A 56,071-nucleotide genomic window follows, 5' to 3' on the forward strand; every position below is an offset into this window, starting at 1 on the left:
GATCTCGCCCGCATTGAGCGCCCGCATCGCCTGGTCGAGCGCAACGAGAGAACCTGGTCGAGCGCAACGAGAGAAGAGGAGCAGGCGGTGTCCACCGTCATGCTCGGGCCGCTCAACCCGAAAATGTGGGAAATGCGGTTGGAAACGATCGACAGCGTGTTGCCGGTCATGAAATAGGGACCGGCGGCGGCCGGATCTTCGACCGTCAGGTTGGCGTGGTCGAGGCTCGACGCGCCGATATAGACGCCGACATTCTCGCCATGCAGCGACGCGACGGAAATGTTGGCGTCTTCGAGGGCACGCCAGGCGAGCTGCAGCAGAACGCGCTGCTGCGGGTCCATGTACATTGCTTCCCGCTGCGACATGCCGAAGACAGCAGGATCGAAATCATAGATTTGATCGAGCACGCCGGCCGCAAAGGAATAGGTCTTGCCCTGCACGCCCATGACGGGATGCCAGAAGCGAGCCAGGTCCCAGCGGTCCGAGGGAACGCTGGACACGGTGCATTTGCCCTGACGAAGAATTTTGAACAGCGCCTCAGGCGATTTCGCTCCAGGGGCGAGGCATGCACGCCCTATGATTTCAACAGTCATGTATGATCGAACGCTCTAAACTGCCGTTAAAATTGCCTTAGCCATTGCGATACCAAATGTAAATTGCAATTGGCGAGACTACGGATTTGTTATTTTCCCCGAGTTTATTCGTCCAGCCGTCCCCGCTGTATTAGTGAGCTTTTAACTCAATGTACCTAGCTTTCAACCCCAAAGGCTCAGATACACATGTCGTGAGCCTCCATCCAGACAATTACGGCGACGGATCGTAACCAATGTCGAGGAGGTATGACCGGAAAGGCGCAGTGCCGAATATTTTGGTTGCCTGATGGTGAGGTGGCTTGTTGTGGAACGGCGATTGTGCTTTGCAGTGACCGGCGGATTCCCTGCCGGGAAAACATACGGCGCAGATCTGTGAGCAGGATTCATCGCTGCGCCGAATACGGAGTATAGTAGTGAGACGAGTGACTGCCCTTCTGCTTTGCACCGCGCTTGCGGGATGTCAGGCCGTGCCGGGAGAAGGCCCTCTGACAACCGACATCGTTGCGGATGCCGGGCAGTCCGGTGCGCAGATCGGCAGGAAGAATGCGACCGTTTTCGATATCGTCGACGTTGACGGCCAATCTGCACGGTTGGTTTCTGACTACGTCTCGACGACGCTCAGCCGTCGCTTCGGCATTGGCGGCGGCGTCGGCCAAGTCGTCATCGGTGTCGGCGACCAGCTGAAGGTGTCGATCTTCGAGGCGGGCAGCGACGGCCTGTTTTCCACCACGGAATCGAAGCAGACCAACATCGATCTGGTCGTCCAGCCTGACGGTAAGGCAGCCATTCCCTATGTCGGTCCGGTCCGTTTTGCCGGCTTGACGCTCGAGCAGGCACGCCAGGCGATTCTCGAAGCGCTGAAGCAGAAGGCCGTGGAGCCCGACGTCATCGTGACGAGCACGTCCACGGCATCGCGCATCGTCACGGTTTCCGGCGCCGTCGGTCGTCCGTCGGTCGTGCCCCTGAATCTCGTCAGCGAGTCGATAAACGAAGTCATTGCCAAGGCCGGCGGTCCGTCAGCACAGCCTTACGAGACCTACGTCACGCTCGTGCGCGGCAAGAAGACCGGTACGGTCCTCTTGAAATCGATCATTGAAAACCCGTCGGAGAACATTCACGTCAAGCCGGGCGACCAGGTGTTCGTCACCCGGGATCCGCGCACGTTCACGATCCTCGGCCAGGTCAGGGCCAACCAGCGCGTCGAGTTCGGCGCCAATGACCTGAACCTGCTCGAAGCCATGGCACTTGCGGGTGGCGGCGCCGACCGGACAGTCGATGCGAAGGGCTATTTCGTCTTCCGCTACGAAGAACCGGATATCGTCATGAGCCTGCTCGGAAGGGAGCGGTTCAACACGATGCTGAGCAAGGGCATGAAGCCCGACAGCGTCGGCCGCTATCCGATCGTCTATCGTTTCAACATGACCAATCCGGATAGCCTGATCGTCGGGCAGACCTTCCCGATCAAGAATCGGGACGTGATCTATGCATCGCGTCATCCCTCTGTCGATATTGCGAAATTCCTCGACTTCGTGGCCCGGCCGATCGGCATCGCGAATACCGGCGTCAACCTCGCGGACAACCTGGACGATCTGCAGAACTGACGAAGCTCGGCGGCAAGCGAAGCTGCTTGCTGTCGAGCAAATTCTGTGATTGATCTTCGGTTTAAATCGATTTTTCTGATGGTCGGCGCAGGCCGACCGGACGCGAGGAGAGCCAATGGCTGACGAAGCCCTGATCGTCATCGATGTGCAGAACGATTTCTGCCCCGGCGGCGCCCTTGCGGTTGGCGGCGGCGATGAGATCGTACCGGTCGTCAATCGCCTCATTCAGCAATCCGCCCATGTCATCCTCACTCAGGACTGGCACCCTGCCGGGCACTCCAGCTTCGCCTCCACCCATCCCGGCAAGGCGCCGTTCGCGACCGTGATGATGCCTTACGGCGAGCAGACGCTCTGGCCCGATCATTGCGTCCAGGGCAGCCCGGGCGCTGAATTCCATCCCGGTCTCGAATGGGCAACGGCGGAATTGGTGGTCCGCAAAGGGTTCCGTAGGGACATCGACAGCTACTCCGCCTTTTTCGAAAACGATCACCGCACGCCGACCGGCCTTGGCGGCTACTTGCGCGAGCGCGGCATCGACAAGGTCAGGCTCTGCGGCCTTGCGACCGATTTCTGCGTTGCCTTCTCGGCCCTCGATGCGGTGGCCCAGGGCTTTTCCACCTCCGTTGTGCTTGACGCCTGCCGCGGCATCGATCTGAGCGGATCACTCGCCGCGATGACCCAGCGCATGCGCGATGCGGGCGTTGCGCTGATCTAACCGCACCGGAGCCGACTTGCAAAATCGATCAGAAGGTTGCTCGGGCCGGGTCCACTACAGCTCCGTGCGTTTTCGAGAGGCACAGGTCGCTGTAGCACTTTGAATTGCCGCATGTTTTTACCCTTGAATCGGTTTCGATTTAAGGAAACATGCAGGAGTGATCCAGAAGGAGCGTAATCGCAGATGCCAAAGACCGATATCGCGCGGCGGGTCTATAACCATACCTGGAAGCTCGATCCGATCATCCGCAGTCTTTTGGATACGGATTTCTATAAGCTCCTGATGCTGCAGATGATCTGGCAGCTCTATCGGGATGTCGACGCCACGTTTTCGCTGATCAACCGCACCAAGACCGTGCGGCTCGCCGAGGAAATCGACGAACAGGAACTGCGCGACCAACTCGATCACGCGCGGACCCTGCGTTTCACCAAGAAGGAAATGATCTGGCTTGCCGGTAACACGTTCTACGGGCGCAAGCAGATCTTCTCGCCGGAATTCCTCGCCTGGCTCGCCAAGTTCCGTCTGCCCGAATACGAGCTGTCGCGCCGCGACGGTCAGTTCGAACTGATCTTTCGCGGACGCTGGGTCGAGACGACAATGTGGGAAATCCCGGCGCTGGCGATCATCAACGAGCTGCGCTCTCGCGCCGCGATGAAAGGTCTCGGTCCGTTCACGCTGGACGTGCTCTATGCGCGCGCCAAGGCGAAGATGTGGTCGAAGGTCGAACAGTTGCGGCAATATCCCGATCTGCGCATTTCCGATTTCGGCACGCGCCGGCGGCACAGTTTTCTCTGGCAGCGGTGGTGTGTCGAGGCGCTGAAGGAGGGGATCGGCGGCTCGTTCTCCGGCTCCAGTAACGTGCTGCTCGCCATGGATACGGATCTCGAGGCGCTCGGTACCAATGCGCACGAACTGCCGATGGTTGCGGCGGCTCTTGCCCGCAACGACAAGGAGCTTGCCGCCGCACCCTACAAGGTCCTGCAGGACTGGAATCAACTCTACGGCGGCAATTTGCTGATCGTGCTGCCGGATTCCTTCGGCACGGCGGCATTCCTGCGCAATGCGCCAAATTGGGTGGCGAACTGGACCGGCTTTCGGCCGGATAGCGCACCGCCGATCGAAGGCGGCGAGAAGATCATCGCCTGGTGGAAGAAGATGGGGCGCGACCCGCGGGAAAAACTGCTGATCTTCTCCGACGGCCTGGACGTCGACACGATCATCAAGACCTATCGCCACTTCGAGGGGCGGGTGCGCATGAGTTTCGGCTGGGGGACGAACCTGACCAACGATTTTGCCGGCTGCGCGCCCACGGAAATCAGCGGTCTCAACCCGATATCGATCGTGTGCAAGGTGAGCGAAGCCAATGGTCGGCCCGCGGTCAAACTTTCGGACAATCCGCGCAAGGCGACCGGAGACCCCGCCGAAGTGCAGCGCTATCTCAAATTCTTCGGAACCGAGGATTTCGTCGAGCAGACCGTCAAGGTTTGATCCTGCCCCAAAAAGAAACCGGCAAGCGCCGGTTTCAAAGAGGGGATTTAGGCATTGCGATTGTCCATCATCGCATTGTCAGATCTAGCAGTAGAATCTTAAGCTTGCGTTAAGGTCGCCGTGGCGAGCCATCAAGCGCGCCGGCGAACAAATTCGACATCGGTGTCGGCAGGGTCGACGATTTCGGTGGGCTGGTCGAAGGCCATGCGGAACTGCGAGACGAGGTCCGAGAGACCGGAGGCCTCGTTCGAAAGCCGATGCGTCATTGCGGTGCTTTCTTCGACCATCGCGTTGTTTTGTTGCGTCATGCGGTCGAGCTCGCGCACGGTTTCGTTAACGTCCTGAAGGCCGCTCACCTGGGCGCGCGCATCGGCGGCGATCTCCGATATCTGGTCGTTGATGGCGTGGATTTGTCCGGAGATCCGGCCGAGCGCGTCGCCTGCTGCCCTCACGAGCGACACGCCGTTCGCCACCTCGTCTGCGGAGGCGGTGACGATGGTTTTGATTTCACGCGCAGCGACCGCGGATTTCTGAGCAAGCTCCCGCACTTCGTGTGTGACAACCGCGAACCCCTTTCCTGCCTCTCCGGCGCGTGCGGCTTCGACGCCGGGATTCAGCGCCAAAAGATTGGTCTGGAAGGCTATGTCGTTGATCGTGCCGATGATCTGCGAAATCAAATGCGAGGCGGCTTCGATCCTGCCCATGGCGTCAACCGCATCGTTCACCACATCGCTGGACTTGTCGGAACTCTCTTTCGCGGCGGCCGCAATCTGGGTGGCGGAGGTGGCGTGTTCGGCGGTGCGCCGCACGGTAACCGTCATGGTGCCTAGCGCCGTCGCCGCTTGCTCCAGCGACAACGCCTGATGCTCCGTGCGCTTTGCAAGCTGGTCCACTGCGTCGCGCATTTCACCAGTGTCGCCGTGAATGTGGGCGATTCTTGTCTTTACATCGCGGAGCGTCAGCGCGAGGCGGTCGAGAGACATGTTGTAATCAAGCCGCAGACGATCGAGTCCTTCGACGAATGGCTGGTCGATGCAGGTGGTCAGGTCGCCGTGCGAAAGTCGTTCGAGCCCGGTCGCCAGTTCATCGACCGCTTCGCCGATGTGACGGGCCTCCTCCATCCGGGCGACATCGCGTGCCCGTCGCTCGTCCTCGAGCGATATCCGCGTGTCTTCCGCCTCCTTCTCGAGGCGTACCCGGTCAATCGCCGCATCGCGGAAGACGACGACGGAGCGAGCCATGTCGCCGATTTCGTCCTTGCGCGCCTTGCCGATGCACGCGTCGAGGGCCGTCGCCGCCATCCGCGCTTCTTCACCGCGGAAATCCGCCAGCGCGCTGCTGGCGATCTCGTCGTTTTCGGTGACTGCCGGTCGGTCCACCCGCGCTTGCAGCATGTCGTTTTCGCTCGTCCCGGCGCGGTCCGTCAGGAAGAAGCCGTTCTCGTCGAGCAGGATCGTCTCGCCCGTTTCGCCGAGGCCGGTCGTGTTGCCGACGATCTGGCCGATCATTGCGTCGGGCATTTCGAGCACGAGTGTACCGATCTTGCCGTCGAGGGACGCGATCGGAAGGGCAATGAAGGCCGACGGTCTCTCGCCGAGCGGACCGTAGGTCTCGTAGGAGGCAAAGGCAAGGTTGTTCTTGTCGGTGCCTTCGGCGGTCGCCCCGAAGATGCGCCCAAGGCCCGTGCCCTTCCACGGCGCCTGTAAGAGATTGACGGCGAAATTGCCCTTCTTGTTCAGCGTGTAGACAACGTCGCCGTTGAGATTGACGAGCAGAACCGTGTGCCTCGGCGAAACGCCGGAAAAAAGGATGGTAGCGGCCGTGTAGGTCGTCATATTTGTCCTTTTCGGCAGAGCTAAGCATTGCCCGCTTGTCCACGGCATTGGGGTCGACCGTCGCGTAGCGCCGCGTGAGTTCGGTTGCGGCATCCGCGCCGATCCCGGCCATCGCACTGCCGAGATCGCTCAACGCCTTCGCGACCGTCTTTTGCGCCTGCAGATTACGCAGGTCATTTTCGATCGTCGTCAGGTAATGGCGCAATTCGTTGCGCCGGGCGTCCGCCAGGGCTTCGAGTTTCTCGACTGCCGCTTGAGAGGATATGCTGCGGCTGACGGTGAGGCTGGCAAGGCTGGTAGCGGCGATGGAAAGGACGGCCAGACCCGCCGCTGCGAGCGGGAGCTTCACGGATAAACGCATAACAACACCGTCATGCATCCGGCGGGTTTGCCGCAGGGCGAGTTATACGGATTTGTTTTAAGGTTTGATGACGGTGGCATCCAGCAAACATCCGGACACCCCTTTAGGGCTTCGAAGCTGCGCTGCGTCACGTTCCGAGCGTGCGGCCCGAGCCGAAACGGCGTCGGAAGGCCCAGCAATGGTATGACTTATTGGGGTACCTCAGTATTTTCTTGAATTTACCCGGAAATGCCCCATGATGAGCGGATTGAGGTACCACCTTGGGAGGGGTTCGTGCGTCAAGCCTATTCACCGGATGATGTCGATGTCATGCGCGGGGCGCTGGATGTCTGGTGCGCTCTGCATAACGTCGGAAGGGACGGTGTGGAGGCCAACGAGGCCGCGCGTCGTATCCTGGACCTGATGGGCAGGAAAAAGTGCACCTGCGACCAGCTTCTGGCGCAGCTAGCCGATTTCAGGCCGGCCCCTCGTCACCGGGTTTCCTGATCAAGCCGGAAACAGTATCCCGCAGCTTCAAGAGCGGCAGGTACTCGTTCGCCAGGTGAAGGCTGAGGTGCGCAAGCCGTTCACCGTTCAGCTCCGCCGTCTGCCCGGTCTCCTTGTCGATCACCGTCCAGGAGCCGTCCGGTTCCTCTTTCAGGTCGTATCTCTGAGCGTCCATAAGAAAGAGCTTAAGCGACGGGCGGAGCGTTTGGTAGAGGATTCTCAAAGGGGAGCGCGTGAACGCAACCGGCGCTCGTGCGCCGCGGGAGCGATCGCTACATGGTGGATACCCATTCGGCGGCCGCAATCGCGGATCCGAGCAGGATCACTGGCACCAGCAGCGCCACGAAGAATTTTACGACATGGAAGCGCCGCGAGCGTCTGCCGACCCTACCGTAGACCATGTTCGTCCGCCTATTGTTGCATTAGAAAAACAGCCCCGCCGACATAGAAGCATCATCGCTTTCTCGGGAGGCATGAAGCGGCGGCGCTTGCAATTCACGGCTCGTTTTCCCTAAGCCTCTCATGAAGCGCGTGTGTCGAACGAACCCCTGATTGGTAAAGGTGAAAGATCCGGCTTGCGAGGTTCTCCGCGCGGTCGCCACGGCGCGGCCATCCACGGCGCATAAGTTCGTCGTCAAAGACCCTCCGCAGTTGCACCAGCTGAGCCGGGTAAATGGGGGATCGTGTGATTGGGATGTCAAGAGCAAGCATGGCGCCCTTCCTTATCAGGGCGAAAGCGCTACGATCTTCCGGCCATCGGTGCCCGTATCACTAAGCCGATGGTGGGAATAGTCTACGCTTATCTGACAGGAGCGCGAGTCATTAGGCGAGACCATCCGAATTCAATCGGTGATCGGCGACGGCCTGTTACCAGAAAACGCCAATGAACGTGACATAGGCGATGATCCCCAGCGAAACTGCAAGCGATGACCGGATCATGAATTCAACAAGTCTGAATTGATATCCGAAACTTCCGATATACGATTTCATGGTTTTCTCCCTTTTGTTTTCATTTTTCTGGCGGCGATAGCGGGCCCCTCTCCTTCATATGCTGAACATCTGCGGGCAACTATTTTAGTGTCTATTAAGTGTATGCAGAGCCCGCGCCGCATTCTTCTTGTTGAGACCTGTCATGGTCCATGAACCGACCTTCGCCGGTTCGCCCGTGAACACGTGATAGATCGTGTACGATCTGTCGTTTTCTACACGGCGGCCGTATTGATAGAGCCTTCCGGATCTGTTCGGCGCCCCACCTTCCGATTCCCATACGCTGATGGCGAGCGCGTGCTCTGCGTGGTTGTTTTTCATAATCGTGTCTCCGATCCGTTTCTGTGGAGAGTTGTGCTCCAATGTTTCAGAGCCGTCTGCCTCGCGGCAACGCTTCCGCAAGAGCGAAGCACGCATTGCATCCTTGCTTCACGGACGAGGCGTCATGCCCCATTCTATTGGCTCCAGATTGTCCTCTGTGCTCACTCTCTCCTGCCCGAGTTCATCATTTCGGATGCGATATTGAGGCCAGTTGTCCCTCAGTGGGAGCTTGGCGGTGATGCGATAGGTCTCAGCTGCAAGAGGTGAGAGATTCCGTCGATCTCTGAGGCGAACGGACAAGCCAATTGGGAAGCGGTGGTTGCGCATCGACTGTTGTCCTCAAGGTCTGGGTGGTGAGGCGATCGCCTGTTTGCGGCGGTCCGCTATGATGAGGCGTTCAAGTTCCTCAGGATCAATCGCTATCAGGCGCATCTGGAGTTTGTTCTCAATTGTCGCCGGCAACTTGATGAAGGTTGCCACGCGGCGGTAGGCGAGCCAGGAAATACCCTCGATCAACTCCTCGTCGTCGTCGACTTCGTAGTCGCCGGGGGGCACCATCTCGTCGAGATCGGAAATCCGAAATGGTTCATCGAAATGGACCGTTCGAGTTTTCGTTCGAGCAAACATGTTGCCTCCTTTGGCGAACGCGGTTCGCAGGGTTAACCAAACCGGGCCGGTTGGCGCTGTTGGAGCGCGAACGGCTGCCGTGATGGCCCTGGCATCCTCAAGCGGGACGGAAGCCACTACGGCTTGCTGGCCTTTGAAGAATTTTGAAGGATCGATGATCGGTGAGTTTGACGAGTGTGAAGCCTCTGCCGAAGCGACAAGCCAAGCTGGCCAAGGACGATGTTGAACCTATGTATCCAAAGATTGAGGCTTTACTGAGATGATCAAGCAAGAAACTCGAATGGCGGAAAAATATATACGAGAGGAAGTGGTGGCGAGAACCCCTGGAAATAATAATGCACCCGCTGACGTCAGATTTGTAACAAATACAAGGTGCGCCAATTAAATGAAATGTACTTTTGGTTTGGCGTTGCGAATTGTTTATTTACAATAATTATTTTAGAGCGCAGGATGAAAAATCTGGATTGTCACTGGCTCATCGTCCGAGGGGCGGGCCTGCAGCGATCCCGACAGTCAACCCAGGTTGGCGGGAATGAAATCATAATTCTTGAATGGGCAAGAGCCCTGTGCGATCGGTTTTGTCGTGGGGATCTTTGCCGCGTCAAACCAGATGGAAATCAGAGGTCGCTATGAAAAACCTTATCCCCGCTCGATTCTATACATACGATTTCACGCGCCTGTATGTCTCGCTTGCGTTTACGCTTGCGATAGCTGTGATTGTCTATTCCGCTCTGTTCGGAAGGATTTTCTAGGCGTGTGACGCGCGGGCTTGACGCTGCCCGCATGAGAACCTGCACAACAGGCTAGGGCGGATCTGTGCCGCCTGCTGTTGAAAGCAGTGCAGACTGCGATCGCAGTTATTAATTGAGAGCCTTGAAAAACTGGTGCTGCTAGAGAGATTTGAACTCTCGGCCTCTCCCTTACCAAGGGAGTGCTCTACCCCTGAGCTATAGCAGCATCCGACGGCCGGTTCGTGACAAGCCGCATCAAGCGAGGCGCCTATTGCCATAGCTTTGGGGCGAGCGCAAGCCGCATTGCGAAGTTTTTGGCCCGATCCCTCGGAAATCGCCCTGCTGCTTTCGGAGCGCCCGATTTTGCGCTAATGCATGGCCATGCAGAACGATGACGACAGGCAGCACGGGCCGAAGCCGGGAAAGGGCGCCGGACGCACCGCCGAGGCAGATGCCAAGCGGTCGCGGCTGGCAAAGAACTTGCGTGACAACCTCCAGCGCCGCAAGCAGCAGATGCGAGCGCGCCGCGCGGGCGCGGCCGACGAGACGTCGGGATTGCCTGCCGCAAAAACGGACGAATCGGACGATTAGAGAGGGACGGGGACGATCGTCGCGGTTCTTCCGGGATCCTTGGGTTGTCTCCCGTGGACCCGCAATTTCAAGGCACTTCTAATTTCATGGCATCTCCAATAAAGAGACGCCTTCAAACAACACTGAATTTTTTGGAAAGGCGGGCTTGAGCCCGTTCAAGAGGCCTCATGGATCGCATCAGGATTGTAGGCGGTAACGAACTTCGTGGGGTCATCCCCATTTCCGGCGCCAAGAATGCGGCCCTGCCGCTGATGATCGCATCGCTGCTCACCGATGATACGCTGACGCTGGAAAACGTGCCGCACCTGGCCGATGTCGAGCAGCTGATCCGCATCCTCGGCAATCATGGCGCCGATATTTCCGTCAATGGCCGGCGCGAGCGCCAGGGCGAAAGCTATGCGCGCACGATCCATTTCACGAGCCGCAACATCGTCGACACGACCGCGCCCTACGAGCTCGTGTCGAAGATGCGTGCGAGCTTCTGGGTCATCGGGCCGCTGCTTGCCCGCGAAGGCAAGGCGCGCGTGTCGCTGCCGGGCGGCTGCGCCATTGGCACCAGACCCGTCGATCTCTTCATCGAGGGGCTGACCGCGCTCGGCGCCAATATCGAGATCGACGGCGGCTACGTCAACGCGATGGCGCCAGCTGGCGGGCTCATAGGCGGGCGCTACGTGTTCCCGAAGGTTTCGGTCGGCGCAACGCATGTGTTGATGATGGCCGCGACGCTTGCCAATGGCACGACCGTGCTCGGCAACGCCGCGCGCGAGCCGGAGGTCGTCGATCTCGCCAAGTGCCTCAACGCCATGGGCGCGAAGATCAGCGGGCAGGGCACGAGCACGATCACCATCGAGGGTGTGCGCTCGCTTTCCGGCGCCCGGCATCGCGTGCTGCCTGACCGCATCGAGACCGGCACTTACGCCATGGCTGTCGCGATGACCGGCGGCGACGTCATTCTCGAGGATACCGACGCCTCGCTTCTCGAAACGGCGCTCGAGGCGATCCGCCGGGCGGGTGCGGAGATCAGCCAGACGAACAGTGGCATTCGCGTCGTTCGAAACGGTGCTGGCATCAAGCCGGTGGACATCGTGACCGACCCTTTCCCGGGCTTCCCGACCGACCTGCAGGCACAGTTCATGGGGCTGATGACCAAGTCGAGCGGTGTTTCCCACATCACCGAAACGATCTTCGAAAACCGCTTCATGCACGTGCAGGAACTGGCGCGCCTCGGCGCGAAGATCTCGCTCTCAGGGCAGACGGCGAAGATCGAAGGGGTTGGCCGGTTGAAGGGTGCGCCCGTGATGGCGACGGATCTGCGTGCCTCCGTCTCGCTGGTCATCGCCGGGCTCGCGGCCGAGGGCGAAACGATGGTTTCGCGCGTCTATCATCTTGATCGCGGCTTCGAGCGGCTGGAAGCAAAACTCACCCGTTGCGGTGCGCATGTCGAGCGCGTCAGCGACTGACCTTCGACGGGCGGTCTTATTCAGGATCGTAAGACGGGATCGATTTCAGGCAATTGGCGCGGGGCGCGGATGGAAGACCGCTTCCCGCGCTTCTTCGTCTCTACTGCACGTTTCCTCAATCGGAGCCGATTTCAGGATAAAAACGTGCAGTAATTCAAAGTACTGCAGACATCTTTGTGCGTATGAAAAGACGCACAAAGGTCTCTGTAGCACGCCTGAAACCGTTGCGGTTTCGGGCGCAACGTCTTATGTCCATTGCGATTGCAGCGCAAAATATGACGCGAAATTACAGGATGGCTCGCATGGACGCTCTGAAGCTGCTGGCACTCGACGAGGAAGACCTTGGCGTCGTTTCCGCGCATGTGCAGGACGCAGTCTTCAAGGTGGCGGGCATTTCCTATGACGCCCGCCGCGGGCAGCTCTTCCTGGTTATTAACCGGTTCGTCTGGGAGAATGCGGAAGGCAAGCGCCGCAATTTCGAGCGGCGCCGGGCCGTGCTTTCGTTCAAGCGCGTGATCGCCGTGCGTTCCATTGGTTTCGACCGAGCGGATGCGGAAGCGGTTCTCGACCTCCTGGCTCTGCGTTTCTCGGTCAAGGGCGAAGGGCCGGAAGGCACGATTGAGCTGGTGCTGGCTGGCGAGGCATCGATCATGGTCGACGTGGAATGCATCGAGGCGCAACTTGCCGACACGGGCGGGGCTTGGGAAACCGCATTCAAGCCCCGGCATCCCGAAGGCGCTTGAGCATCTTACCGGTCATCACCAAAAGGATATCTCGCATTGGCAATCAGGCTGAACTATCTCGACAGCGGCTTCGAACAGGCATTTGCCGCGTTTTTGACAACCAAGCGGGAAGTTTCGGAAGACGTCAATGCTGCCGTGCGCGCCATCATCGATGATGTTCGCGCGCGGGGCGATGCGGCGCTGGCCGAATACTCGGCTCGTTTCGATGGCGTCGATTTCGGCACGACGGCCATGGCCGTCAACGCGGCCGAGATCGATGGGGCGATCGACACGGTCGCGCCGGAGGTTCTCGGCGCCCTCAAGATTGCCGCGACTCGGATCGAGGCGCATCACCGCCGGCAATTGCCGAAGGACGATATCTACGAGGATGGGATGGGCGTCGGGCTCGGCTCGCGCTGGACGGCGATTGACGCGGTTGGGCTCTACGTACCGGGCGGCACGGCAAGCTATCCGAGTTCGGTTCTCATGAATGCGCTGCCTGCCAAGGTTGCCGGCGTGCCACGCATCGTCATGGTCGTGCCCGCAAGCGGCGGCGCGATCAACCCGGCGGTGCTTGCGGCCGCACGGCTCGCCGGCGTCGAGGAAATCTATCGCGTCGGCGGCGCCCAGGCTATCGCAGCCCTTGCCTACGGGACCGAGACGATCGCGCCGGTCGCGAAGATCGTCGGTCCGGGCAACGCCTATGTCGCGGCTGCCAAGCGGCAGGTCTTCGGCACGGTCGGCATCGACATGATCGCCGGCCCCTCGGAAGTGCTGGTGATCGCCGACGGCGGCAATGATCCCGACTGGATCGCGGCCGACCTCCTGGCGCAGGCAGAGCACGATGCCGGGGCGCAGGCAATCCTGATTACCGATGACGCGGCCTTCGGGGTTGCGGTGGAAGCCGCGGTCGAACGGCAGTTGAAGACATTGCCGCGCGCCGAAACCGCGGCCGCAAGCTGGCGTGATTTCGGCGCCATCATAGAGGTTCCGGATCTTGATAAGGCGGTGCCGCTTGCCAACCGTATCGCCGCCGAGCACCTGGAGTTGGCGATAGTGGACGCGGACGCGATGGTTCCGAAGATCCGCAACGCCGGTGCCATCTTCATCGGCCGCCACACGCCGGAGGTCATCGGCGACTATGTCGGCGGCTCCAACCATGTGCTGCCGACGGCGCGCTCGGCGCGCTTTTCTTCCGGTCTGGGCGTGCTCGACTACATGAAGCGCACCTCGATCCTGCGGCTTGGTGCGGACCAGTTGCGCGCCCTCGGCCCCGCAGCCATTGCCCTCGCGCGTTCGGAAGGGCTTGAGGCCCATGCCCGCTCCGTCGCCATCCGCCTCAATCTCGGGGGTGAGGGATGAAAGCAGATCGCAACCTGCGTCTCTGCGATGTCGTGCTGGACGAGACGATCGGCCGCTCGACGCCGGACGTGGAGCACGAGCGTGCGGTTGCGATCTTCGACCTGCTCGAGGAAAATCTCTTCGAGCCCGTCGGTCATCCTGGTGGTCCCTATCGGCTGAACCTGTCGCTGATGGATTCGAAGCTCGTCTTTGCGATTTCGACGGATGGCGGGGAGGACGTCGCCACGCATATCCTGTCGCTGACGCCGTTTCGGCGGATCGTGAAGGACTATTTCATGATTTGCGAAAGCTATTACGCAGCGATCCGCTCGGCGACGCCGAGCCAGATCGAAGCGATCGACATGGGCCGCCGCGGCATCCACAACGAAGGCTCGCAGGCGCTGATGGATCGCCTGTCCGGCAAGATCAGGCTGGATTTCGACACGGCGCGGCGACTCTTCACGTTGGTCTGTGTGCTCTATTGGCGTGGTTGACGGGGGCGATATGACCGGTACCGCCTTGCCGCAATCGAAGACGCCCCGCTCGATACTCTTCATGTGCGGCATGAATGCCATCCGCTCGCCAATGGCGGAAGCGCTCGCCAAGGCAGCGCTGCCGAAAGGGACTTATGTTGCATCCGCCGGCGTGCGGCAAGGCGAGCGGGATCCCTTCGTCGATGTGGTTCTCGCTGAAGTCGGGCTGACGATCGGTCGCCATCAGCCGCGCACACTCGATGAACTCGAGGACGATTACTTCGACATCATCGTGACGCTTGCACCGGAAGCCCATCACGTGGCGCTTGAATTGACCCGGTCCATGGCGGTCGATGTCGTTTACTGGCCGACACCGGATCCGACGGTTGCGACAGGAACGCGGGAGCAGATCGTTGCGGCATATCGTGCTGTTCGCGATCACCTGGCGATGCTGATCACCAGTCGCTTGGCTGCCGAGCAGGCGCGCCGCAAGGAAGCCTGATCCGTCCAAGGCACTGCCCGTTCGTTCCAAGCGGCGAACGCAATGATGCCGATTAGAGATGCATGGCGCACAATTGCAGAAAAAGCCGGATCTAAGCGGTTCACAAACCCTCGCCGATTGTGTAGTTTCCGGCAAATTTTCGAAGATGCGTGGCGCATCCGCGAATGAACACGAGAAAGAATAATCCTGCATGGCGAAAGAAGAAGTCCTCGAATTTCCGGGCGTGGTCACCGAATTGCTTCCTAACGCGACCTTTCGTGTGAAGCTCGAAAACGAGCACGAGATTATCGCTCATACGGCGGGCCGCATGCGCAAGAACCGCATCCGCGTTCTCGCCGGCGACAAGGTGCTCGTCGAAATGACCCCCTACGATCTGACGAAGGGCCGCATCACCTACCGCTTCAAGTAGGTCCCCGGCGACGGCAGCGCTTACAACCCCCGGGAAATAACGGCTCGCTTCGATGGCAGTGACCCAAAAACTGATTCTGGCATCCGGATCGCCGCGTCGCGTGGAGCTTCTGGCGCAGGCAGGCATCGAACCTGCGCGGCTGTTGCCGATGGACCTCGATGAGACGCCGAAGCGCGCGGAACATCCCCGCTCATTGGCGCGGCGCCTGTCAGCCGAGAAGGCGAAAGCAGCGCTGGCGGCGATCAAGGGCGAACCCGGCTGGGACGGCAGCTATATTCTCGCCGCCGACACCGTCGTCTGCGTCGGTCGACGCATTGTGCCGAAGCCGGAGCTGGTCAGCGAGGCTTCGAGCGCGCTGCATCTCCTGTCCGGGCGCAGCCATCGCGTCTATACCGGCATCTGTCTCGTCACCCCCGACCGCACCTTCCGCCAGAAGGTCATCGACACGAAGGTGCGCTTCAAGCGTCTTTCCGGCCAGGATATCGAAAGCTATCTCGCTTCCGGTCAGTGGCGCGGCAAGGCTGGCGGCTATGGTATCCAAGGTATTGCCGGCAGCTTCGTCGTCAAGCTCGTCGGTTCCTACACCAATGTGGTAGGCTTGCCGCTCTACGAAACCGTCAATCTTCTCATCGGTGAAGGATATGACGTCCACAATCGTTGGCTGGAAGGCTGAAGAGAATTGAGCGGTGAAGGCAAAAAGAGCGGTTCGAATGTCGAACCCCTGCGCGCGACGCGACCTTGCCCGGAATGCGGCCGCCCGTCCGTGCGCGAGCATTATCCGTTCTGTTCCGAGCGCTGCCGCAACGTAGACCTCAATCGTTGGCTTTCCGGTTCCTATGCGATCCCTGTCGCCGATGACGAGTCGAAGGCCGACGACGAAGATCAGTGACGCCTCCTGGCGCATCCGCACACTGGCTCGCTTTCCGCTGCATCGCGCATGTCCACACTCCAGCACCGCGCGTCTAATCAGGCGCTGTAGCACTTTGAATTGCTGCATGTTTTTTCCTTGAATCGGCTACGATTGAAGGAAACATGCAGTAGAAGCCGGACCTGCAGATTCCTGCCTGGAACGCGCCGAAATCGTTGTTGTCGCGGCGCGATCCTGCTGAATAGCCTCAACTTTTCGGCCTTTTCCACTGCGCGCTAAATTCCTTTCAAAAAAGAGTCATTTGGCGCTGGACACGGCCGAACAAGATGTTATAACCCCGCTCGCTTCCGGGGCGAACACACCGCCCCGATGGCTCCGAGAGGAGCCGCTGTCGTCACGGCAGGATGCCCGGATAGCTCAGTTGGTAGAGCAGCGGATTGAAAATCCGCGTGTCGGTGGTTCAAATCCGCCTCCGGGCACCATTCTCTAATAACAATTTCCCGTTTTGAATTTTCAGCGCGTAAGCTGTGGTGTTCCGGTGCCCTTCGCTTCCGCGCAACGGCCGTTCAGTTTTCCGATGTCCGGTCTCCTGCTGCATCGACACAAGTTTCCCCGCAAAGTGGAACCAAACCTCGTCGCCGGCGTTCTTTTCAGGGAAATCCGGGAGGGCGCAGGATGACACATGCCGATGTGAGAACGCTCGATAAGTTTCGTGCCAAGCATGTTTGGGACGTGGCGGAATATTGCAGGCGTACCGGCATACAAAAAGCCGAGGAAAAGCGCTTGATCAAAGTGCTCGGCAAGTATGCATCAAGCCACGAACTGCAGATGAACATCATCCGGCATCACAGCCGCATCCGCTGACCGGTAAATCTGGAACGCAAATAATAGCATGATTGCTTAAATCGGAACCGGTTCAAGGATTCATGCTGAAATTTCCAAATGCTACAGCGGCCCTTCGCGTCTGATCGCGATGCGCGGCGCTGTAGCGTGACGAGCAACGCCGGAGGAGACCCACGTGTGGACAGTTCTGGTCGGCGTGTTTCTGATTGTCTGCGGCTTGCTTCTCATGGTGCGTGAGGCACTCGGCCGCCGGCGCTTGAGCGGTCCGTCGCGCGCTACAGAGAGCGGAACCGGACCGACACTGGAGCCCGCGCGGCAGGGCCTAGGCTTTCTCGGCTTGGTGCGGAACTGGCCCGGTATGGCTCTGATGGCAATTGGTGCCGTCCTCTTGCTTTTCGGCTGATACAATTCCAGGAAACGCGTGTGTAACGGCGGTCCCCGCGGAGCGCAGTTTCAGAGATCAGAAGCACTCAGCGGTCAGTGGCTGGGCGCCTCGCCGATGCAAGCTGCTTGCGCGCCGCGCCAGGGGTGAGGGAAAACGCCTCCCTGAATTTCCGGATGAAGTGAGACACGTTTTCAAAGCCCGTTTCCAAGGCAATGTCGATCAAGGGCTTTTCGGTGGATGCGACCAGACGCATCGCTGCATCGAGGCGAAGCTTGAGATAGACCGAAACCGGGGTGGCCCCCAACTCGTTCTGAAACAGGCGTTCGAGTTGCCTGCGCGATATGCCGAGGGCGTTCGCCACGTCGTCTATGCCGATGATGTCCTCAAGATGCTGTTCCATCACCATCAGCGCGAGACTGATCCGTTTGTCCTGCACGGTGACCGCACCGAGCGGATTGCGCGTCTGCATTTCGGTGGCGTCTCTGCGGCGCGTGATCTGCATGATTTCGAGCGCATTGCGCTCGGCCTCCTCGCCGACATGCCTGCGGATCAGGTAGGTGGCGAGGTCGGCCACGCTGCTGCCGCCGGCGCAGGTGATCACATTGCCGTCCTCGACGAAAATGCGCTTGGACGTGACGTTGATTTCGGGGAAGCGTGATCGGAATTCATTGTGATGCAGCCAGCTGACGCAGGCGGCATGTCCATCCAGCACACCCGCCTCGGCCAGGATGAAGCTTCCCGTGCACACGCCGATGATCGGTACGCCCGCCCGTACCGCGCGGTGAAGGTAGTTGACCGTTTCGCGATCGATCGGTTCCTCCACATTGAGCCGACCGCCGACGACGGCGATATAGCTGAATTCCGTCGGCGGGCGAAGCGACGCCGTGGGCGCCACCTGTATGCCGCAACTGGACATGACGAAGTTTCTCGTGCTGCCGAGCACCTCCCAGTCGCAGTTCACGCGCCCCGACTTGTCCTCGACATCGCTTCCCAGTCTCAAGGCGTCGGCGAACAGGGAAAAGGCGCTGAGCGTAAAGCTCCGTGCAAGAATGAACCCGACGCGAAGCACCCCTTGACCGACGGCATGTCTCCTTGGGGCGGTCTTTGTTTCTGTAAGTGTCGTTTCCAATGCGATGCGATCCATTCCTGTTGGCGGCGAGGGGGCGTACGCGACCCCGCGGCGAGGTATGATACCAAGTGCCACGAGTTATAGGTAGATCACCCGCGTCCCCGAGTTGGCCGACAGCGATGTTCTCGTCAGTGCCGTCTTCACCGGAAGCGGGCTAATCCCCATTGATATGATGATTTATTAACCGTTTTGTCAGAAAATTGTCGATGTCCGATAAGCACGCCGGCTCGGCGTATCGGACTGGTCGAAAGTGTCGATCGAGTCGGGGCTGGCGCCGGACGCTTTCGTTTCGCCGGTCTACCCGGCATCACGTTCGTTCATCTGGGGGACAAGGCTGGGATGTACGAAATGACCGAACACATGATGAAAGTGTTGATGAGCATCATCGCCGCGCTTTCGCTCGGCTCGCTGATGTTCCTCATTGCCGCTCTTTAAGCTTTCGGCCCCGGGTGGACGCTCGAGCCGACCGGCGGGTGTATTTTGCGTGCCTCGTCAGGGATATTCCAAGCAGAATGGTCAGGTTGCCGAAACATCGACCCATTCCGCTCCGGTCAACTTCGCGATGCGTTCAGGGCTGATATGGACGGCGGCGTTGGTCGCGCCGGCGGCGGGAACGACGACGTCGTAGGCCTTCAGCGACTCGTCGCAATAGATATTGTGCGGCTTGGCAAGGCCGAACGGGCAGACGCCGCCAACCGGGTGGCCCGTCTCGGCTTCTACCTCGTCGAAGCCGAGCATGCGTGCCTTCGTTCCGAAGCGTGCCTTGTACTTCTTGTTGTCGAGCCGGGCGTCACCGCGAGTGACGATCAGGATCACGTCGTCCCCGACCTTGAGTGCCAATGTCTTGGCAATCTGCGCCGGTTCGACGCCGTGGCCCTTGGCGGCGAGCTCCACGGTGGCGGTGCTCTGCGCAAGTTCGATGACATCGATGTCGGGAGCGTGTTCGGAAAAGAACTGTTTGACGGAAGCAAGACTCATCGGTGCGATCTATACCGAGAAAAGGTTGTCGAGAACAAAGCTGCGCCGGCAAGGCCGGGACTGCAGCGTGGCGCCTGCAGTAGAGCAATGTTTCAATCGTCGTTCGAAGCGTCAAGGTCTTCGGGGCGGCGACCCTCCTGCTGCGGCGGCAGATAGCCGTGGCTCGCGAACCAGTTCTCGAGAATTGTCGAGATCGCCTGTTCTCGCGTCAGCGTGCCTCGATGGTCGGTGATGAAGGATTTGAGCGCCGTCTCGATCTTTGCGGCGTAGAGTTCAGTCATGGTTGCCTCCGCTTACAGCCCCGCGCGTCTTTTCAGACGCGCAAAGGTCGCTGTAGCACTTTGAATTGCTGCATGTTTTTATCCTTAAATCGGCTCCGATTTAAGGAAACATGCAGTAGTTCTTGCGAGAGGCGGTCCGCGTTTTCGGCGCGGATCGCAGATGTTTCTTCAGCGGGCTTATGCCTGTTTGACGATGCGGATCAGTACCAGAAGGATGATCGCGCCGATCGTCGAATGAATGATCGCGGAAAGAATGCCGCTGCCTAGGCTGATGCCGATTGCGGGAAAGAGAAAGCCGGCGATGAAGGCCCCGAGGATACCGACCACGATGTTGCCGATTAGGCCAAAACCGAAGCCGCTGACGATCAGACCGGCAAGCCAGCCGGCAACAGCGCCGACAATCAGGAACACCAATAGGCTTTCGATACCCATGCATCGCTCCTCTCCGTTGGATCCATAAAGGAAAAGATAGATCAGGATTTGAAATCAGATAGGGGGCAATTTTATCGCGCGACGGTTTTGCACCGATTTCGCGCGTCCGCTAGGAGCACGGTTCCACGATGGAGATCGGGAGTGGCCGCACCGGCCACTCCCCTGTTGATTAGACGATGCCGCCGCCACCGCCGGCGACCGCCGGCCGTTCGCCCGCCACCCTGGCGCGGTAGCCGCTCGCGCGGTAGGTCGGAACCGGCGCGATCGCACCACCCTGCTCGAGGCGGGCCATGGCCAGGATCGGCTCGACATCGGTCCTGAAAGCGGCTTTGAGCGTTTCCGACGCCATCAGCGCGTCGTTGCCCTGCTGGTAGTCGTTGAGCGCCTTGCGATCGACGAGAAGGGCCTGGGCATAGGCGCGGCAGACTTCCATCGCGCTCGTCATCAGGCTCTCGATCGGGTCCGTCACGTTATGGCTCTGGTCGAGCATATGCGCGGGATTGAAGCCGTCGGCACCCCGTACCTCGGCATCGACGAGTTCGTTGAAGACGAGGAACAGGCGGTAGGGATCGATCGATCCGGTATCGAGATCGTCGTCGCCATATTTGGAATCGTTGAAATGGAAGCCGCCGAGCTTCCTGAACTGGATCAGCCTGGCGACGATCATCTCGATATTGACGTTCGGCGCATGGTGGCCGAGGTCGACGAGGCAAAAGGCTTTGGGGCCGAGCTCCTGCGCGATCAGGTAATTCGTCCCCCAGTCCTGCACTACGGTCGAGTAGAAAGCCGGCTCGTACATCTTGTGTTCGGTGAAGACGCGCCAGTCGTCCGGAAGCGCCGCATAGACCGCCTTCATCGCGTCGAGATAGCGTTCGAACGCCTCGGTGAAATTGCTCTGTCCCGGAAAGTTGGAGCCGTCGCCGATCCAGACGGTCAGCGCCTTCGAGCCGAGCGCCTTGCCGATCTCGATGCATTCGAGATTGTGCTCGACCGCTTGGCGCCGCGTCGCCGCGTCGCTATGGGAGAGCGAGCCGAATTTGTAGGAATGCGCCTGCCCCGGCGCATCGGAGAAGGTGTTGGAATTCATCGCGTCGAAGCCTAGGCCCAGCGCCGCGCCCTTCTCCTTCAATGCCGTGAGATCGGAGACCTTGTCCCAGGGGATATGCAGCGAAACGGTCGGCGTCGCCCGCGTCAACGCATGGATGACGCCGCAGTCCTCGAGCTTGTCGAAGATGTTGCGCGGTTCGCCCCGGCCCGGGAAACGGGCAAAACGCGTGCCGCCGGTGCCGACCCCCCAGGAGGGAACGGCAACGCCATAGGCGGAAACCTTTTCCTTGATGGAGTCGATCGCGATGCCGCGGCGGGCAAGCCTTTCGCCGAGGCTTTCATAGTCTCGATCGAGCGCGTCCCGACGGCTCGCGTTCTCCGCCTCGACGACGGTCTTGCTGATCATCTCGGTCATGGCAGCCTCCGGGTCAGCGCGTGAACGACTGGGCATTGCCCGCGTCGACATTGACGATGTTGCCGGTCGATTTTGCCGACATGTCGGAAGCGAGGAAGTAGATCGCCTCGGCAATGTCTTCCGGGAAGACGCTGAGCTTCAGCAACGACCGTTCGCGATAATGAGCCTCCAGGTCGTCCACGTCCATCTTGTAGGCTGCCGCGCGCTGCTCCTTCCATTCGCCGGTCCAGATCTTGGAACCGCGCAGCACCGCGTCCGGATTGACGACGTTGACTCGGATCTGCGCCGACGCCCCCTCGAGCGCGAGGCAGCGGGCAAGATGGATCTCCGCCGCTTTCGCCGTGCAGTAGGCGGACGCGCCGGGCGAGGCGGCAAGGCCGTTCTTCGAGGCGACGAACACGACATTGCCGCCGGCCTTCTGGTTGCGGAAGATGCGGAAAGCTTCACGCGAGACGAGGAAATAGCCGGTTGTGAGAATGTCGATGTTCTTGTTCCAGAGGGCGAGCGTCGTATCCTCGATCGCCGCCGAGGAGGCGAGCCCGGCATTGGAGACGAGAATGTCGAGACCGCCGAAGGCAAGCAAAGTGTCACCGAAACCGACTTCGACCGCCGCTTCGCTCGTTACATTCATATTGACTGCGCGGACGAAATCCTTCCCGTAGCGTCCGGCCAGTTCGGTTTGCGCAGCCTCGAGCGCCGTTTGGTCGATATCCGCGAGAACGACGCAGGCGCCTTCCTGCATCAGCCGGTTGGCCGTCGCCTTGCCGATGCCGCCAGCGCCGCCGGTGACGAGCGCGATGCGGCCGGCGAGGCTCTTCGGCTTCGGCATGCGCTGGAGCTTGGCCTCCTCCAAGAGCCAATATTCGATGTCGAAAGCTTCCTGCTCGGGCAGGCCGACATAGGTCGACACGCCGGAGGCGCCACGCATGACATTGATGGCATTAACGTAGAATTCGCCGGAGATGCGGGCCGTCGCCTTGTCCTTGGCGAAGGTGATCATACCGACGCCCGGGACGAGATAGACGACGGCGTTCGGGTCGCGCATCGCCGGGCTGTCGGCGCGCTTGCAGCGTACGTAATAGGCGGCATAGTCGGTGCGATAAGCGGCAATCGCCTCGGAAAGCCCGGCAAGTGTCTTGTCGATGTCGGGGCTGGCCGGATTGAAATCGACGACCAGCGGGCGGATTTTCGTCCTAAGGAAGTGGTCGGGGCAACTCGTTCCGAGAGCTGCCAGCGGTTGGAGATCCTTGGACGTCACGAAATCGAGGACGGCCTGACTGTCGTCGAAGTGTCCGACCTTTTTCTCCTCCACGCTGATCAGCCCGCGGATTACCGGCATCAGTCGCTTGGCGATCGCGGCGCGCTCGGCGCTGTCCAGCGTCGGCTTTACGGCCCCGCCAAAGGCCGGTGCAGTGTTCTCTGCCTCGAACCAGGCAATCGCGCGGTTGATGATCTCGATGGTCGTTTCGTAGGCTTCCTTGGCGGTGTCGCCCCAGGTGAAAAGACCGTGGCTTTCGAGCACAACGCCGCGCGCCTTCGGGTTTTCGAGGCAGAATTTTTCGAGCCACAGGCCGAGTTCGTAGCCCGGCCGCTTCCACGGCAGCCAGCCGATGTCGTCGCCGAAGATTTTCTGCGTCAGCTCCTTGCTGTTCGAGGAAGCGGCGATCGCGATGATCGCATCCGGATGCATGTGGTCGACATGCGGCTTCGGTACGTAGGCATGGAGCGGCGTGTCGATCGAAGCGGCGCGCGGATTGAGATTGAACGTGCAATGCGGCAGGTAACCGACCATCTCGTCTTCGAACTCGACACCCCGGTAAATGCCCTTCAGGGCGCGGAGCTTGTCCATGTAAAGGGTCGCGAAGCCGTCGAGCTTGATGGTGCCGACGTCACCGCCCGATCCCTTGACCCAGAGGACCTCGACCATTTTGCCCGACAGCGGATCTTTTTCCATGACCTTGGCCGAGGTATTGCCGCCACCGTAATTGGTGATCCGCTTGTCCGATCCAAGGAGATTGGAGCGGTAGAGGAGCTTCTCCGGCTCGGTCATTCCTGCTGCCTTGCCCTCGTCCCAGAGATTGGCCAGGCGTGCGCCCTGTTGCTTGTCGAGCATGTTGAATTCCTCCCGGTCAGCTATCCGCCGGCACTGAGGCCGTGGCGACATGATTGGCATCAGATCACACGGTCGCCGCGCGAATGTCAATCAAAAACGATCAAAATCGTTCATACTGCGCTGCACAATGAAAAAATATGATTGATACTGATTGACAATGCTCGGGACTGATGGAAGCATGCAGGCATCGGAGGAGCGAATGCACGAAAAAGAAAGACATAGGATCATCCTGTCTGCGGTTCAGGAGAAACCGGTCGTAACGGTGCCCGAACTCGTTGAGCTGACCGACAGCTCCGAGGCGACGATCCGGCGCGATATCGCCGCTCTTCATGTCCAAAAACGCTTGCGCCGTGTGCGAGGTGGCGCCGAGGCGATCAATCCGCCGCAATTCGTCGGCCTCGCCGGCCGACCGTTCAGCGTCAACGAGGGCCTGCATGCCCGCGAGAAGCAGGCAATCGCCAAGGAGGCGGTGGCGCTTTGCGCGGACGGAGAGCCGATCATCATCAACGGCGGCACCACGACCTTTCAGATGGTGCATTTTCTTGCAAACCGCCGAATGCAGGTCTTCACCAATTCCTTCCCGATCGCCGAACACCTGCTCAAGCATTCGAAGAACACCGTGATGCTTTCGGGAGGCACGATCTACCGCGAACAGAACATCATATTGAGCCCCTTCGACAACGACGTGACGCGCAACTTCTATGCGCGCCGCATGTTCATGGGGGCACAGGGGCTCGGACCCCTTGGGCTGATGGAAGCGGATCCGCTTCTGATCCAGGCCGAACAGAAACTGATCGATCAGGCCGACGAATTGGTCGTGCTGGTCGATTCCTCGAAATTTCACAGGCGCTCGAGCCTCATTCTTTGCGGACTCAAGCGCATCGCTACTGTGATCACGGATTCGGGCATCGAGGACAGGCATGCCGCAATGCTCGAAGGCGCGGGCGTCAATCTGGTCATCGCCAACGCGAAGCCTGTCGTTGACGCGGAAAGTGCTTCATCGTCCGCCTGATGCGGGCGGAGGAGAGGGGAGTGGGACGTTGCGGCAATCCCGGCATGACCGGTACAGGTCGCAGATAGGGGCCGGACCGATGCATTCATACCGAATGCGCGCGGCCCAAAGGGAGGAGACAGTCATGAAGCTTATGAAATCATTGATGGTCACGGCTGCCGTTGCGGTGGCGCTCATGGCCAATGCCGCGCACGCGGAAAACAAGAAGATCGCGCTCGTCGTCAAGGCGCTCGGCATCGGCTTCTTCGAAGCCGCAAACAAGGGTGCACAGGAAGCCGCCAAGGAACTCGGCGATGTCGAGGTGATCTATACCGGCCCGACCTCGACGACTGCGGAAGGCCAGATCGAGGTGATCAATTCGCTGATCGCCCAGAAGGTGGATGCGATCGCCGTTTCCGCCAACGACACCGATGCGCTGGTGCCGGCTCTCAAGAAGGCGATGGACCGCGGCATCAAGGTCATCTCGTGGGATTCGGGCGTCGCCAAGGAAGGTCGGCTGATGCACCTTAATCCGTCCTCGAGCCCGCTCATCGGCAACATGATCATCAAGCTTGCCGCCGATAACCTGCCCGAGGGCGGCGACGTCGCGGTGCTCTCGGCCTCGGCGACGGCGACCAACCAGAACACCTGGATCGCCGAAATGAAGAAGGTCCAGGGCAACTACAAGGGCATCAACGTCGTGGCCACGGTCTATGGTGACGACCTCGCCGACAAGTCCTATCGCGAAACACAAGGCCTCATTCAGTCCTATCCGAACCTGAAGGCGATCATCGCGCCGACCTCCGTCGGCATCGTTGCGGCGGCGCAGGCGGTGACCGATGCTGGCAAGATCGGCCAGATCAACGTCACCGGTCTCGGTCTGCCATCCGAAATGGCTGGCCACGTGAAGTCCGGCGCATCGAAATCCTTCGCGATCTGGAATCCGATCGATCTCGGCTACTCGGCAACGATGATCGCCTATGGTCTCGTCAACGGCGCCGAAGCGAAGCCGGGTGCGGAACTGAAGATGGGCCGCATGGGCACGGTGAAGCTCGACGAAAACAACGAAGGCGCCATGGCCGACCCGTTCGTCTATGATGCCTCGAACGTCGAGGAATTCGCGAAGATCTTCTGATCGCGCAGGCGAGGGAATGTTTTGCCCTCATCCGGCCTGCCGGCCACCTTCTCCCCGCCCGCGGGGAGAAGGAAATACGCGGCGAATGCTCTCGTCCCTCACGAATGTTGCCGGAAACGGCGGCGGGCCAGCGAGGGATTGCCTCTCCCGCGAGCGGGGGGAGTGGCCAGGGTGAGGGGCAGCCTTATCCTTGCTCATCGCGAAGACCGCTGGACCGAACGACCGCCGCCCAATTGAAACGACTGAACTGGTGGACCCTCTTTTGTTGCAGGACACAACCACATCGCGGATGAAGCCCGCCATCGCGCTCGAGGGCATATCGAAGTCCTTTCCCGGCGTGCGCGCGCTCTCGGATGTTTCGCTCGCGCTCTATCCCGGATCGGTGACGGCGCTCGTGGGGGAGAACGGCGCGGGCAAGTCGACCCTCGTCAAGATCCTGACCGGCATCTATCAGCCGGATGCCGGCGTCATCCGTGTTGCGGAGGAGGAAACGACGTTTCCGACCGCGCTTGCCGCCGCCCGCGCCGGTGTGACCGCAATCCATCAGGAGACGGTCCTTTTCGACGAACTCTCCGTTGCCGAAAACATCTTTCTCGGCCATGCGCCGCGCAATCGCTTCGGCTTCATCGACTGGAAAAAGCTTAACGCCGATGCGCGGGCCTTGCTGCATCGCGCCGGCGCGGATTTCGATCCGACGATCCGGCTGCGGGACCTCGGCATCGCCAGGAAGCATTTGGTGGCAATCGCCCGTGCGCTCTCGGTCGATGCGCGCGTCGTCATCATGGACGAGCCGACAGCCGCCCTTTCGCACAAGGAAATCCACGAGCTCTATGCTTTGATCGAGCGGCTGAAAGCCGACGGCAAGGCCATCCTCTTCATCAGCCACAAGTTCGACGAGATCTTCAGGATCGCCGACCGTTACACGGTCTTTCGCGACGGCACGATGGTCGGCGAGGGCTTGATCGCTGACGTGAGCCAGGATGATCTCGTCAGGATGATGGTCGGCCGCGCCGTCGGCTCAGTCTATCCGAAGAAGGAGGTCAAGATAGGCGAGCCGGTGCTGACCGTTTCCGGCTATCGCCACCCGACCGAATTCGAGGACATCAACTTTGAACTAAGGCGCGGCGAAATCCTCGGCTTCTACGGCCTCGTCGGTGCCGGCCGCTCGGAATTCATGCAGTCGTTGATCGGCATCACCCGGCCATCCGCCGGCGCGGTCAAGCTGGGCGTGCAGGTGCTGGTTATCCGCAGCCCGGCCGAGGCGATCCGCGCAGGCATTGTTTATGTGCCGGAGGAGCGGGGACGGCAGGGCGCGATCATCGGCATGCCGATCTTCCAGAACGTCACCTTGCCCTCGCTGTCGCAAACATCGCGCTCCGGCTTCCTGAAGCTCGCCAACGAATTCGCGCTCGCACGCGATTACACCTCCCGGCTTGATCTCCGCGCCGTCTCTCTCGACCAGGACGTCGGCACGCTTTCCGGCGGCAACCAGCAGAAGGTCGTAATCGCCAAATGGCTCGCGACCAGGCCGAAGGTCATCATCCTCGACGAACCGACCAAGGGCATCGATATCGGCTCCAAGGCGGCCGTCCACGCATTCATGAGCGAACTTGCGGCCGAAGGCCTGAGCGTCATCATGGTATCCTCGGAAATACCCGAGATCATGGGGATGTCGGATCGCGTGATCGTCATGCGCGAGGGGCGGATCGCCGGATGCTTCGAGCGAGCCGAACTGACCGCCGAAAAGCTGGTGCGCGCGGCTGCCGGCATCGAAATGCAATCCAACGGGAGGGCCGCATGATGGCGAAGCTCCTCAAGAATCGCGAAATCCTGCTCGTCGTCGCCATCATCGCGCTCGTCGCCCTGATCGCGTTTCGCTTTCCCGCTTTCGTAACACCGGCAAGCTTTGCCCGCGTCTACAATGACACCTCAATTCTGATCATTCTGGCGCTCGGGCAGATGGCGGTGATCCTCACCCGCTGCATCGATCTATCGATGGCCGCTAACCTTGCCCTGAGCGGCATGGTCGCGGCCATGTTGAACACCGCCTTTCCCGGTCTCCCGATTCCCTTGATCATTGTAGTCGCGATGGCGCTCGGCGGGCTGCTCGGCATGATCAACGGAACGCTCGTCTGGAAACTCGACATTCCCCCGATCGTCGTCACGCTCGGAACGCTGACGATTTATCGCGGTCTGATCTTCCTCCTGACGGACGGCAAATGGATCAACGCGCACGAGATGAGCGATGCCTTCAAGGCGCTGCCGCGCCTGGGCCTTGCGGGCTTGCCGGTGCTCTCGTGGCTGTCGCTCTTGATGATCGCGCTGATGTTCCTGGTGATGAGCCGCACGCCGATCGGCCGTGCCTTCTATGCAGTCGGCGGCAATCCGCACGCGGCCGTCTATACAGGCATCGACGTCGGTCGCACGCGTTTCTTCGCCTATTGCCTCTCTGGCACTCTGGCCGGCCTTTCCGGTTATCTCTGGGTATCGCGCTATGCGGTCGCCTATGTCGACATCGCCGCGGGCTTCGAGCTCGATATCATCGCGGCCTGCGTCATCGGCGGCATTTCGATTGCCGGCGGCATCGGCTCGGTGGCGGGCGCCGTGCTCGGCGCGCTGTTCCTCGGCGTGATCAAGAATGCACTGCCGGTCATCAACATCTCGCCCTTCGCGCAGATGGCTATATCCGGAACGGTCATCATCATCGCCGTCGCCGTCAACGCCCGTGCTGAACGGCGCAAGGGCCGTGTCATTCTTAGAAAAGCGGAGGCGGTCTGATGACGGACGCTCACCTTTCTCCCCGCAACATTCCAGACCGGCTGCAGGGTCGCGGTGCGCGCATCCTGAAAAGCTGGGAAAGCCTGCTGCTTGCGGTCGCGGTCGCGATCTTTCTCGGCAATTCACTGGCGTCGCCCTATTTCCTCGATCCCTGGAATCTCTCCGACGCCACCTTCAATTTCACCGAGAAGGCGATGATCGCCTTCGCCATGGCGCTCGTCATCATCTCCGGCGAGATCGATCTTTCGGTCGCATCAATCATTGCGCTCGCCTCGACGGCAATGGGCTATGCCGTGCAATTGGGGGTGGATACGCCGGCGCTCGTCGCGATCGGTCTTGGCGTCGGGCTCATCTGCGGCACGGTCAACGGGCTGCTGATCACCGGCCTCGGCCTGCCGTCGATCGTGGTGACGATCGGTACGATGAGCCTGTTTCGCGGGCTCTCCTTCATCGTCCTCGGCGACCAGGCCTTTACCGGCTATCCCGAAAGCTTCGCCTGGTTCGGGCAGGGCTATATCTGGTGGGTCTTCTCTTTCGAGTTCACCTTGTTCGTTGTGCTCGCAGTCGTCTACGGCGTGCTCTTGCACAAGACGAATTTCGGCCGCGCTGTCTTTGCAATCGGCAACAACCAGACGGCAGCGTTGTTCTCCGGCGTCCGCGTCGCGCGTGTCAAGTTCACGCTCTTCCTGCTGACCGGCCTGATGGCAGGGCTCGCCTCCGTCTGCCTCACGTCCCGTCTCGGCTCCACCCGCCCCTCAATCGCGCTCGGCTGGGAACTCGAGGTCGTGACAATGGTGGTGCTCGGCGGCGTCAACATCCTCGGCGGCTCGGGGACCATTCCCGGCGTCGTGCTGGCGGCGCTGATCATGGGCATGGTGACATTCGGCTTCGGCCTCTTGAACGTGCCGGGCATCGTCATGTCGATCTTCATCGGCCTGCTACTGATCTCGGTCATTGCGCTCCCGATCCTCTGGCGGCGCGCTCGCCGTCGCCTTGCACACTGAGGTGCCCATGGAAAAATACGCGTTCCGCATGCGTCTCAATCCCGGCACGGCCGCCGAATACAAGGCGCGCCACGATGCGATCTGGCCCGAACTTGTCGTCCTGCTCAAGGAGGCGGGAATCTCCGACTATTCGATCCATCTCGATGAAGAGACCAACCTGCTTTTCGGCGTGCTTTGGCGGACCGACACGCACGGGATGGCGGAGCTTCCCTCGCATCCGGTCATGCGGAAGTGGTGGGCCTACATGGCTGATCTCATGGAGACGCATGCGGACAACGAGCCCGTGGCCGTGCCGCTGAAGACCGTTTTCCATCTGAGCTGACGATGAAGACGGTCGCTGTCATCGACATAGGCAAGACGAACGCCAAGGTCGCGTTGGTCGATCTCGAGCGTTTCGAGGAAATCGCCGTGCGCAAGACGGGCAACGGCGTGGTCAATGACGGTGTTTACCCGCATTTCGATATCGATCGCCTTTGGCGCTTCATTCTCGACAGCCTCGCCGCGCTCAATCGTGAGCACAGGGTGGACGCCATATCGGTTACCACACACGGGGCGACCGCCGTCCTGCTCGATGACGCCGGCGAACTCGCGCTGCCGGTTCTGGATTACGAATTCACCGGGCCGGACGCACTGGCCGAAGAGTACAACCGGGTTCGCGCGCCGTTCGCCGAGACCGGTTCGGCGCGCCTGCCGATGGGCCTGAATGTCGGCGCACAGCTCTTCTGGCAAGAGCGCATGTTCCCGGAACAATTTGCGAAGGTCGCGACGATCCTGACCTATGCGCAGTATTGGTCCTATCGGTTGACCGGCATAGGCGCGAACGAATTGACGTCGCTGGGCTGTCACACCGACCTCTGGAATCCGAAGGCCGCTACGTTTTCGTCGATGGTTGAGGCGCTCGGCTGGCGCAAACTCTTCGCGCCCGTGCGCAGGGCGAGCGACGTGCTCGGCGGATTGCGGCCGCAACTGGCGGATCAAACCGGTATGCCGCCGAACCTCCCGGTTTATTGCGGCATCCATGACTCGAATGCCTCGTTGCTTCCTCATCTGCTGACACGCAGCGCGCCGTTTTCCGTCGTTTCAACCGGAACCTGGGTCGTGATCCTCTCGGTCGGGGGCGACAGGGTGGATCTCGATGAGAAGCGCGACACGCTGATCAACGTCAACGCGCTCGGCGATCCGGTGCCGTCGGCCCGTTTCATGGGCGGTCGCGCCTTCTCGACGCTTGTCGGCGAGGACCCGCCCACCGCTTCGCTGGAGGCGGAAAGCAAGGTTCTGGCTGCGCGCCACATGCTTCTGCCATCGGTGCCTGTGGGCTCGGGGCCGTTCCCATCGATCAGTGCCCGCTGGACTGCGGAAGAAGAGGCGCTTGCTCCAGCCGAGCGGCTGGCCGTCGTTTCCTTCCATCTCGCCCTGATGACGGCGACGTGTCTCGATTTGATCGGCGCAAAAGGAGAGATCGTTGTCGAAGGACCCTTTGCCGCCAACGCCGCCTATTTGCGGATGCTGGGCGCGGCCACCGGCAGACAAATCCTTGCCGACAGCCACAGCGCCACAGGTACCAGCCTTGGTGCGGCCTGCCTGGTGGCCGGCATTCGTGTCCGGAGCGGGGCGGAGCGTTTCGTAGACACCGCCCCGGGCGACTATGCGGGATATGCCGAAGAATGGCGCGCACTGACCGCCGCGCACGTGCATTGCGTGGTCGACGCCTGACGTTTACCCGTACAGAATGTATAGGCGAAGTAGTGTCGTGGTGTTGAGATCAGAAAACGGCGTTCCGGTTCACTGATCGATTATGTTCAAGATTGATGACGATCGAAATTGCCGTCATCGTCAGGAATGCAGTGACGGCGGCGCCTATTCCAAGAACAATCATTGTTCATTTCCTGTCGGCGCACCATCATGATGTCGCCCAGCCTGCGTGAAAGTTATTGTCGGCGGTCTGCGCCTTTCCACTTTCGCTTCGATACGCGATGGCAAGTAGAAGCACAACTCTAAACTCTTGTGATTGAAAACCTGTTGTTGTTTGGATCGAATAGCGCGTGCTCGTTGCAGTGCAAAAGCGGATGTCCGCAAGTCATACGCGAATTTTAGCAATTCCAATTACGGGCCAGGAACCGTTAACTTTCAAGCAACGAATTAACCATAAACATGGTCTCACACGTCGGAATAGGGAAGTCTCGGCTACTCCTCAAGGCATGACGCCGCGCCGCCGTACCGGTTCCGGTCCGGTATCTATTCTTCACCGAAATTACTTGCGGGACGATGGCAGACGCTGCGGCGCGCTGATCGTATAGATCGTGCGTGACCACCGCTGGCCCCTGGCCGGCCCTCCCCAGGCGAGTTTCGATTGCGCACTACGGCGCCACGCGTCTGTTCAGACGCTAAGGTCGCTGTAACACTTTGAATTTCTGCATAATTTTACCTTAGATCGATCCCGATTCAAGGAATTGTGCAGTAGCGGGGATCAGTGTGAAGCAGGACGCGTCGCCAGAACAGGCAAGAAGGGGCCAAGCGGCAAGCTTGCTTGAGCGCCTGCGTTTTGCCGGGCTCGACGAAGACGGCTGCGCGCTCCTGCGCTACCATCGCGAGACCCTTTCGCCGCGCATCGACCTTGCTCTTCGGGACCTTTTTCATCGATTTCAGACTTTTCCGGATGCTGCCCGCCACTTCGACAGTGACCGCCAGCTCGATCGGCTGCACGATCTCCAATCGTCACATTGGAACGTCCTGACTGACGCGCGTTTCGACGGGCTGTATGCAGAGCGCGTGAAGGTGCTTGCCGACAGCGAAGGTCGCATGGGACTCGACCCACGCTGGCAGATCGCGAGTCATGCGGTGGTGCTGGAGCATCTGCTGACCGGTCTTATAGGGGATGCATGGCCCAAATCCCTGCTTCCCTTCGGCAAGACGCGGAAGAAGGAACTCTGCGATCTCGTGGCCGCGCTCGTGCGCACCACCTTCGTCGATACTGAAATTGCCGTGTCGCTGCGCTTCAATGCGCTCAGGCAACAGCACCAACGGCAACTCGCTGAGCAGCGCAGAGACGATGAAACGGACGTAAGCGACCTTTTCTCGAACTTTTTGCAGGCGCTCGGTCAGGGTAATCTTGCTGCACGCCTGCCGGAAAGCGGTTCGGACGCATATCAACCGATCGTCGCAAGCCTCAACGCGTCCCTGGAGCAGATCCAGGCCGCCTTGCAATCCGCTGACGAGCGGGCCGTAGCGGCAGAAGCAATGATCTTAGAGCTGCACGCCCGCGCGGCTGAATTCTCCGACAGGGCTGGAGGCGAAGCCGAGGCGCTCTCCCGCCAGGCAGCAACGCTCGGCGGCATGACCGAACGCGTGCGGGCGGGGTCGGCACGTGTCAGTGAAACCGAAGCGAAGGCGAACGAAACGCGCATTGCGGTGGAGCGGAGCGGCGAGATTGCCGGCCAGGCGATATCGGCCATGGCCGATATCGAGGCCTCTGCCGAAAAGATCGGTCAGATCATCGGTGTGGTCGACGAGATTGCCTTCCAGACCAATCTTCTGGCTCTCAATGCCGGTATCGAGGCAGCGCGCGCCGGCGACAGCGGCCGCGGCTTCGCGGTGGTCGCCCAGGAGGTGCGCGCACTCGCTCAGCGCTCCGGCGAGGCGGCGCGCGAGATCAAGCAACTTGTTAGCGGAACCAAGGCTCAGGTCGAGGCCGGCGTCGAGATGGTCGGTCGGACCCAGGATGCGATCAGCAGCATCGTCGAGCAGGTGATTTCCATTAACGCGGCCATCTCGGGCATAGCCCGCGAGGCCGAAGATCAGGTGAGCGATCTTCGTACCGCCGCCTCTGAAATCGGCGGAATCTCGCAAGCAATGCAGCAAAGCGCCGCGCTGGCGGAAAGCGCCGCGGGATCGTCGGACGACCTGCACAGCGTCATCGTGGAACTCGGCCAGTCGATCCGCAGGTTCCGCCTCGAACGGCATCAAGCGGCACGCGCCGCCGCGACCTCCACGCCGGTGCTGTCGCGCGCTTCGCAGCGGGCGGAGGCGCAAGTTGGCTACGAGGACGCGATCACACTGCTCGATGACGGTGCCGTCTCGGGGCGGCACGTTGCAGGACGGCACCACTAGTCTTGGGCGAAGCATTTTAGAGCAGGCAGGCGAGGAAATCGAAATGGCCAGCAAGAAGACCGCTCAGAAGACGCTCAGGCTCGCTCCTGTGCTCGATCTGAATGAGGCGACGGCATTGCATGAAAAGCTCCTGGCGCTGAAAGGCAGCGCGGTCGCTATCGATGCCTCCGCTGTCGAGCGGATCGGTGCGCTCTGCGTACAGGTGCTGATCGCCGGCGCAAGAAACTGGGAAGAGCAGCAGCTGTCTTTCACCTTCGCCAAGGTGTCGGACGCATTCGTTAAGACGACACAGCTCATCGGCGTGGACATCGATCCCCTGATGGCAAAGGAGATTTGAGAAATGAAGAAGAGAGTTCTGACTGTCGACGACTCCCGCACGATCCGGAACATGCTTCTCGTCACCCTCAACAATGCCGGATTCGAAACGATCCAGGCCGAGGACGGCGTCGAAGGGCTTGAGGTCCTGGAGGAAGCCAATCCGGATGTCATCGTTACCGACATCAACATGCCGCGCCTCGACGGCTTCGGTTTCATCGAGGGCGTGCGCAAGAACGACCGCTACCGCGCCGTGCCGATCCTGGTGCTGACCACGGAGAGCGATGCAGAGAAGAAGAACCGTGCACGGCAGGCGGGGGCTACCGGCTGGATCGTCAAACCGTTCGACCCGACCAAGCTGATCGATGCAATCGAGCGCGTAACGGCCTGAAATCCGAGGACAGCCTCCAATGGATATGAACGAAATCAAAGAGATTTTCTTCCAGGAATGCGAGGAGCAACTCGCGGAACTGGAGTCGGGTCTCCTGAAGCTCAACGACGGTGATCGCGATCCGGAAACGGTCAATGCCGTCTTTCGCGCGGTTCACTCCATCAAAGGGGGCGCCGGGGCGTTCGGGCTGGATGATCTCGTGTCGTTCGCGCATGTGTTCGAGACGACGCTCGATTGCGTTCGATCCAACAGGCTGGAACCCAATCAGGACGTCCTGAAGGTCATGCTGAAGTCGGCGGACGTGCTCGCTGACCTCACGAATGCTGCCCGCGACGGCGGCAGCGTCGATCAGGCCCGCAGCCGCCAACTGATCAAGGAACTCGAGGCTCTGGCGAATGGCGAGTTGCCGCAGGCGGCAGCTGCCGAGCCGGCTTTCAAGGCGGCGGCCGCAGCGGTTGCCGCGCCTCCTGTCAACGAGGAAGGCTTTCAGCCCGTTGCCTTCTCCTTCGAGGACTTCGAGGCGGACGAACCGGCCGTGATCGAGGCCCCCTGCTACGAGATCGTCTTCAGACCGAAATCCGAACTTTATGCGAAGGGCAACGATGCCACGCTGCTTCTGCGTGACCTGTCCCGCCTCGGCGAGATGAGCATTCACTGCGATATGGATGGCATCCCGCCGCTCGACCGGATGAATCCGGAGGCTGCCTATTTCTCCTGGAAGATTTCCCTGAAGACGGACAAGGGCGAAGAGGCGATCCGCTCGGTGTTCGAATTCGCGGAATGGGATTGCGACCTCGACATCGCCTTGGCCGGTGGCGGCGCGGTCGATGCGAGCGAAGATCCGCCGATGCAGCCCGTTCCCTTCGATCTCTCGATGCTGGACGAGGCATCGGCCGGTTCGGCCGAAGAGGAAGAGCAATTCGCCAGCCGCGACCGAGATGCGGCCGTTTCGGCGGCTGAGACGGCAAGCAATGTCTTGCAGATGGCTCAGTCCTCGACCCGCGCTCCTGCGGAAGCTCAGAGGAACACGACGGCCGCGGCCAACGCCGCCGCCCAGCAGGCGGCCTCGGCCGCGACCCCGACCATCCGCGTCGATCTCGATCGCGTCGATCGCCTGATCAATTTGGTCGGCGAACTCGTCATCAACCAGGCGATGCTGTCGCAGAGCGTGATCGAAAACGACACGAACGGTACGTCTTCGATCAACATGGGTCTCGAGGAGCTGCAGCAGCTCACTCGCGAGATCCAGGACAGCGTCATGGCCATCCGCGCTCAGCCGGTGAAGCCGGTCTTCCAGCGGATGTCCCGCATCGTCCGAGAAATCGCCGACATGACCGGCAAGTCCGTCCGTCTCGTCACCGAGGGCGAGAACACGGAAGTGGACAAGACGGTCATCGACAAGCTGGCCGAACCGTTGACGCATATGATCCGCAACGCCGTCGACCACGGGCTCGAAACGCCGGAAAAGCGGCTTGCTGCGGGCAAGAGCGCCGAAGGCACCGTGCGCCTGACGGCCAAGCACCGTTCGGGCCGCATCGTCATCGAGCTTGCAGACGACGGCGCGGGCATCAATCGCGAGAAGGTGCGCCAGAAGGCGATCGACAACGATCTCATCGCCGCCGACGCCAATCTCTCGGACGAGGAAGTCGACAACCTGATCTTCCATGCGGGCTTCTCGACCGCCGACAAGATCTCCGACATTTCCGGGCGCGGCGTCGGCATGGACGTCGTCAAGCGTTCCATCCAGGCACTCGGCGGCCGCATTAACATCTCGTCGAAGCCCGGACAGGGTTCGGTCTTCACGATGAGCCTGCCCCTGACACTCGCCGTCCTCGACGGCATGGTGGTGACTGTCGCCAACCAGACGCTGGTCGTGCCGTTGACCGCCATCGTCGAAACGCTTCAGCCCGAGGCCGCAGCGATCCACAGCTTCGGTGCCAGCCAGCGCCTGATCTCGATCCGCAACTCCTTCTGCCCGCTGGTCGATGTCGGCCGCATCCTGAACTTCCGCGCGACGCAGGCCAATCCGGTCGAGGGCGTGGCGCTGCTGGTCGAGTCCGAAGGCGGCGGCCAGCGCGCCCTGATGGTCGATGCGATCCAAGGGCAGCGGCAGGTGGTGATCAAGAGCCTGGAAGCGAATTATACGCATGTCCCCGGCATCGCTGCAGCCACCATCCTCGGCGACGGCCGCGTGGCGCTCATCCTCGATGTCGACGCGATCGTCGCGGCCTCGCGCGGGCAAACCCTGAAACCTGAAATGTCTCTTGCTGCAGCCGGATAATACCTATGACCTATGCCGCAAAAAATCTGACGACTGGCGGACGGGAGCTCATCGCTTTCCGCGTCGGCGATCAGGAATTCTGCGTGAATATCATGGCGGTCCGCGAGATTCGCGGCTGGACCCCGGCTACTCCGATGCCGCATGCGCCGTCCTATGTGCTCGGCGTAATCAATCTGCGCGGCGCGGTGTTGCCAATCGTCGATCTCTCGGCCCGCCTCGGCATGAGGCCCGCCGAGCCGACGGTTCGACATGTGATCATCGTCGCCCAGGTGAGGAACCAGGTGGTTGGGCTCCTCGTCGACGCCGTTTCCGACATCCTGACCGTCAGGGACGAGGACGTCCAGCCGACGCCGGACATTTCATCCGAATTCGAGAAGACAGTTGCCCGGGGCGTATTGGCGATTGAGGGCCGGATGATCTGCCTGGTCGAACTCGAAGCGGTTTTCCCCCATGAGGAAGAGGAGGCGGCATGAGAGCTCAGGCCATTCTCGAACAGAAACTGTCGCCGGACGAATGCCTTGCGAGCGGTGAATATCCACTGACGCGCCGCGATCTCAACGAGATCGCTGCGATGATCTATGCCGATGCCGGGATCTATCTCAACGAATCCAAGGCGTCGCTCGTCTATTCGCGGCTGTCGAAGCACATCCGCAATCTCGGGCTCAAGGGTTTTCGTGATTATTGTCAGCTCGTCGCCTCGCCGGCCGGCGCGGCGGCGCGACGTGACATGCTCTCGCACCTGACGACGAATTTCACCCGCTTCTTCCGCGAAAACCACCATTTCGAACACCTGAAGACGGACGTGCTGCCCAAGCTGATTGCCAGCGCGAAGAGCGGTGGACGCGTTCGCATCTGGTCGGCGGCATGCTCCGACGGTCAGGAGCCCTATTCGATTGCGCTCACGGTTCTATCGTTGCTGCCGAACGCCGCCGACTATGATTTCCGTATTCTGGCGACGGATATCGATCCGAAGATCCTGGCACTTGCGCGGGCCGGGGCCTATGACGCGACGGCGCTCGAAACGGTCAATTCGGCAATGCGCAAGCAGTGGTTCAGCGAGGTCAATGTCGGCGGCCGCGTCAAGTGGCAGATCGACGACCGCGTCAAGCGGCTGATCACCTTCAACGAGCTCAATCTCATGGCGCAATGGCCGGTAAAAGGGCCCTTCGATGTCATCTTCTGCCGCAACGTGGTGATCTATTTCGACGAGCCGACGCAGATGAAGATCTGGTCGCGCTTCGCCGGCGTGCTGAACACCGAAGGGCATCTTTATATCGGCCATTCGGAGCGTGTGTCCGGCGATGCCAAATCTGAGTTCGACAATATCGGCATCACCACCTATCGCCATACCGGCAAGTTTCATGGAGTCCGCGCATGAGTGCTCCCGCACGCGTTCTCGTTGTCGATGACTCGGCCACCATGCGCGGCCTTATCACCGCCGTGCTGAATGCGGACCCGGACGTCACCGTCGTCGGCCAGGCGGCCGATGCGATCGAGGCGCGCCAGGCGATCAAGCAGCTCGATCCCGACGTCGTCACGCTCGACATCGAGATGCCGAACATGAACGGGCTCGAATTCCTGGACAAGATCATGCGGTTGCGTCCGATGCCGGTCATCATGGTCTCGACCCTGACCCACAAGGGCGCGGAAGCATCGATCGCGGCGCTCGAAATCGGCGCCTTCGACTGTGTCGGCAAGCCGCATCCCGGCGATCCGCATCCGTTCGGCGATCTGGTCGACAAGGTGAAGGCGGCCGCACGTTCGCAGCGAAAGCTCATCATCACCGGCAACAAGGCCGCCGCACCGACCGCTGCTAACGCAAATGCGGTTTCCGATTACAGAGCGGGCCGCAAGATCATCGCCATAGGCGCATCGACCGGCGGCGTCGAAGCGCTGATCACCGTGCTGCAGAAGTTTCCGGCCAATTGCCCTCCGACGGTCATCACGCAGCACATGCCACACACTTTCACCAGAAGCTTCGCCGAGCGGCTCAATCGCCTTTGCGCGCCGACCGTCCAGGAGGCGACCGATGGCGCCCGCCTGGAGGTCGGCAAGATCTATCTGGCGCCGGGCGGTGAACGCCACCTTCAGGTGGCCAATGCCGCGGCGCCTTGCTGCCGCCTCGTCGATCGCGATCCGGTCAACGGCCATCGGCCCTCGGTCGACGTGCTGTTCGATTCGGTTGCCGAACTCGCGGGCCGCAACGCGATCGGTGTCATTCTGACCGGAATGGGCCGCGACGGCGCGTCCGGTCTCCTCAAGATGCGACATGCCGGTGCACGCACCTTCGGACAAAACGAAAAGACTTGTGTCGTCTACGGCATGCCGAGAGTTGCCTATGAATTGGGTGCTGTCGAAACGCAGCTCCCCCTCGGGTCGATCGGGGAGGAGATCCTGAAGACCGCAGCAGCCCGAAAAGAAGGAAGCGAATAATGTCCATCGCCGAAAAAATAAAAGTTCTGATCGTCGACGATCAGGTGACGAGCCGCCTGCTCCTGGGCGACGCCCTGCAGCAGCTCGGTTTCAAGCAGATCACCGCAGCCGGCGATGGGGAGCAAGGCATGAAGATCATGGCCCAGAACCCGCACCACCTCGTTATCTCGGATTTCAATATGCCGAAAATGGACGGGCTCGGACTGCTCCAGGCGGTGCGATCGAACCCGACGACGAAGAAAGCGGCCTTCATCATCCTGACGGCGCAGGGCGACCGCGCGCTGGTGCAGAAGGCAGCCGCCCTCGGCGCCAACAATGTTCTCGCCAAGCCGTTTACGATCGAAAAGATGAAGGCTGCGATCGAGGCGGTGTTCGGGGCGCTGAAATGATGACCGAGGCCGCCGGCAGGCGCGTGCATGTCATCCAGGGCGAGTTCAAGGTCGTCAACGATCCGAATATCGTTCTTTCGACCATTCTCGGGTCCTGCGTGGCCGCCTGCATGCGTGATCCGGTGATCGGCGTCGGCGGTATGAATCATTTCCTGTTGCCCGGCTCCGCAACGTCGAACTCCGGCGGGGACGCCACGCGCTATGGCGTGCACCTGATGGAACTGCTGATCAACGGCCTGTTGAAGCAGGGCGCCCGTCGCGACCGATTGGAAGCAAAGATCTTCGGCGGCGCCAAAACAATTGCGAAATTCTCGAACGTCGGCGAGCAAAATGCCGCCTTCGCGCGCCAGTTCCTGCTGGACGAAGGGATCCGCGTCGTCAGCGAAAGCACGGGCGGTGAGCACGGCCGCAAGCTGGAGTATTGGCCGTCCTCCGGGCGCGCGCGCCAATACGCGTTGACCGGGATGGAAGCGCAACGGGCGATGCAGATGGACCAGCGACCTGTGCCGCTGCCGAAGCCGGTGGAAAGCTCCATCGAATTCTTCTGATCAGGCTCGGCCGGACGAACAACGCACTTCCGAATTCCATTTCGCAGACGACGTGAGGACAGACCATGCAGATCGACTACCAGGGCCATGCGCCTCACGCCGAAGAATCCTTGCCCGCTGTACTCATGCGCATCGTCACGGAGCTCCATGACGTCGCCTACCTCATCGAACGCATCGAGCCGCAGCTCTACGGCAATCGCGGCGTGGCCTCGCCCGATGCGTCCGAGCACGTGATGGTGCTTCAGGGCATCGACCTGGCCGTGCAGAAGACGCGTGGGCTGGCCGAATTTATCGATACGATCACGGCATCCATTCCCGACACCTGGCTTGTCGACGTGACGACCGCGGTCAACCTGGTCAAGCTTGCGGATATGAAAAAGGCACTGGGCAGCGGCATGCTGCGCCATGGCCATTCGCAGCCCTTGACGAAAGCCTCAGGCGACTTCGAAGCGTTCTGACGTCGCATTTGATCGAGTAGTCGAGGCGGGATTGTCCCTGACCCCACATTGAGGGAGATTGCCCCTCACCATGCAGCGTCCTTTGAATTGCCGCCTGTTTTGTCGTCAGATCGGCTACGATTTAAGGAAACGTGCGGTAGCCCTCTCTCTGTCAGGACGGGGAGGGGACTTAAGAACCGGCCGCACCCGTCGACGGTTCTCCCTGTTCTTCGTCAAGTTCGCGCAAGTTTCGCTGCCTAGCTTCGCATCCGGGGCTGGTAGATTCGCGCGTATTGGACATCGGCTGAAGCGCAAGCCGACACCCAGCAAACCCGAACATTGGAGCTGCGCATGGCGCAGGCCGGATGACCGGCTTGGCCGTCTTGCGATACTGGGTGCGGAAACAGAATGAATCTGTTCGATCAATTCTCGACGTTCACGAAAAACCTCGGCAATCTGGGGCAAGGCAAACTGGTCGCGCTCGCCGTGGCCGGCATCGTAGCGGTCGGCTTCGTCCTCGCGGCCGGAATCTACGTCAACAGACCATCGTTTGAAACGCTCTATGTCGGCCTCGAGCGCAGCGACGTCACCCAGATCAGCATTGCGCTTGCCGAGGCAAACATCGATTTCGACGTGGGGTCGGACGGCGGCAGCATCCAGGTTCCGGTCGGCATGACCGGCAAGGCCCGCCTGTTGCTTGCCGAGCGCGGTTTGCCCAGCAGCGCCAATGCCGGTTACGAACTCTTCGATAATGTCGGCTCGCTGGGCCTCACCTCCTTCATGCAGGAAGTGACGCGCGTCCGCGCACTTGAAGGCGAAATCGCCCGCACCATCCAGCAAATCTCCGGTATCGCCGCCGCACGCGTGCACATTGTGATGCCGGAACGCGGAAGCTTCCGCAAGGCCGACCAGACGCCGACGGCGTCGGTCATGATTCGCGCGAGCGCAACGGTTGGCCGCAGTGCCGCCGCCTCGATCCGTCACCTCGTCGCTTCTTCCGTGCCGGGGCTCGATGTCGATGACGTCACGATTCTGGATTCGACAGGACAGCTTCTCGCCTCCGGCGACGACCCGGCGACCAGCGCCCTCAACCAGTCGCTTGGCGTCGTCCAGAATGTCCAGACGGATCTCGAAAAGAAGATCGACAATGCGCTCGCGCCGTTCCTCGGCATCGATAATTTCCGCACCAGCGTGACTGCCCGGCTCAACACCGATGCGCAGCAGATCCAGGAAACCGTCTTCGATCCCGAGTCGCGCGTCGAGCGCTCGACGCGCGTGACCAAGGAAGAGCAGAAGTCCAGCCAGCAGCAGCCGGACAATGCCGCCACCGTTCAGCAGAACGTGCCCCAGGCTGCACCGCGCGGCGGCGCCGGCCCACAGTCCAGCGACGAAGCGGCGAAGAAGGAAGAGCAGACCAACTACGAGATCAACAGCAAGACGATCGCCACCGTCAAGAACAGCTATTCGATCGAGCGGCTGTCGATCGCCGTCGTCGTCAACCGAGGCCGCCTTGCGGCGATGGTCGGAGAGGCGGCTGATCAGGCGAAGATCGACGCTTACCTACAGGAAATGCAGAAGATCGTTTCGTCGGCCGCCGGCGTCGATGCAAGCCGCGGCGACGTCGTCACGCTGAACGCCATGGATTTCGTCGAGACGCAATTGCTGGACCAGCCGGTGGCCGGACCGGGCGTCATGGAAATGCTGACGCGCAATCTTGGCGGCATCATCAACTCGCTTGCCTTCGTCGCCGTTGCTTTCCTGGTTGTTTGGATGGGCATGCGGCCGCTCGCCCGCCAGATGGGTTTCGGCGGCAAGGCAGGCCAGCTGGAAAGCGAAGCGGCCGGTCTCGAACTACCGGACTTCTCTCCGGTCGGCGCCGGCGCCGGTGGGGCGCTCATGGAAGGCTTCGGCTCGGACTTCGGCTTCGACAGCACCGACGACCTGCTCAACCTTGGCGAGGAGGGCGGCAGCTTCAACCGACGCGTCAAGGAAGGACCGGAACGGCGGCTTGCACGCATGGTGGAGATCAGCGAAGAGCGGGCAGCGAAGATTCTGCGCAAATGGGCCCTGGATCGGGCCGCCTGACGACCGTCGCCAAGGCAACCACCGCTTCGCAAAAGGATCCCGCCCTAGTGGCGGGATTTTTTGTGCCCTGAAGATCTGGGTGCGAATTGCGGCTCTGCGTTGAAATATTGGCGGACCTCGAAGCGTATTGGCGGCCGGACGAGGGCATAGCGTCAAGAATCCGCCGCCGCCGCCGGAGTCTCGGCCGCTGTGACCGGGACAAAGGTTAACAATAAAGTAACATTTATAGATTCGAAGCCGCGAGCGACGCCCAGATTGGTGGCGCAATCTACTGGTGGTATTGTGCCGAATGCTCAGATTTCCATAAATATAGTTTGCTCAGGCTCAAATAAAACCAGCGATAGACGCCTTCCTATTCGTTGCATTCCTGTGGACAGACTGTCCAGGTGTTGATGCATTTCGGCAACAGGTGCCGCGCTAAAGTAAATGCCACTTTTATTTCGTTAGAAGCGTTCGGGTGAAAAGGCAGGTTTGAGCGCCGCAGAAACTGCGCTTTCAACCGCGCAGATCAAGGCGCACGCTCGTCCGGATTGTCCGCCAGGAAAATGAGTCTGTACTAAAGTTATGGAATATCAATACGATAATTTGTTGATCCCGCTATTCCTGTCTTTGCCTCTTGGATTGCGAAGCATGGGCAGGCACATGATTTCGTCAGCGAGCGTCGAAGTAAATGGCCAGCGGACGCCAGTGGTTTTTCCAGAGACGCGATGTACAGTTTAGGAACTGATTCGCGTCCTGACTTGCGGATGGCGGTGAATATCGGCTCCGGCCGATCTGTCGGCAACGACAGCAAGCGCATGTCCAGGGCGTCGAATTCGGCACGGGGGCTGAAGTTATGGACATTTCGCAGGCAGAGGTCGTCTGGCCTTTGCAGACGGCCGTGCCGCATAGGTGCGGCCGGGGGATTTCGAGGGAACAATTGATCCGGCGGCTCGCCGAAACCGCCGAGCGCGGTGGTTTCGCAAACGCACTTGCGGCGCTGACGGAATATGTTGGCGCGACCCACTACCTCCTCGCTCGCCACGAGCTTTCTCAGGACAGTGGGCTCGATTGCATTGTCTGCTCCGACTGGCCGTTCGATGTTGTGCGGAGATTGGCGGCTATCGTCGTGGGCTTGAACGCCAAGACGACAGAACTGGAGAAGTGTCTTGCAGTTCTGCAGCCGTGCTTTCACGCCATGCCGGACGATGTAGACCTGCCGCGCGGCGTCAGCCGGGAATATTGCGCCGTCGCTTTCAATGTCGGACGAGCGCGGTTCTCGCTCATGCTCTTGTTCCCCGCAGATGTGATCCTGTCGCAGGAGGGCCTGCGCGATATCGCACTGCTGGCGGCCTATGTCGCAAGCCTGAAGACCAGCGTCGATGTGCGGCAGGAGCGCGAATGCGAGCTGACCGAGCGTGAAATCGAATGCCTGTTCTGGATCGCTGAAGGCAAGACGAGCGAGGAAATCGCCGTCATTCTCGGCATATCCCGCAATACGATCAACAACTACATCACCAGCGTGATGCGAAAGACCGCGACGCGAACGAGGTCGGAAGCGATCGCCCACGCCGTTCGCAACAATCTCGTCTAGGGGAGGCACCGATGGTTCATTTTGTCACTGGCAGCCGCCCCGACGACGATAGCCGGCTGGGCAGGAACGGGCGAGCGGCGCGCGCGGCGACGCTGGTGACGCGGCTGCAGGTGATGCAGCGGCACATCAACGCGAAGAACTTCGCCGTCCTGCGCGTCAATGGCAGGGGCTTGCCGACGGCGCGCAAACTCACCTGTGTCCTCCACAATTGGGGCACGGCGTGTGAGACGAATGCCCGCGATCTTGTCGCTGTCTATGGCGAAGAGCTGCTGGCGCACCTTGACCGTTCTCTGCTGCCGGTTTTGTGGGACGGCTTGGGTGAGCACCAGACCGCCGAATCCGCCGATTTCCGCCCGTTCGCGCACCGGCTGGCGGGGCGAAAACTCATCTATTCGGGGATCGCTTTTCCAGTGCGGCTCGGCGCGCAGGGCAACGGCTATGTCGTCTTTACCGGCAGCTACATCGATGCGTCCAGCGAGCAGGTCGTCGACCTCCACAGTCGCAGCTGCAACATCATGACGGATATGCTTGCGGCGGACGAAAAACGGCTGTTTCAGGCAGAAGCGCTCAGCGATCGCGAGATCGCCTGCCTGCAGATGGCCGGGGACGGCCACATCAGCGAGGAAATTGCCGACAAGATGGGCCTCTCCGTGCACACGGTGAATGCCTATCTCGGCGCCGCCACGACGAAACTCGATTCCGTCAACCGCATCCAGGCGATCGCCAAGGCCATACGTCTCGGCTACATCAGCTGAGGGACGGGAACGCTCTGGCCGGAATGCCATGGGCCTGCAAGACCGACTTCCCATCAGTCACTAGCTGGCGAGTGGAAGAGCATAGGATTTGACGAATTTCGCCTCTTCCAAGCTTTTCGCGAGGAAGGCAGTGTTTTCGTCTGCATCCGTGGAAGGATGCTGAAAGCTGATATGGCTGATCTCGACGCCGGCAGTGTCGTTGCCGAGGGTAAGCCGGGCGTAGACAGTGACGCCGCGCGGTTTCAGTTCCAGGTCGAGGACGATCTCCGGGGCGCTGTCCCAATCGAGATTGTAGTTGCCGCCGAGGCCGAAATTCACCGTGCCCGGCAGAAAATAGAGTTCCGCGGCAGACTCCACGAGGTCAGCGAGGCTCGCATGGGACTCGAACCGTAAGAGTGCGATGAAATCCGCTGCGTCGACCAGACGCAGTTCCGTCGCCACCGGACGGATTGCCTCCGCCACTATCTGTTCGCGTTTTTCGGAGAATTCGCACTTTTTCATCGAGATCACGTCACCCGTTTTTGTTGCGGCTGAACTGCATAAACCCGGTGAATGAGTTCGGCGACTGCCTTGTAAAACACCGGTGGAATCACACTATCCACCGAGACTTGTGCAAACATGGAGCGTGCAAGCGGCGGATCCTCGAAGACCGGAATGCCGTTTTTCTCGGCAAGTTCGCGGATCTTGAGTGCGACCAGATCCTGGCCCATGGCAACCACCACCGGCGCATCGTTTTCCTCGCGCACGTAACGCAGAGCGACGGCATAATGTGTCGGGTTCGCAATCACCAGTGTTGCGCGCGGGACGGAGGAAATCATGCGCTTGCGCGCGCGGTCACGCTGGATCGAGCGCAGCCGCGACTTGACGATCGGGTCGCCCTGGGACTGCTTCAGTTCCTCCTTTACCTCCTGCTTCGTCATCATCAGTTCGGTGTACCAATGGTGCCGGGTCCAGAAGAGGTCGACGATCGCAAGCACAGCCGTCGCCAGCAGGATGACGATCATGATCTGCTTGAGGTCGGACGTCATCGCCGTGAAAATCGTCACCGGGTCGGAGAACATCAGATCGAGGGCGGCGAAATAATCGTTCCACAGAACGAGAACGACGATGATCGAAACGACGATGACCTTGAACAGGGACTTGCCGAACTCAACGAGCCCCTGCACGCCGAAGATGCGCTTGAAGCCGGCCGCCGGCGATATGCGGTTCATCTTCGGCTGAATGCGATCGAGGACGGGGCGGGGGAGATTCTGGAAAATCGACGATCCGACGCCGAAGATGATGAGCAGCACGAAGATCGGGACGAGCAGCGCCGCCGATTTCAGGAGGATGTGCGAAATCAGCGCGACGACGTCGGTCGATGTATCCAGCCGCCAGGCTTCCGGCTGCTCGAAGATGTCCTTGAGAGCCTCGGCGACGCTGGCCGCACCATCCGACAGAAAAAAAACGACGAAAATGTAGATCGCCAGCGTCGAAGCGAACACTGTCACTTCGCGGGAAAACGGGACGTTACCCTTGTCGGCGGCATCGGAGAGCTTCTTCTCCGATGGCGCCTCGGTTTTGCTGTCCTTGTCCTGATCATCCGACATGAAACGCGAAGCCCCCGGCGGTTGCTACATCGAGCGATCACGCGACCTGCCGCGACGCTCTCCTCATGTCGTGAACCGGGAAGCTCTGACGTGCAAGGGTCTGGCGATCCCGGTGGGGCCGGCTCAACAGGAATTATGGAGCCGCGATCGCGACAGGCCTCAGGCGGCCTCCTTGTCCTTGTCCTTGAGCTCCAGCTGTCCGCTGGCGGCGAGGCGGATCGCTTCCTGCGTGATCGACCGCCTGGCGATCGCGATGTCGCGGGGGTTGATGCCCGCATCGCCGACGGCCAAGTCCGATTCGATCATGCGGCGCTGGCGGGCGCCGATCGACGCGAGGATCGATTCGCGCAGTTCCGGCGCCGAGCCACGAAGCGCCATCGTGATGATGTCGGTGGAGACATCGTTGAACAACTGTACGCGGCTTCTTTGCGGCATGAAGAGAATGTCGTCGAAGAGGAAGATCTTCGGCCGGACTTTCTTGGCCGAGTCCGTGTTGATCGTCTCGAGCGAGGCGAGCAGGGTGTCGACCTGCCCCTTTTCGAGTTCGTTCATGACCTCGGCGATCTTGGCCGGTCCGGGCGAGTTGCGCTCGGCTTCCATCTCGTCGATCATTTCCATCACGCGCGCTTCGATGATCGCGGCTGCCTTCGGGCTTACGTTCTTTATGTTGACGGCGCGGTTGAGGATATCGGGCCGTTGCGTTTCCGAAAGCTGCAGCAGCACCTTGGCGCCGAAGCTCGATGGCATCATCGACAGGACATAGGCAATGGTCTGCGGATGCTCCTTGGCGAGCGACTGGGCGACGAGCACCGGATCGCAGTCCTGGAGACGGTCCCAGATATTCGCTTCGTAGGATTGGAAGGTCGCCCGGCGTCCGAGCAGGCCGTCGACCTCGTCCGGGGTCAGTCCTTCTTCCAGAATGCTTTCGATCGCCCGGGCATTGTCCATCAGGCCCGCGCCTTCGGTGAAAAGGTCCTCGAACTCGTTGACGAGCGTTTCGAGTTCGTGGGGCGGGATGGCGCGCAGCGACTGCGCCGCGGCGATGATCGCCTGCAGCTCGCTCTGGGTGAAGAACTTCAAGAGCTTCCCGGCCACGGACTTGCCCATAGCGAGCAATACGGCGGCCGCTTTGTCTGTCTGGCTCAGCGGATGTGCCGGCGTCTGCGCCCCGAAACTTTCGAAATCCATCATGGATTTATCCCTCGCCCCTTCATCGGGCCTATGACTTCTTGCTTCCCTTGATCTCGATGAGCTTGACGCCGAAACGGGTCACATCGCCCTCGAGAACGGTAATTTCACCACGGCCGATCACCCGGCCATTGACCATGATTTCGACCGGCTCCCCGATCCTGCGATCGAGCGCGATCGTTGCGCCTTCGGCCAGGCCCATAAGCCCGGAAACTTGCATCCGGCTGGTGCCGAGCACGATCTGGACATCGATCGGAATGTCCATGATCAGATCGAGATTGGCCGTCATGCCGCTGCCGGGCGCGGATTCGGTCGCCGGCTCCGCGACATCGAAGCCGCCTTCGCCGAAACTGCCGCCGGCGTCGAAAGCGCCGTTCATTCCGGCACCGGCGAAGTCGCCGCCAAAGCTATCCGCGCCGAAGTCGCCGCCGAATGCCCTTGCGGTATCGGTCGCGCCGCCGAATTCTGTTGCCATGTCCAGCGCGCCGGTGGAGCCGAAGTCGGCGCCAAAATCCGCTGCCTGCTCGCCATCCTTCTTGAGAACGCCGCGCAGGTCGTCGATCGCCTGGTCGAGCTCCGTGTCTTCGACGGCGAATCCCGCCGGTTCCTGGATGGGTGCTGCTTTCTTGGGTGCCATGTGCGAATTATTCCAGTTGAAGCTTGCCTCAGGCATTCTGCCGAGAGGCGGCTGTTAACCCATGATGTGGCGGAGGATGTCCTGTTCGGAGCCATGCGTGTCCTTGATCCGGACCGTATATTTCGCCCCCGACCGTCCGAACTCGCAGACATAGAGCTCGCGCCCGTTGGCGTTTACGTCGACGCGGACGTCCTGCCCGTCATGAAACGGGATCACGTCTCCCGGCTGCAGGCGGCTGATCGTGTCGAGCGTCAGGCTTTCCAGCCGGACGCGCGCCTCTAGCGTCACAGCGGAGCGACGAACCTGTTCTTCGAGCTGCTCCGTCCATTCCGACTTTGCCTTGTCATCCTGACCGGCGCCTTTGGGCGGGACGATCTGCGTCTTGAGGAGAACGCTTTGGGGAACGATCACCGAAAAGGTTGAGAGCACCGGGCCGAGCCCGATCGTCATATCGATCGTGGCCGCGTGAATATCCTCGATCGCGGGATCCGGTTTGAGGCGAGCTTCGCTGTTGTATGGGCGGCTGACGACGGGCTCGAAGCCGCCCGGCGCGTTTATCGCCGTATGCAGCACGTCGGCGATCTTTTCGAAGATCGGTACTGCGACGTCGATCTCGATCTGCGACATCGAACGCGGCTGAGGCTCCCCGATGCTCGTGGTCTCGGCGCCGAGCAGGGCTTCGACCAGGGTGATGAGAACCGGGCTGTCGCAACCGATCTGGAAATCCTGGCACCAGTTGCGCAGCGAAACGTCGGCAAGCAGGACGCCGTCGCCGAGACCCGCGACAAGTTCGTTCCTGAGGCCGGTCTTGAAACCGGCATAGCCGATCGCAATGTCGTGCCCGATCTCAGCCCTGTAGATACCGGGAAGCAATTCGCCGAAGACCTGGCCGAGTTCGAGTGCGATCCGGCCGAGCATGTTGTTGTCGCCGAGCGCGCCGATCATGCGCGCAAGCAGCCTCTTGTCGAATGTGTGGACGTTCGATGCGGTGCCCGAGTTCATGTTACGCCGCCTTGCTTTCGCTGCCGCCGCCAGGGTTCATCATCTCCTGTTCGACGGCGTCGATCGACGGCCGCTCATAGGCGGAGATGGTCTTGCGGCCATATTCGAGCGCGACCTGCGGGACCGAGCCGTTCATGTAGGCAAGCAGCGTCTGCTTGACGATGACGTAGAGGCGGTTCTGCTTCTCGCGCACCGCCTTGATGTTTGCGACGAGCGGACCGACGATCGAATAGGAGAGGAACACACCCAGCAACGTTCCGACGAGTGCGGCGGCGATCTTGGCTCCAAGCACTTCCGGAGCTTCGTTGATCGCGCCCATCGCCTTGATGACCCCAAGAACCGCTGCGACGATGCCGATCGCCGGCAGCGCGTCGCCCATGGTTGTCAGCGAGTGGTAGCACTTCATCTTGTCGTGCGTGATTGTCTGGATTTCCTCGTCCATCAGCGCCTCGATCTCGTGCGAGCGGGCGTTGCCGATGATGATCAGCCGGACATAGTCGCAGATGAAGGCGGTCAGTTCCTTGTTCTGCAGGACTGTGGGGGCGGACTGGAAGATCGACGACTCTTCCGGGTTGTCGATGTGGCTCTCGATCTCGTTGCGGGATTTGGTTCTGAGATCGCGCATCAGGCTGTAGAGCACACCGAGCGTATCGAGGTAGTGCCGCTCCTTCGGGACCTTGTGCCGGAAGGCTTCGCCGAGCGCCCTGCCGGTGTCTTTCACCACCTTCATCGAGTTGGCCATGATGAAGCCGCCGATGCCGGCACCGCCGATGATCATCAGCTCGAAAGGCTGGTTCAGGACTTCCAGGTGGCCGCCCATCGCCAGATATCCGCCGAGGATACAGCCGAAAGTCACAAGAAGCCCGATGATGATGTTCATTGTCGATACCTGTCGCGATCGTGATTTTCCGTTGATGGAATAGGATTTCATCCTTGCGTGAGGCTGTTCGTGAGGCCCCGTTGAGAGCCGCGCGCGGAACAGGTTCGCGCAAGCCAGTCAGGTCAGGATTTGCGAGGTCGGGCCGTCGCGCCCGGCTTTTATTCCGGACAGGGCGAAGCGATCGTGACCACGACCTATACGAGCTACAAGCTGATCACCGCCGATCTGACGAAATCGCTGGAGCGCGTTTCCGAACAGCCGGACGTCGCCCGCGAGACGGAATATTACCTGTCGAAGATCGGCAGCATCAAAACCATCGACGATTTCTTCGCCGACGGCCGGCTCTACAACTACGCGATGAAGGCGCACGGTCTCGAAGACATGGCCTATGCGAAGGCCTTTATGCGCAAGGTGCTTTCCGAAGGCATCGACAGCGACGATGCCTTCGCTAACAAACTGACGGATGGCCGCTACAAGGCGCTGGTCGAATCCCTGAATTTCGCGCGCAATGGCGAGGCGGCGACCTCGTTCGATCGCGCGCAAAAGGGCGTAGCCGACAAATACGCGCGCCAGACGCTGGAACAGAACGCCGGCGAGGAAAATGCCGGAGTGCGGTTGGCGCTCTATTTCTCGCGCATGGCGCCGACTATCACCAGCGGTTACGCCATCATCGCCGACGAGGCGCTGGCACAGGTCGTGCGCACCGCTCTGCAGTTGCCCGACGAGTTCGCAGCGACCGATGTCGATCGCCAGGCCGAAGCCTACGAGGCGACGATCGATCTCAAGGACTTCCAGGATCCCGAAAAGCTGGCGGCGTTTCTCGACCGCTTCACTGCCCTTTGGGAAGTCAACAATTCCACGGACAGCTACGATCCGCTTGCGGTTTTCGGCTCATCGAGCGGCTACGGCATCTCCTCCGATCTGCTCCTGTCCATCAATAGCCTGAAACTCGGGGGACGCTGACGTGCAGACTGGTCTCTATGTGGCGATCTCATCGCAAATGGCGCTCGAAAGGCGCCTGAATACGCTCGCCGACAACATAGCAAATTCCAATACCGTCGGCTTCCGCGGCGCGGAAGTGAAGTTCAACCAGATGCTCGGCGACACCAAACCGACCAAGATTTCCTACGTTTCGGAAGGTGAGGAATACATCAACACCAATACAGGATCGCTCGCACGCACCGGCGCCTCGCTCGACTTCGCGATCAAGGGAGACGCCTGGTTTTCAATCGACACACCCGGCGGCCCGGCATTGACCCGCGATGGCCGGTTCACGCTGACGGAGACCGGCGAGCTGGTCACCATCAAGGGCTATCCGGTGCTCGACGCCGGCGGGGCACCGATCCAACTGAACGGTGGAGCGGGCGACATCACCGTCGGAGCCGACGGCTCCGTTCATCAGAACGGCAATCAGGTCGCGCTGCTTGGCCTCTACGAAGCGGACTTCAGCAACGGCTTCATGCGCTACGACAACAGCGCCGTCATGCCGACAATTCAGCCGGAGCCGGTGGTCGACCGCTTCGATGTCGGGGTGATGCAGGGCTTCCTCGAAGAGTCGAACGTTAACGCCATCCAGGAGATGTCGCAGCTTATCATGGTCACCCGCGCCTTCGACAACATCACAGCCCTGATGCGCGACAGCGAGGGATCGCTGGAAGAGGCGATCAAGACGCTGGGCGGCAGCTGATAAGTGACGACAACCATGAAACGCGAAGGCGTTGAAACCCTCGCCGCATCGATCTCGCTGGCGGCGCTCGCCGGGCTGGTCGAGCGTTACGCTAAGCCGGAGTTTTCGATCGCGCCGGGCGGTCACGTCCAGACGATCTCGCCCGGCCATTACACCGTTACCGGTCTTTCGCGCCATGTGCGGCTCGGTGATTTCGTTGCGCACAAGAGCGCCACGGGCACCCATCTCGGCGAAGTCGTCCGTGTTGAGCCCGAGCGCGTGGTCGTCTGCCCGATCGAGCCCGGCGATCCGATCGGCATCCACGATACGGTCATACGCAAAGGTGCCTTCCGGATAGCGCCGACGGAAAATTGGTGCGGCCGCACGATCAATGCGCTGGCGGAGCCGATCGATGGCCTCGGACCGCTGTTGCAAGGCGACGTTCGCCGCTCGATCTCCAACACCGCGCCGCCGTCGATGACGCGCAAGCGCGTCGAGCATGGTTTCCGGACCGGCGTGCGCGCCATCGACATTTTCTCCCCGCTCTGCCTCGGGCAGCGCCTCGGCATCTTTGCGGGCTCCGGCGTCGGCAAATCGACGCTGCTTTCGATGCTGGCGCGCGCCGACGCGTTCGACAAGGTCGTGATTGCGCTGGTCGGCGAACGCGGCCGCGAAGTTCGCGAATTCATTGAGGACACGCTCGGCGACAATCTTTCGAAATCGGTCGCCGTCGTCGCGACCAGCGACGAAAGCCCGATGCTGAGAAAGATGGCGCCGCTGACGGCCGTCACGATTGCCGAACACTACCGCGATAAGGGTGACAACGTGCTCCTCATAGTCGATAGCGTGACGCGCTTCGCCCACGCAATCCGCGAGGTGGCGACCGCAGCGGGTGAGCCGCCGATCGCGCGTGGTTATCCGGCTTCCGTTTTCACCGAGCTGCCCCGCTTGCTCGAACGCGCCGGTCCCGGCGTCGAGGGAACCGGGACGATCACCGCTATCATTTCGATCCTGGTGGATGGCGACAACCATAACGACCCGGTTGCCGACTCGACGCGCGGCATTCTGGACGGGCATATCGTGCTTGAGCGCAGCCTGGCGGAGGAGGGGCGCTATCCGCCGATCAATCCGCTCGCCTCGATCTCGCGCCTTGCACGGAAGGCCTGGACGCCGGACCAGGAAACGCTCGTGGCCCGCCTCAAGGCGCTGATCCATCGCTTTGAGGAAACGCGCGATCTGCGCCTGATCGGCGGATACCGTCCAGGCGGCGACGCCGATCTCGATATGGCGATCAAGCAGGTGCCGGTCATCTATGACGTGCTCAAGCAGACGCCCGGCGAAAGAGGCGCTTTCGACGCCTTCACCGATCTTGCGAATGCGTTGAAGGCGGCCGCCATGGGCAATCAACCTGGCGCCGCTGTGCGGGGGAGGGGGTAGGAATGACCGACTATGACGCAGACGAGATCGTCCGCCAGCGCCGGCGCGAGGCGAAGATGCCGCTGGTCGACAAGGTTCTGGGGGCGACCGGGCTGGCGATGGCTGCCTGCGCGACCTTCTTTCCTTGGTACGCAGTCTTCCACCAGGAAGAGTTTTCAATGCCGCCGCTCTGGGAGAGCGCGACGCGGGACCTGCCGGAGCGCGCGGGCCGCGCGGACGTGCCGGCTTCGCCGCTGGCAATGAAGGACATGGACGACAAGACCCTCGCCGCAGTCGACCGGCTGACGACTGCAACCGTGCCGGGGCTCGGACAGGAGCCGGCCACCGGGGAGGGCGAGCAGAGGGCCGTTCCCGCTCAGCCTCTTCCCGAAAGATCCGGGTTCAAGCTCATGCACATCGCCAACGGCCGGGCGCTCATCGAGGACCGGGGCGGCGTGTATATCGTTCGCATCGGCTCCATCCTTCCAGACAACAGCCGACTCGCGACCTTCGAGCAGCGCGACGGCCGCTGGGTACTGATCACCTCCAAGGGGGAGGTCTACGAGCCGAACTAGGCGGCGACGGAGCCGTCTTCCCGAGCGTTCCGAGATCGCCGCGACGTCTTGAAGTGCCGGCACGACCGCGGCGGACATGCGGGACGACCAAAACGTGCGTAGCGGTTTTTCGTCCGGAATTGCCGCCCATCCGTCATTTGCGTGAGCGACCCGGCTCATTCCCGTCTGATCCCGCATCCCCGACAAGTCCCACGCAAGATTACCTGCCTAGGTTCGTCATCATCAGGCAGGAGCTTTTGATGGAACCGATTCAGCTTTTCGAACTTGCGTCGCGCCAGGCCCAATGGCTGACGGTTCGTCAGAACGTCGTGGCCGGCAACATCGCCAACGCTAATACCCCACACTACAGGGCGAAAGACGTAGAACCCTTCGAAAGCGTGCTGCAGAACACCGGCATTCAGATGGCGGCGACGCACCGCGCGCATTTCACCGAAAGCCCCGATGCGGCCCAGGTCACAGAAGTCAGCATGATCGATGACGTGCAGGTGCAGCAATCGGGCAACAGCGTGGCGATCGAGCAGGAAATGATGAAGGCCGGTGAGATCAAGCGCGACTACGAGCTCAATGCCGGGCTCGTGAAAGCCTTTCACCGGATGATGCTCATGACGGTACGGAAATAAGAATCATGGATCCTTTGACTTCGGCCCTCAAGGTTTCGGCCTCCGGCCTGCAGGCGGAATCGACCCGCCTGCGCATCGTTTCAGAAAACATCGCCAACGCCCGCTCGACCGGCGACACGCCTGGTGCCGATCCGTTTCGGCGCAAGACCATCAGCTTTGCGGCGGAAGTGGACCGGACGAGCGGGGCATCGCTCGTAGAGATCCAGCGCCTTGGCACGGACGATTCGAATTTCAACATCGAGTTCGATCCCGGCAACCCGGCGGCCGACGAAAAGGGCATGGTCAAGATGCCGAACGTCAACGTCCTGATCGAAATGGCCGACATGCGCGAGGCCAACCGCGCCTATGAGGCCAACCTGCAGACCATCAAACAGTCCCGCGATCTTATCTCCCAGACAATCGACCTGTTGAGGGCTTCGCAATAATGATCGATGCAATCCAATTCGTCGGCGCGTTTTCGGCCATCAGGGAGACGGAAGGCACGAGCCTGACCGCTTCCAGCTCGCTCGTCGCGCCCGGCGCCGGCGCTTCCGTCCCGCAGTCGCAGAGCTTCGCCGAAGTCCTCGGCAATATGGCGACCGACACCATCCGTTCGATGAAGTCGGCCGAAGGGGCGTCGCTGCAGGCCGTCCGTGGCGAAGCCAATACCCGTGAAGTTATCGACGCGGTGATGAGTGCGGAACAGTCGCTGCAGACCGCACTTGCCATCCGCGACAAAGTGGTGAGCGCCTATCTCGAAATCGCGCGCATGCAGATCTGAAGGAACGAGACATGAAGGCCCTTTCCATCGCCGCCACGGGCATGAATGCCCAACAGTTGAACCTGGAAGTTATCGCGAACAACATCGCGAACATCAATACGACGGGCTACAAGCGGGCGCGCGCCGAGTTTTCCGATCTGCTCTATCAGACCGAGCGCGCCCAGGGCGTACCCAACCGCGCCAACCAGGCGATCGTCCCGGAAGGCGCGATCATCGGCCTCGGCGTGCAGACCTCCGCCGTGCGCAACCTCCATATCCAGGGCAGCCTCGTCAACACAGGAAACGACTACGATTTGGCATTGGTCGGCCGCGGCTGGTTCCAGATAGAGACGCCGGACGGAGAGACCGCCTATACCCGTTCGGGCGCCTTCAACACCAATGCCGCCGGCCAGCTCGTCACCATTGACGGCTACACCGTCGTTCCCGGCATCACGGTGCCGCAGGATGCCAGCGAAATCACCTTCACCTCTTCGGGGCAGGTGCTTGTGCGCATCGGCAACAACACGGAACTGCAGGAAATCGGCCAGCTGACGATCGCGAACTTCGTCAACGAGGCCGGGCTTGAGCCGCAGGGCGAGAATCTTTTCAAGCAGACACCGGCTTCGGGCGAGCCGATCATCGGCACGCCGGCCGATCCCGGCTTTGCCCAGATCAAGCAGAACTATCTCGAGGCATCGAACGTCGATCCGGTCAAGGAAATCACCGACCTGATCTCGGCCCAGCGCGCCTACGAGATGAATTCCAAGATCATTCAGGCCGCAGACGAGATGGCGGCAACGGTC

General features: G+C 60.8%; 61 protein-coding genes, 2 tRNA genes and 1 pseudogene (1 of these 64 cut by a window edge). 44 read left to right on the forward strand and 20 right to left on the reverse strand.

Annotated elements, in window-relative coordinates; genetic code table 11:
- A pseudogene (locus QN219_RS00005) lies at positions 1-593 on the reverse strand (polyketide synthase); the annotation flags it as partial.
- 413 nt (positions 594-1,006) lie between these two features.
- On the opposite strand from QN219_RS00005, the gene QN219_RS00010 reads away from it, so the two are divergent.
- The 3 genes from QN219_RS00010 to pncB all read left to right on the forward strand — a co-directional run bounded on the left by QN219_RS00010 (position 1,007) and on the right by pncB (position 4,397).
- On the forward strand, positions 1,007-2,194 hold the full coding sequence (locus tag QN219_RS00010) for a polysaccharide biosynthesis/export family protein (protein ID WP_283997017.1): 1,188 nt from the start codon (positions 1,007-1,009) through the stop codon (positions 2,192-2,194).
- A gap of 115 nt (positions 2,195-2,309) precedes the next feature.
- Complete coding sequence (pncA, locus tag QN219_RS00015; RefSeq protein ID WP_283997018.1) at positions 2,310-2,909, forward strand: bifunctional nicotinamidase/pyrazinamidase; 600 nt, start codon at positions 2,310-2,312, stop codon at positions 2,907-2,909.
- Positions 2,910-3,092: 183 nt separating this feature from the next.
- Positions 3,093-4,397: a nicotinate phosphoribosyltransferase gene (gene pncB / locus QN219_RS00020; protein ID WP_173510948.1), complete on the forward strand. Its 1,305-nt coding sequence runs from the start codon at positions 3,093-3,095 to the stop codon at positions 4,395-4,397.
- Positions 4,398-4,528: 131 nt separating this feature from the next.
- On the opposite strand, the gene QN219_RS00025 is transcribed toward pncB, so the two are convergent.
- The gene (locus QN219_RS00025; protein ID WP_283997020.1) at positions 4,529-6,232 is read right to left on the reverse strand and encodes a methyl-accepting chemotaxis protein; all 1,704 of its coding nucleotides are present in this window, start codon (positions 6,230-6,232) and stop codon (positions 4,529-4,531) included.
- Positions 6,233-6,866: 634 nt separating this feature from the next.
- Here QN219_RS00025 and QN219_RS00030 point away from each other — a divergent pair.
- Entirely contained in the window at positions 6,867-7,079 is a 213-nt protein-coding gene (locus QN219_RS00030) for a hypothetical protein (RefSeq protein ID WP_269278423.1), read from the forward strand.
- Here the strand turns inward: QN219_RS00030 and QN219_RS00035 are convergent.
- From QN219_RS00035 to QN219_RS00060, 6 genes are all read right to left on the reverse strand, one after another.
- Entirely contained in the window at positions 7,048-7,254 is a 207-nt protein-coding gene (locus QN219_RS00035) for a hypothetical protein (RefSeq protein ID WP_283997021.1), read from the reverse strand. The two genes, QN219_RS00030 and QN219_RS00035, sit on opposite strands and share 32 nt — an antisense overlap.
- 97 nt (positions 7,255-7,351) lie before the next feature.
- Positions 7,352-7,480, reverse strand: coding sequence for a hypothetical protein (locus tag QN219_RS00040; RefSeq protein ID WP_283997023.1), 129 nt, complete (start codon positions 7,478-7,480; stop codon positions 7,352-7,354).
- A gap of 466 nt (positions 7,481-7,946) precedes the next feature.
- Positions 7,947-8,069 (reverse strand): hypothetical protein, encoded by a 123-nt coding sequence (locus QN219_RS00045; protein WP_283997025.1) that lies wholly within the window; start codon positions 8,067-8,069, stop codon positions 7,947-7,949.
- 426 nt (positions 8,070-8,495) lie between these two features.
- The gene (locus QN219_RS00050; protein ID WP_283997027.1) at positions 8,496-8,714 is read right to left on the reverse strand and encodes a hypothetical protein; all 219 of its coding nucleotides are present in this window, start codon (positions 8,712-8,714) and stop codon (positions 8,496-8,498) included.
- Positions 8,715-8,726: 12 nt separating this feature from the next.
- Positions 8,727-9,014 carry a hypothetical protein gene (locus QN219_RS00055; RefSeq protein ID WP_283997029.1) on the reverse strand — a complete coding sequence of 96 codons (288 nt, stop codon included), beginning with the start codon at positions 9,012-9,014 and terminating at the stop codon, positions 8,727-8,729.
- An 882-nt stretch (positions 9,015-9,896) separates the two neighbouring features.
- Positions 9,897-9,971, reverse strand: a tRNA-Thr gene (locus tag QN219_RS00060).
- 149 nt (positions 9,972-10,120) lie between these two features.
- Here QN219_RS00060 and QN219_RS00065 point away from each other — a divergent pair.
- The 12 genes from QN219_RS00065 to QN219_RS00120 all read left to right on the forward strand — a co-directional run bounded on the left by QN219_RS00065 (position 10,121) and on the right by QN219_RS00120 (position 17,357).
- On the forward strand, positions 10,121-10,336 hold the full coding sequence (locus QN219_RS00065; protein WP_283997031.1) for a hypothetical protein: 216 nt from the start codon (positions 10,121-10,123) through the stop codon (positions 10,334-10,336).
- A gap of 167 nt (positions 10,337-10,503) precedes the next feature.
- Complete coding sequence (murA, locus tag QN219_RS00070; protein ID WP_283997033.1) at positions 10,504-11,796, forward strand: UDP-N-acetylglucosamine 1-carboxyvinyltransferase; 1,293 nt, start codon at positions 10,504-10,506, stop codon at positions 11,794-11,796.
- Between the two features lie 302 nt (positions 11,797-12,098).
- Positions 12,099-12,539 carry a DUF2948 family protein gene (locus tag QN219_RS00075; RefSeq protein WP_283997035.1) on the forward strand — a complete coding sequence of 147 codons (441 nt, stop codon included), beginning with the start codon at positions 12,099-12,101 and terminating at the stop codon, positions 12,537-12,539.
- A 36-nt stretch (positions 12,540-12,575) separates the two neighbouring features.
- On the forward strand, positions 12,576-13,880 hold the full coding sequence (hisD, locus tag QN219_RS00080) for a histidinol dehydrogenase (RefSeq protein ID WP_283997036.1): 1,305 nt from the start codon (positions 12,576-12,578) through the stop codon (positions 13,878-13,880).
- Positions 13,877-14,353 (forward strand): UPF0262 family protein, encoded by a 477-nt coding sequence (locus QN219_RS00085; RefSeq protein ID WP_283997037.1) that lies wholly within the window; start codon positions 13,877-13,879, stop codon positions 14,351-14,353. The genes hisD and QN219_RS00085 overlap by 4 nt, the downstream gene beginning before the upstream one ends.
- Positions 14,354-14,363: 10 nt before the next feature.
- Complete coding sequence (locus tag QN219_RS00090) at positions 14,364-14,834, forward strand: low molecular weight phosphatase family protein (protein WP_283997038.1); 471 nt, start codon at positions 14,364-14,366, stop codon at positions 14,832-14,834.
- Positions 14,835-15,024: 190 nt separating this feature from the next.
- The gene (gene infA / locus QN219_RS00095) at positions 15,025-15,243 is read left to right on the forward strand and encodes a translation initiation factor IF-1 (protein WP_004435948.1); all 219 of its coding nucleotides are present in this window, start codon (positions 15,025-15,027) and stop codon (positions 15,241-15,243) included.
- A gap of 52 nt (positions 15,244-15,295) precedes the next feature.
- Positions 15,296-15,916 (forward strand): Maf-like protein, encoded by a 621-nt coding sequence (locus QN219_RS00100; RefSeq protein ID WP_173510938.1) that lies wholly within the window; start codon positions 15,296-15,298, stop codon positions 15,914-15,916.
- A 6-nt stretch (positions 15,917-15,922) separates the two neighbouring features.
- Positions 15,923-16,132: a DNA gyrase inhibitor YacG gene (gene yacG, locus QN219_RS00105; protein WP_283975451.1), complete on the forward strand. Its 210-nt coding sequence runs from the start codon at positions 15,923-15,925 to the stop codon at positions 16,130-16,132.
- 385 nt (positions 16,133-16,517) lie between these two features.
- A tRNA-Phe gene (locus tag QN219_RS00110) sits at positions 16,518-16,593 on the forward strand.
- 193 nt (positions 16,594-16,786) lie between these two features.
- Positions 16,787-16,975: a hypothetical protein gene (locus tag QN219_RS00115; protein ID WP_283997039.1), complete on the forward strand. Its 189-nt coding sequence runs from the start codon at positions 16,787-16,789 to the stop codon at positions 16,973-16,975.
- 154 nt (positions 16,976-17,129) lie between these two features.
- Positions 17,130-17,357, forward strand: a complete 228-nt coding sequence (locus tag QN219_RS00120) for a hypothetical protein (protein WP_283997041.1) — start codon at positions 17,130-17,132, stop codon at positions 17,355-17,357.
- Between the two features lie 67 nt (positions 17,358-17,424).
- On the opposite strand, the gene QN219_RS00125 is transcribed toward QN219_RS00120, so the two are convergent.
- The 6 genes from QN219_RS00125 to QN219_RS00150 form a co-directional block, all read right to left on the reverse strand.
- Complete coding sequence (locus tag QN219_RS00125; RefSeq protein WP_283997043.1) at positions 17,425-18,468, reverse strand: GlxA family transcriptional regulator; 1,044 nt, start codon at positions 18,466-18,468, stop codon at positions 17,425-17,427.
- Between the two features lie 516 nt (positions 18,469-18,984).
- Positions 18,985-19,446, reverse strand: coding sequence for a YbaK/EbsC family protein (locus tag QN219_RS00130; protein ID WP_173510934.1), 462 nt, complete (start codon positions 19,444-19,446; stop codon positions 18,985-18,987).
- 92 nt (positions 19,447-19,538) lie between these two features.
- Positions 19,539-19,727, reverse strand: coding sequence for a hypothetical protein (locus tag QN219_RS00135; protein ID WP_283997045.1), 189 nt, complete (start codon positions 19,725-19,727; stop codon positions 19,539-19,541).
- 177 nt (positions 19,728-19,904) lie between these two features.
- A complete protein-coding gene (locus QN219_RS00140; RefSeq protein ID WP_173510932.1) occupies positions 19,905-20,159 on the reverse strand; it encodes a GlsB/YeaQ/YmgE family stress response membrane protein in 255 nt (84 codons plus the stop codon).
- 169 nt (positions 20,160-20,328) lie between these two features.
- The gene (gene rhaI / locus QN219_RS00145; RefSeq protein ID WP_283997047.1) at positions 20,329-21,621 is read right to left on the reverse strand and encodes an L-rhamnose catabolism isomerase; all 1,293 of its coding nucleotides are present in this window, start codon (positions 21,619-21,621) and stop codon (positions 20,329-20,331) included.
- Positions 21,622-21,634: 13 nt separating this feature from the next.
- Positions 21,635-23,734 carry a bifunctional rhamnulose-1-phosphate aldolase/short-chain dehydrogenase gene (locus QN219_RS00150; protein WP_283997049.1) on the reverse strand — a complete coding sequence of 700 codons (2,100 nt, stop codon included), beginning with the start codon at positions 23,732-23,734 and terminating at the stop codon, positions 21,635-21,637.
- A 199-nt stretch (positions 23,735-23,933) separates the two neighbouring features.
- On the opposite strand from QN219_RS00150, the gene QN219_RS00155 reads away from it, so the two are divergent.
- The 20 genes from QN219_RS00155 to visR all read left to right on the forward strand — a co-directional run bounded on the left by QN219_RS00155 (position 23,934) and on the right by visR (position 44,956).
- Positions 23,934-24,746 (forward strand): DeoR/GlpR family DNA-binding transcription regulator, encoded by an 813-nt coding sequence (locus QN219_RS00155; protein WP_283997050.1) that lies wholly within the window; start codon positions 23,934-23,936, stop codon positions 24,744-24,746.
- A gap of 124 nt (positions 24,747-24,870) precedes the next feature.
- Positions 24,871-25,860: a rhamnose ABC transporter substrate-binding protein gene (rhaS, locus tag QN219_RS00160; RefSeq protein ID WP_283997052.1), complete on the forward strand. Its 990-nt coding sequence runs from the start codon at positions 24,871-24,873 to the stop codon at positions 25,858-25,860.
- 289 nt (positions 25,861-26,149) lie between these two features.
- Positions 26,150-27,661 carry a sugar ABC transporter ATP-binding protein gene (locus QN219_RS00165; RefSeq protein WP_283997054.1) on the forward strand — a complete coding sequence of 504 codons (1,512 nt, stop codon included), beginning with the start codon at positions 26,150-26,152 and terminating at the stop codon, positions 27,659-27,661.
- The gene (locus QN219_RS00170) at positions 27,658-28,638 is read left to right on the forward strand and encodes an ABC transporter permease (RefSeq protein WP_283997056.1); all 981 of its coding nucleotides are present in this window, start codon (positions 27,658-27,660) and stop codon (positions 28,636-28,638) included. The genes QN219_RS00165 and QN219_RS00170 overlap by 4 nt, the downstream gene beginning before the upstream one ends.
- Entirely contained in the window at positions 28,638-29,642 is a 1,005-nt protein-coding gene (locus tag QN219_RS00175) for an ABC transporter permease (protein WP_283997058.1), read from the forward strand. The genes QN219_RS00170 and QN219_RS00175 overlap by 1 nt, the downstream gene beginning before the upstream one ends.
- A gap of 7 nt (positions 29,643-29,649) precedes the next feature.
- Positions 29,650-29,964, forward strand: coding sequence for an L-rhamnose mutarotase (gene rhaM / locus QN219_RS00180; RefSeq protein WP_283997059.1), 315 nt, complete (start codon positions 29,650-29,652; stop codon positions 29,962-29,964).
- Complete coding sequence (locus tag QN219_RS00185; RefSeq protein WP_283998214.1) at positions 29,961-31,355, forward strand: FGGY-family carbohydrate kinase; 1,395 nt, start codon at positions 29,961-29,963, stop codon at positions 31,353-31,355. The genes rhaM and QN219_RS00185 overlap by 4 nt, the downstream gene beginning before the upstream one ends.
- Before the next feature lie 759 nt (positions 31,356-32,114).
- Positions 32,115-33,749, forward strand: a complete 1,635-nt coding sequence (locus QN219_RS00190) for a globin-coupled sensor protein (protein ID WP_283997060.1) — start codon at positions 32,115-32,117, stop codon at positions 33,747-33,749.
- Between the two features lie 43 nt (positions 33,750-33,792).
- Positions 33,793-34,086, forward strand: coding sequence for an STAS domain-containing protein (locus QN219_RS00195; RefSeq protein ID WP_153438461.1), 294 nt, complete (start codon positions 33,793-33,795; stop codon positions 34,084-34,086).
- Positions 34,087-34,089: 3 nt separating this feature from the next.
- The gene (locus QN219_RS00200) at positions 34,090-34,455 is read left to right on the forward strand and encodes a response regulator (protein WP_065784641.1); all 366 of its coding nucleotides are present in this window, start codon (positions 34,090-34,092) and stop codon (positions 34,453-34,455) included.
- Between the two features lie 19 nt (positions 34,456-34,474).
- Positions 34,475-36,736, forward strand: a complete 2,262-nt coding sequence (locus QN219_RS00205; protein ID WP_283997062.1) for a chemotaxis protein CheA — start codon at positions 34,475-34,477, stop codon at positions 36,734-36,736.
- A 5-nt stretch (positions 36,737-36,741) separates the two neighbouring features.
- On the forward strand, positions 36,742-37,209 hold the full coding sequence (locus tag QN219_RS00210) for a chemotaxis protein CheW (protein ID WP_283997064.1): 468 nt from the start codon (positions 36,742-36,744) through the stop codon (positions 37,207-37,209).
- Positions 37,206-38,114, forward strand: a complete 909-nt coding sequence (locus QN219_RS00215; RefSeq protein WP_283997066.1) for a protein-glutamate O-methyltransferase — start codon at positions 37,206-37,208, stop codon at positions 38,112-38,114. Before QN219_RS00210 ends, QN219_RS00215 begins: the two co-directional genes overlap by 4 nt.
- Complete coding sequence (gene cheB / locus QN219_RS00220; RefSeq protein WP_283997068.1) at positions 38,111-39,169, forward strand: protein-glutamate O-methylesterase CheB; 1,059 nt, start codon at positions 38,111-38,113, stop codon at positions 39,167-39,169. Before QN219_RS00215 ends, cheB begins: the two co-directional genes overlap by 4 nt.
- A complete protein-coding gene (locus QN219_RS00225; RefSeq protein WP_034851752.1) occupies positions 39,169-39,558 on the forward strand; it encodes a response regulator in 390 nt (129 codons plus the stop codon). Before cheB ends, QN219_RS00225 begins: the two co-directional genes overlap by 1 nt.
- A complete protein-coding gene (gene cheD, locus QN219_RS00230) occupies positions 39,555-40,106 on the forward strand; it encodes a chemoreceptor glutamine deamidase CheD (protein WP_283997069.1) in 552 nt (183 codons plus the stop codon). Before QN219_RS00225 ends, cheD begins: the two co-directional genes overlap by 4 nt.
- Before the next feature lie 65 nt (positions 40,107-40,171).
- Positions 40,172-40,564 carry a hypothetical protein gene (locus tag QN219_RS00235; protein ID WP_283997071.1) on the forward strand — a complete coding sequence of 131 codons (393 nt, stop codon included), beginning with the start codon at positions 40,172-40,174 and terminating at the stop codon, positions 40,562-40,564.
- Positions 40,565-40,951: 387 nt separating this feature from the next.
- Positions 40,952-42,628, forward strand: coding sequence for a flagellar basal-body MS-ring/collar protein FliF (fliF, locus tag QN219_RS00240; protein ID WP_283997073.1), 1,677 nt, complete (start codon positions 40,952-40,954; stop codon positions 42,626-42,628).
- Positions 42,629-43,463: 835 nt separating this feature from the next.
- Positions 43,464-44,201 (forward strand): transcriptional regulator VisN, encoded by a 738-nt coding sequence (gene visN, locus QN219_RS00245; RefSeq protein WP_283997074.1) that lies wholly within the window; start codon positions 43,464-43,466, stop codon positions 44,199-44,201.
- An 11-nt stretch (positions 44,202-44,212) separates the two neighbouring features.
- Positions 44,213-44,956 (forward strand): transcriptional regulator VisR, encoded by a 744-nt coding sequence (visR, locus tag QN219_RS00250; protein WP_283997075.1) that lies wholly within the window; start codon positions 44,213-44,215, stop codon positions 44,954-44,956.
- 60 nt (positions 44,957-45,016) lie between these two features.
- Here the strand turns inward: visR and QN219_RS00255 are convergent, their stop codons facing one another.
- From QN219_RS00255 to motA, 6 genes are all read right to left on the reverse strand, one after another.
- Positions 45,017-45,463: a hypothetical protein gene (locus tag QN219_RS00255; RefSeq protein ID WP_173511505.1), complete on the reverse strand. Its 447-nt coding sequence runs from the start codon at positions 45,461-45,463 to the stop codon at positions 45,017-45,019.
- On the reverse strand, positions 45,463-46,545 hold the full coding sequence (gene flhB, locus QN219_RS00260) for a flagellar biosynthesis protein FlhB (protein ID WP_283997076.1): 1,083 nt from the start codon (positions 46,543-46,545) through the stop codon (positions 45,463-45,465). Before flhB ends, QN219_RS00255 begins: the two co-directional genes overlap by 1 nt.
- A 159-nt stretch (positions 46,546-46,704) precedes the next feature.
- Positions 46,705-47,736, reverse strand: a complete 1,032-nt coding sequence (fliG, locus tag QN219_RS00265; RefSeq protein ID WP_283997078.1) for a flagellar motor switch protein FliG — start codon at positions 47,734-47,736, stop codon at positions 46,705-46,707.
- A 28-nt stretch (positions 47,737-47,764) separates the two neighbouring features.
- Positions 47,765-48,370 (reverse strand): flagellar motor switch protein FliN, encoded by a 606-nt coding sequence (fliN, locus tag QN219_RS00270; RefSeq protein ID WP_283997079.1) that lies wholly within the window; start codon positions 48,368-48,370, stop codon positions 47,765-47,767.
- 54 nt (positions 48,371-48,424) lie between these two features.
- Positions 48,425-49,372: a FliM/FliN family flagellar motor switch protein gene (locus tag QN219_RS00275; RefSeq protein WP_283997080.1), complete on the reverse strand. Its 948-nt coding sequence runs from the start codon at positions 49,370-49,372 to the stop codon at positions 48,425-48,427.
- 1 nt (position 49,373) lies between these two features.
- Positions 49,374-50,252 (reverse strand): flagellar motor stator protein MotA, encoded by an 879-nt coding sequence (gene motA / locus QN219_RS00280; RefSeq protein WP_173510909.1) that lies wholly within the window; start codon positions 50,250-50,252, stop codon positions 49,374-49,376.
- 183 nt (positions 50,253-50,435) lie between these two features.
- On the opposite strand from motA, the gene QN219_RS00285 reads away from it, so the two are divergent.
- The 8 genes from QN219_RS00285 to flgG form a co-directional block, all read left to right on the forward strand.
- A complete protein-coding gene (locus QN219_RS00285) occupies positions 50,436-51,215 on the forward strand; it encodes a DUF1217 domain-containing protein (protein WP_283997081.1) in 780 nt (259 codons plus the stop codon).
- 1 nt (position 51,216) lies between these two features.
- The gene (flgF, locus tag QN219_RS00290) at positions 51,217-51,939 is read left to right on the forward strand and encodes a flagellar basal-body rod protein FlgF (protein WP_283997083.1); all 723 of its coding nucleotides are present in this window, start codon (positions 51,217-51,219) and stop codon (positions 51,937-51,939) included.
- Between the two features lie 15 nt (positions 51,940-51,954).
- Positions 51,955-53,355, forward strand: coding sequence for a flagellar protein export ATPase FliI (gene fliI / locus QN219_RS00295; protein WP_283997084.1), 1,401 nt, complete (start codon positions 51,955-51,957; stop codon positions 53,353-53,355).
- A gap of 2 nt (positions 53,356-53,357) precedes the next feature.
- Positions 53,358-53,909: a flagellar protein gene (locus QN219_RS00300; RefSeq protein ID WP_283997086.1), complete on the forward strand. Its 552-nt coding sequence runs from the start codon at positions 53,358-53,360 to the stop codon at positions 53,907-53,909.
- A gap of 239 nt (positions 53,910-54,148) precedes the next feature.
- Positions 54,149-54,529 carry a flagellar basal body rod protein FlgB gene (gene flgB / locus QN219_RS00305; RefSeq protein ID WP_283997087.1) on the forward strand — a complete coding sequence of 127 codons (381 nt, stop codon included), beginning with the start codon at positions 54,149-54,151 and terminating at the stop codon, positions 54,527-54,529.
- A 5-nt stretch (positions 54,530-54,534) separates the two neighbouring features.
- Positions 54,535-54,954: a flagellar basal body rod protein FlgC gene (gene flgC, locus QN219_RS00310; RefSeq protein ID WP_283997088.1), complete on the forward strand. Its 420-nt coding sequence runs from the start codon at positions 54,535-54,537 to the stop codon at positions 54,952-54,954.
- A complete protein-coding gene (locus QN219_RS00315) occupies positions 54,954-55,289 on the forward strand; it encodes a flagellar hook-basal body complex protein FliE (protein WP_283997089.1) in 336 nt (111 codons plus the stop codon). The genes flgC and QN219_RS00315 overlap by 1 nt, the downstream gene beginning before the upstream one ends.
- Positions 55,290-55,300: 11 nt before the next feature.
- On the forward strand, positions 55,301-56,071 hold the 5' portion of the coding sequence (gene flgG / locus QN219_RS00320; RefSeq protein WP_283997090.1) for a flagellar basal-body rod protein FlgG. The gene runs 18 nt beyond the window's last position; 771 of the gene's 789 nt are visible here — the first part of the coding sequence; it begins with the start codon at positions 55,301-55,303; its stop codon lies off the right edge, out of view.

Origin of the sequence: Sinorhizobium sp. 8-89, assembly GCF_030124325.1 — a bacterium.
In the GTDB taxonomy this organism is placed as follows: domain Bacteria; phylum Pseudomonadota; class Alphaproteobacteria; order Rhizobiales; family Rhizobiaceae; genus Sinorhizobium.

Coding starts and splice junctions, on each gene's coding strand:
- pncA (WP_283997018.1), top strand. CDS start 2,310: ATGGCTGACGAAGCCCTGATCGTCATCGATGTGCAGAACGATTTCTGC.
- pncB (WP_173510948.1), top strand. CDS start 3,093: ATGCCAAAGACCGATATCGCGCGGCGGGTCTATAACCATACCTGGAAG.
- QN219_RS00025 (WP_283997020.1), bottom strand. CDS start 6,232: ATGACGACCTACACGGCCGCTACCATCCTTTTTTCCGGCGTTTCGCCG.
- QN219_RS00035 (WP_283997021.1), bottom strand. CDS start 7,254: ATGGACGCTCAGAGATACGACCTGAAAGAGGAACCGGACGGCTCCTGG.
- QN219_RS00040 (WP_283997023.1), bottom strand. CDS start 7,480: ATGGTCTACGGTAGGGTCGGCAGACGCTCGCGGCGCTTCCATGTCGTA.
- QN219_RS00045 (WP_283997025.1), bottom strand. CDS start 8,069: ATGAAATCGTATATCGGAAGTTTCGGATATCAATTCAGACTTGTTGAA.
- QN219_RS00050 (WP_283997027.1), bottom strand. CDS start 8,714: ATGCGCAACCACCGCTTCCCAATTGGCTTGTCCGTTCGCCTCAGAGAT.
- QN219_RS00055 (WP_283997029.1), bottom strand. CDS start 9,014: ATGTTTGCTCGAACGAAAACTCGAACGGTCCATTTCGATGAACCATTT.
- QN219_RS00065 (WP_283997031.1), top strand. CDS start 10,121: ATGGCCATGCAGAACGATGACGACAGGCAGCACGGGCCGAAGCCGGGA.
- murA (WP_283997033.1), top strand. CDS start 10,504: ATGGATCGCATCAGGATTGTAGGCGGTAACGAACTTCGTGGGGTCATC.
- QN219_RS00075 (WP_283997035.1), top strand. CDS start 12,099: ATGGACGCTCTGAAGCTGCTGGCACTCGACGAGGAAGACCTTGGCGTC.
- QN219_RS00085 (WP_283997037.1), top strand. CDS start 13,877: ATGAAAGCAGATCGCAACCTGCGTCTCTGCGATGTCGTGCTGGACGAG.
- QN219_RS00090 (WP_283997038.1), top strand. CDS start 14,364: ATGACCGGTACCGCCTTGCCGCAATCGAAGACGCCCCGCTCGATACTC.
- infA (WP_004435948.1), top strand. CDS start 15,025: ATGGCGAAAGAAGAAGTCCTCGAATTTCCGGGCGTGGTCACCGAATTG.
- QN219_RS00100 (WP_173510938.1), top strand. CDS start 15,296: ATGGCAGTGACCCAAAAACTGATTCTGGCATCCGGATCGCCGCGTCGC.
- QN219_RS00115 (WP_283997039.1), top strand. CDS start 16,787: ATGACACATGCCGATGTGAGAACGCTCGATAAGTTTCGTGCCAAGCAT.
- QN219_RS00130 (WP_173510934.1), bottom strand. CDS start 19,446: ATGAGTCTTGCTTCCGTCAAACAGTTCTTTTCCGAACACGCTCCCGAC.
- QN219_RS00135 (WP_283997045.1), bottom strand. CDS start 19,727: ATGACTGAACTCTACGCCGCAAAGATCGAGACGGCGCTCAAATCCTTC.
- QN219_RS00140 (WP_173510932.1), bottom strand. CDS start 20,159: ATGGGTATCGAAAGCCTATTGGTGTTCCTGATTGTCGGCGCTGTTGCC.
- rhaI (WP_283997047.1), bottom strand. CDS start 21,621: ATGACCGAGATGATCAGCAAGACCGTCGTCGAGGCGGAGAACGCGAGC.
- QN219_RS00150 (WP_283997049.1), bottom strand. CDS start 23,734: ATGCTCGACAAGCAACAGGGCGCACGCCTGGCCAATCTCTGGGACGAG.
- QN219_RS00155 (WP_283997050.1), top strand. CDS start 23,934: ATGCACGAAAAAGAAAGACATAGGATCATCCTGTCTGCGGTTCAGGAG.
- rhaS (WP_283997052.1), top strand. CDS start 24,871: ATGAAGCTTATGAAATCATTGATGGTCACGGCTGCCGTTGCGGTGGCG.
- QN219_RS00165 (WP_283997054.1), top strand. CDS start 26,150: ATGAAGCCCGCCATCGCGCTCGAGGGCATATCGAAGTCCTTTCCCGGC.
- QN219_RS00170 (WP_283997056.1), top strand. CDS start 27,658: ATGATGGCGAAGCTCCTCAAGAATCGCGAAATCCTGCTCGTCGTCGCC.
- QN219_RS00175 (WP_283997058.1), top strand. CDS start 28,638: ATGACGGACGCTCACCTTTCTCCCCGCAACATTCCAGACCGGCTGCAG.
- rhaM (WP_283997059.1), top strand. CDS start 29,650: ATGGAAAAATACGCGTTCCGCATGCGTCTCAATCCCGGCACGGCCGCC.
- QN219_RS00195 (WP_153438461.1), top strand. CDS start 33,793: ATGGCCAGCAAGAAGACCGCTCAGAAGACGCTCAGGCTCGCTCCTGTG.
- QN219_RS00200 (WP_065784641.1), top strand. CDS start 34,090: ATGAAGAAGAGAGTTCTGACTGTCGACGACTCCCGCACGATCCGGAAC.
- QN219_RS00205 (WP_283997062.1), top strand. CDS start 34,475: ATGGATATGAACGAAATCAAAGAGATTTTCTTCCAGGAATGCGAGGAG.
- QN219_RS00210 (WP_283997064.1), top strand. CDS start 36,742: ATGACCTATGCCGCAAAAAATCTGACGACTGGCGGACGGGAGCTCATC.
- QN219_RS00215 (WP_283997066.1), top strand. CDS start 37,206: ATGAGAGCTCAGGCCATTCTCGAACAGAAACTGTCGCCGGACGAATGC.
- cheB (WP_283997068.1), top strand. CDS start 38,111: ATGAGTGCTCCCGCACGCGTTCTCGTTGTCGATGACTCGGCCACCATG.
- QN219_RS00225 (WP_034851752.1), top strand. CDS start 39,169: ATGTCCATCGCCGAAAAAATAAAAGTTCTGATCGTCGACGATCAGGTG.
- cheD (WP_283997069.1), top strand. CDS start 39,555: ATGATGACCGAGGCCGCCGGCAGGCGCGTGCATGTCATCCAGGGCGAG.
- QN219_RS00235 (WP_283997071.1), top strand. CDS start 40,172: ATGCAGATCGACTACCAGGGCCATGCGCCTCACGCCGAAGAATCCTTG.
- fliF (WP_283997073.1), top strand. CDS start 40,952: ATGAATCTGTTCGATCAATTCTCGACGTTCACGAAAAACCTCGGCAAT.
- visN (WP_283997074.1), top strand. CDS start 43,464: ATGGACATTTCGCAGGCAGAGGTCGTCTGGCCTTTGCAGACGGCCGTG.
- visR (WP_283997075.1), top strand. CDS start 44,213: ATGGTTCATTTTGTCACTGGCAGCCGCCCCGACGACGATAGCCGGCTG.
- flhB (WP_283997076.1), bottom strand. CDS start 46,545: ATGTCGGATGATCAGGACAAGGACAGCAAAACCGAGGCGCCATCGGAG.
- fliG (WP_283997078.1), bottom strand. CDS start 47,736: ATGATGGATTTCGAAAGTTTCGGGGCGCAGACGCCGGCACATCCGCTG.
- fliN (WP_283997079.1), bottom strand. CDS start 48,370: ATGGCACCCAAGAAAGCAGCACCCATCCAGGAACCGGCGGGATTCGCC.
- QN219_RS00275 (WP_283997080.1), bottom strand. CDS start 49,372: ATGAACTCGGGCACCGCATCGAACGTCCACACATTCGACAAGAGGCTG.
- motA (WP_173510909.1), bottom strand. CDS start 50,252: ATGAACATCATCATCGGGCTTCTTGTGACTTTCGGCTGTATCCTCGGC.
- fliI (WP_283997084.1), top strand. CDS start 51,955: ATGAAACGCGAAGGCGTTGAAACCCTCGCCGCATCGATCTCGCTGGCG.
- QN219_RS00300 (WP_283997086.1), top strand. CDS start 53,358: ATGACCGACTATGACGCAGACGAGATCGTCCGCCAGCGCCGGCGCGAG.
- flgB (WP_283997087.1), top strand. CDS start 54,149: ATGGAACCGATTCAGCTTTTCGAACTTGCGTCGCGCCAGGCCCAATGG.
- flgC (WP_283997088.1), top strand. CDS start 54,535: ATGGATCCTTTGACTTCGGCCCTCAAGGTTTCGGCCTCCGGCCTGCAG.
- QN219_RS00315 (WP_283997089.1), top strand. CDS start 54,954: ATGATCGATGCAATCCAATTCGTCGGCGCGTTTTCGGCCATCAGGGAG.